This window comes from Bacillus sp. VA15 (assembly GCF_055721145.1).
Window position 1 is genome coordinate 346,029 of sequence record NZ_JBVQPQ010000003.1, and the last position, 57,028, is coordinate 403,056.

The 57,028-nt window shown below is 46.3% G+C and carries 57 protein-coding genes, 2 pseudogenes and 1 other annotated feature (2 of these 60 only partly in view); of the genes and pseudogenes, 18 read left to right on the top strand and 41 right to left on the bottom strand.

The genetic code is table 11. The features are described 5' to 3' along the window. A protein-coding gene (locus AC0DBE_RS11430; RefSeq protein ID WP_014112559.1) for a TerD family protein crosses the window boundary here: on the bottom strand, positions 1-153 show its 5' portion. It extends 447 nt beyond the left edge of the window; only the first 153 of its 600 coding nucleotides appear in the window; its start codon is at positions 151-153; its stop codon lies beyond the left edge, outside the window. A gap of 283 nt (positions 154-436) precedes the next feature. Between AC0DBE_RS11430 and AC0DBE_RS11435 the strand changes: the two genes are divergently transcribed. Then, complete coding sequence (locus AC0DBE_RS11435) at positions 437-1,432, top strand: LLM class flavin-dependent oxidoreductase (RefSeq protein WP_326246889.1); 996 nt, start codon at positions 437-439, stop codon at positions 1,430-1,432. Between the two features lie 37 nt (positions 1,433-1,469). Here the strand turns inward: AC0DBE_RS11435 and znuB are convergent, their stop codons facing one another. The 6 genes from znuB to rapJ form a co-directional block, all read right to left on the bottom strand. After that, entirely contained in the window at positions 1,470-2,312 is an 843-nt protein-coding gene (gene znuB / locus AC0DBE_RS11440; protein ID WP_053407028.1) for a zinc ABC transporter permease ZnuB, read from the bottom strand. Next, complete coding sequence (gene znuC, locus AC0DBE_RS11445; protein WP_014112557.1) at positions 2,270-2,965, bottom strand: zinc ABC transporter ATP-binding protein ZnuC; 696 nt, start codon at positions 2,963-2,965, stop codon at positions 2,270-2,272. Before znuC ends, znuB begins: the two co-directional genes overlap by 43 nt. Before the next feature lie 54 nt (positions 2,966-3,019). Continuing rightward, positions 3,020-3,997, bottom strand: coding sequence for a metal ABC transporter substrate-binding protein (locus tag AC0DBE_RS11450; protein WP_014112556.1), 978 nt, complete (start codon positions 3,995-3,997; stop codon positions 3,020-3,022). Between the two features lie 181 nt (positions 3,998-4,178). Then, positions 4,179-5,870 carry a glycoside hydrolase family 13 protein gene (locus AC0DBE_RS11455; protein ID WP_087987908.1) on the bottom strand — a complete coding sequence of 564 codons (1,692 nt, stop codon included), beginning with the start codon at positions 5,868-5,870 and terminating at the stop codon, positions 4,179-4,181. Positions 5,871-5,894: 24 nt separating this feature from the next. Further along, on the bottom strand, positions 5,895-6,671 hold the full coding sequence (locus AC0DBE_RS11460) for an SDR family oxidoreductase (RefSeq protein WP_472962190.1): 777 nt from the start codon (positions 6,669-6,671) through the stop codon (positions 5,895-5,897). 110 nt (positions 6,672-6,781) lie between these two features. Further along, on the bottom strand, positions 6,782-7,903 hold the full coding sequence (gene rapJ, locus AC0DBE_RS11465) for a response regulator aspartate phosphatase RapJ (protein ID WP_014112553.1): 1,122 nt from the start codon (positions 7,901-7,903) through the stop codon (positions 6,782-6,784). Positions 7,904-8,023: 120 nt separating this feature from the next. On the opposite strand from rapJ, the gene cwlK reads away from it, so the two are divergent. Further along, the gene (gene cwlK / locus AC0DBE_RS11470) at positions 8,024-8,527 is read left to right on the top strand and encodes a peptidoglycan L-alanyl-D-glutamate endopeptidase CwlK (RefSeq protein WP_014112552.1); all 504 of its coding nucleotides are present in this window, start codon (positions 8,024-8,026) and stop codon (positions 8,525-8,527) included. Positions 8,528-8,533: 6 nt separating this feature from the next. Here cwlK and AC0DBE_RS11475 read toward each other — a convergent pair whose 3' ends face one another. Both AC0DBE_RS11475 and AC0DBE_RS11480 read right to left on the bottom strand, forming a co-directional pair. Further along, a complete protein-coding gene (locus tag AC0DBE_RS11475; protein WP_472962191.1) occupies positions 8,534-9,895 on the bottom strand; it encodes a YcdB/YcdC domain-containing protein in 1,362 nt (453 codons plus the stop codon). 185 nt (positions 9,896-10,080) lie between these two features. Beyond that, entirely contained in the window at positions 10,081-11,496 is a 1,416-nt protein-coding gene (locus AC0DBE_RS11480) for a YcdB/YcdC domain-containing protein (protein WP_472962193.1), read from the bottom strand. Between the two features lie 173 nt (positions 11,497-11,669). On the opposite strand from AC0DBE_RS11480, the gene AC0DBE_RS11485 reads away from it, so the two are divergent. Further along, the gene (locus tag AC0DBE_RS11485) at positions 11,670-11,801 is read left to right on the top strand and encodes a hypothetical protein (protein WP_133058580.1); all 132 of its coding nucleotides are present in this window, start codon (positions 11,670-11,672) and stop codon (positions 11,799-11,801) included. A gap of 22 nt (positions 11,802-11,823) precedes the next feature. Next, positions 11,824-12,888 carry a DUF4352 domain-containing protein gene (locus AC0DBE_RS11490; RefSeq protein WP_014112548.1) on the top strand — a complete coding sequence of 355 codons (1,065 nt, stop codon included), beginning with the start codon at positions 11,824-11,826 and terminating at the stop codon, positions 12,886-12,888. Between the two features lie 38 nt (positions 12,889-12,926). On the opposite strand, the gene AC0DBE_RS11495 is transcribed toward AC0DBE_RS11490, so the two are convergent. From AC0DBE_RS11495 to natA, 3 genes are all read right to left on the bottom strand, one after another. Further along, a complete protein-coding gene (locus tag AC0DBE_RS11495) occupies positions 12,927-13,859 on the bottom strand; it encodes an aldo/keto reductase (RefSeq protein WP_061187010.1) in 933 nt (310 codons plus the stop codon). A gap of 135 nt (positions 13,860-13,994) precedes the next feature. After that, a complete protein-coding gene (gene natB / locus AC0DBE_RS11500) occupies positions 13,995-15,155 on the bottom strand; it encodes a sodium ABC transporter permease NatB (protein WP_061187009.1) in 1,161 nt (386 codons plus the stop codon). Further along, on the bottom strand, positions 15,156-15,896 hold the full coding sequence (natA, locus tag AC0DBE_RS11505; protein WP_014112545.1) for a sodium ABC transporter ATP-binding protein NatA: 741 nt from the start codon (positions 15,894-15,896) through the stop codon (positions 15,156-15,158). A 143-nt stretch (positions 15,897-16,039) separates the two neighbouring features. Between natA and natR the strand changes: the two genes are divergently transcribed. Further along, positions 16,040-16,741, top strand: a complete 702-nt coding sequence (natR, locus tag AC0DBE_RS11510) for a two-component system response regulator NatR (protein WP_061187007.1) — start codon at positions 16,040-16,042, stop codon at positions 16,739-16,741. A gap of 12 nt (positions 16,742-16,753) precedes the next feature. Beyond that, positions 16,754-17,710, top strand: coding sequence for an ATP-binding protein (locus tag AC0DBE_RS11515; RefSeq protein ID WP_114151449.1), 957 nt, complete (start codon positions 16,754-16,756; stop codon positions 17,708-17,710). 38 nt (positions 17,711-17,748) lie between these two features. On the opposite strand, the gene AC0DBE_RS11520 is transcribed toward AC0DBE_RS11515, so the two are convergent. Continuing rightward, on the bottom strand, positions 17,749-18,825 hold the full coding sequence (locus AC0DBE_RS11520) for a helix-turn-helix domain-containing protein (protein ID WP_014112542.1): 1,077 nt from the start codon (positions 18,823-18,825) through the stop codon (positions 17,749-17,751). A 234-nt stretch (positions 18,826-19,059) separates the two neighbouring features. Between AC0DBE_RS11520 and AC0DBE_RS11525 the strand changes: the two genes are divergently transcribed. Next, positions 19,060-19,443, top strand: coding sequence for an RDD family protein (locus tag AC0DBE_RS11525; RefSeq protein WP_061187005.1), 384 nt, complete (start codon positions 19,060-19,062; stop codon positions 19,441-19,443). A gap of 37 nt (positions 19,444-19,480) precedes the next feature. Here the strand turns inward: AC0DBE_RS11525 and AC0DBE_RS11530 are convergent, their stop codons facing one another. Further along, entirely contained in the window at positions 19,481-20,119 is a 639-nt protein-coding gene (locus AC0DBE_RS11530) for an esterase/lipase family protein (protein WP_079288228.1), read from the bottom strand. A gap of 171 nt (positions 20,120-20,290) precedes the next feature. Then, positions 20,291-21,427: a type II asparaginase gene (locus AC0DBE_RS11535; protein WP_072565689.1), complete on the bottom strand. Its 1,137-nt coding sequence runs from the start codon at positions 21,425-21,427 to the stop codon at positions 20,291-20,293. 213 nt (positions 21,428-21,640) lie between these two features. Here AC0DBE_RS11535 and lmrA point away from each other — a divergent pair, with 213 nt between their 5' ends. Continuing rightward, positions 21,641-22,207: a transcriptional regulator LmrA gene (gene lmrA / locus AC0DBE_RS11540; RefSeq protein WP_014112538.1), complete on the top strand. Its 567-nt coding sequence runs from the start codon at positions 21,641-21,643 to the stop codon at positions 22,205-22,207. 43 nt (positions 22,208-22,250) lie between these two features. Then, positions 22,251-23,684, top strand: coding sequence for a lincomycin efflux MFS transporter Lmr(B) (gene lmr(B) / locus AC0DBE_RS11545; RefSeq protein ID WP_014112537.1), 1,434 nt, complete (start codon positions 22,251-22,253; stop codon positions 23,682-23,684). Positions 23,685-23,726: 42 nt separating this feature from the next. Here the strand turns inward: lmr(B) and AC0DBE_RS11550 are convergent, their stop codons facing one another. Beyond that, positions 23,727-24,839, bottom strand: coding sequence for an aminotransferase class V-fold PLP-dependent enzyme (locus tag AC0DBE_RS11550; protein WP_072182361.1), 1,113 nt, complete (start codon positions 24,837-24,839; stop codon positions 23,727-23,729). Positions 24,840-24,918: 79 nt separating this feature from the next. On the opposite strand from AC0DBE_RS11550, the gene pcp reads away from it, so the two are divergent. Further along, positions 24,919-25,566, top strand: coding sequence for a pyroglutamyl-peptidase I (gene pcp, locus AC0DBE_RS11555; protein WP_014112535.1), 648 nt, complete (start codon positions 24,919-24,921; stop codon positions 25,564-25,566). On the opposite strand, the gene tatC is transcribed toward pcp, so the two are convergent. From tatC to AC0DBE_RS11590, 7 genes are all read right to left on the bottom strand, one after another. After that, a complete protein-coding gene (gene tatC, locus AC0DBE_RS11560) occupies positions 25,563-26,288 on the bottom strand; it encodes a twin-arginine translocase subunit TatC (RefSeq protein WP_014112534.1) in 726 nt (241 codons plus the stop codon). The genes pcp and tatC overlap by 4 nt on opposite strands. A 59-nt stretch (positions 26,289-26,347) precedes the next feature. After that, entirely contained in the window at positions 26,348-26,560 is a 213-nt protein-coding gene (tatAD, locus tag AC0DBE_RS11565; RefSeq protein ID WP_003223835.1) for a sec-independent protein translocase protein TatAD, read from the bottom strand. 13 nt (positions 26,561-26,573) lie between these two features. Further along, on the bottom strand, positions 26,574-28,325 hold the full coding sequence (gene phoD / locus AC0DBE_RS11570) for an alkaline phosphatase PhoD (RefSeq protein ID WP_061187000.1): 1,752 nt from the start codon (positions 28,323-28,325) through the stop codon (positions 26,574-26,576). A gap of 18 nt (positions 28,326-28,343) precedes the next feature. Then, positions 28,344-28,520, bottom strand: a complete 177-nt coding sequence (locus tag AC0DBE_RS11575) for a hypothetical protein (protein ID WP_014112532.1) — start codon at positions 28,518-28,520, stop codon at positions 28,344-28,346. Positions 28,521-28,599: 79 nt separating this feature from the next. Then, positions 28,600-29,331 (bottom strand): vWA domain-containing protein, encoded by a 732-nt coding sequence (locus AC0DBE_RS11580; protein WP_242734838.1) that lies wholly within the window; start codon positions 29,329-29,331, stop codon positions 28,600-28,602. A 107-nt stretch (positions 29,332-29,438) separates the two neighbouring features. Continuing rightward, complete coding sequence (gene cwlJ / locus AC0DBE_RS11585) at positions 29,439-29,867, bottom strand: cell wall hydrolase CwlJ (protein WP_014112530.1); 429 nt, start codon at positions 29,865-29,867, stop codon at positions 29,439-29,441. A gap of 83 nt (positions 29,868-29,950) precedes the next feature. Beyond that, positions 29,951-31,186 carry a serpin family protein gene (locus tag AC0DBE_RS11590; protein WP_472962200.1) on the bottom strand — a complete coding sequence of 412 codons (1,236 nt, stop codon included), beginning with the start codon at positions 31,184-31,186 and terminating at the stop codon, positions 29,951-29,953. Between the two features lie 112 nt (positions 31,187-31,298). Here AC0DBE_RS11590 and AC0DBE_RS11595 point away from each other — a divergent pair, with 112 nt between their 5' ends. Next, positions 31,299-31,685 carry a YndM family protein gene (locus AC0DBE_RS11595; RefSeq protein WP_014112528.1) on the top strand — a complete coding sequence of 129 codons (387 nt, stop codon included), beginning with the start codon at positions 31,299-31,301 and terminating at the stop codon, positions 31,683-31,685. Further along, positions 31,657-31,719: pseudogene (locus tag AC0DBE_RS11600) on the top strand (hypothetical protein); the annotation flags it as partial. The gene AC0DBE_RS11595 and the pseudogene AC0DBE_RS11600, both read left to right, overlap by 29 nt. A 20-nt stretch (positions 31,720-31,739) precedes the next feature. Here AC0DBE_RS11600 and AC0DBE_RS11605 read toward each other — a convergent pair. The 15 genes from AC0DBE_RS11605 to glnK all read right to left on the bottom strand — a co-directional run bounded on the left by AC0DBE_RS11605 (position 31,740) and on the right by glnK (position 47,986). Next, positions 31,740-32,426, bottom strand: a complete 687-nt coding sequence (locus AC0DBE_RS11605) for an ABC transporter permease (protein WP_472962202.1) — start codon at positions 32,424-32,426, stop codon at positions 31,740-31,742. 18 nt (positions 32,427-32,444) lie between these two features. Then, positions 32,445-33,368, bottom strand: a complete 924-nt coding sequence (locus tag AC0DBE_RS11610) for an ABC transporter ATP-binding protein (protein ID WP_072565684.1) — start codon at positions 33,366-33,368, stop codon at positions 32,445-32,447. Positions 33,369-33,462: 94 nt separating this feature from the next. After that, positions 33,463-34,398 carry a HAMP domain-containing histidine kinase gene (locus AC0DBE_RS11615; protein ID WP_326228554.1) on the bottom strand — a complete coding sequence of 312 codons (936 nt, stop codon included), beginning with the start codon at positions 34,396-34,398 and terminating at the stop codon, positions 33,463-33,465. Position 34,399: 1 nt separating this feature from the next. After that, positions 34,400-35,080 (bottom strand): two-component system response regulator YcbL, encoded by a 681-nt coding sequence (ycbL, locus tag AC0DBE_RS11620; protein ID WP_472962239.1) that lies wholly within the window; start codon positions 35,078-35,080, stop codon positions 34,400-34,402. A gap of 96 nt (positions 35,081-35,176) precedes the next feature. After that, positions 35,177-36,115, bottom strand: a complete 939-nt coding sequence (locus AC0DBE_RS11625) for a DMT family transporter (RefSeq protein WP_114151454.1) — start codon at positions 36,113-36,115, stop codon at positions 35,177-35,179. A gap of 20 nt (positions 36,116-36,135) precedes the next feature. After that, complete coding sequence (locus AC0DBE_RS11630; RefSeq protein WP_014112522.1) at positions 36,136-36,297, bottom strand: tryptophan RNA-binding attenuator protein inhibitory protein; 162 nt, start codon at positions 36,295-36,297, stop codon at positions 36,136-36,138. Between the two features lie 95 nt (positions 36,298-36,392). After that, positions 36,393-36,640: a binding site (T-box leader), on the bottom strand. 56 nt (positions 36,641-36,696) lie between these two features. Next, complete coding sequence (gene mphK / locus AC0DBE_RS11635; RefSeq protein ID WP_472962205.1) at positions 36,697-37,617, bottom strand: macrolide 2'-phosphotransferase MphK; 921 nt, start codon at positions 37,615-37,617, stop codon at positions 36,697-36,699. A gap of 276 nt (positions 37,618-37,893) precedes the next feature. Beyond that, positions 37,894-39,426 carry a galactarate dehydratase gene (gene garD, locus AC0DBE_RS11640; RefSeq protein WP_088680148.1) on the bottom strand — a complete coding sequence of 511 codons (1,533 nt, stop codon included), beginning with the start codon at positions 39,424-39,426 and terminating at the stop codon, positions 37,894-37,896. A gap of 91 nt (positions 39,427-39,517) precedes the next feature. Continuing rightward, on the bottom strand, positions 39,518-40,219 hold the full coding sequence (locus AC0DBE_RS11645) for a FadR/GntR family transcriptional regulator (RefSeq protein WP_014112519.1): 702 nt from the start codon (positions 40,217-40,219) through the stop codon (positions 39,518-39,520). Between the two features lie 69 nt (positions 40,220-40,288). Beyond that, positions 40,289-41,656, bottom strand: coding sequence for a glucarate dehydratase (gene gudD / locus AC0DBE_RS11650; protein WP_087987895.1), 1,368 nt, complete (start codon positions 41,654-41,656; stop codon positions 40,289-40,291). 36 nt (positions 41,657-41,692) lie between these two features. After that, positions 41,693-43,060 (bottom strand): glucarate transporter GudP, encoded by a 1,368-nt coding sequence (gene gudP / locus AC0DBE_RS11655; RefSeq protein WP_014112517.1) that lies wholly within the window; start codon positions 43,058-43,060, stop codon positions 41,693-41,695. 84 nt (positions 43,061-43,144) lie between these two features. Then, positions 43,145-44,611: an alpha-ketoglutaric semialdehyde dehydrogenase GucD gene (gucD, locus tag AC0DBE_RS11660; RefSeq protein ID WP_472962207.1), complete on the bottom strand. Its 1,467-nt coding sequence runs from the start codon at positions 44,609-44,611 to the stop codon at positions 43,145-43,147. Between the two features lie 32 nt (positions 44,612-44,643). Then, on the bottom strand, positions 44,644-45,570 hold the full coding sequence (gene kdgD, locus AC0DBE_RS11665) for a 5-dehydro-4-deoxyglucarate dehydratase (protein WP_072565677.1): 927 nt from the start codon (positions 45,568-45,570) through the stop codon (positions 44,644-44,646). Positions 45,571-45,798: 228 nt separating this feature from the next. Next, on the bottom strand, positions 45,799-46,743 hold the full coding sequence (gene glnL / locus AC0DBE_RS11670) for a glutamine utilization two-component system response regulator GlnL (protein ID WP_014112513.1): 945 nt from the start codon (positions 46,741-46,743) through the stop codon (positions 45,799-45,801). Positions 46,744-46,753: 10 nt separating this feature from the next. Next, positions 46,754-47,986, bottom strand: a complete 1,233-nt coding sequence (gene glnK / locus AC0DBE_RS11675) for a sensor histidine kinase (RefSeq protein WP_213407959.1) — start codon at positions 47,984-47,986, stop codon at positions 46,754-46,756. Between the two features lie 300 nt (positions 47,987-48,286). Here glnK and AC0DBE_RS11680 point away from each other — a divergent pair, with 300 nt between their 5' ends. From AC0DBE_RS11680 to mmuP, 4 genes are all read left to right on the top strand, one after another. After that, complete coding sequence (locus AC0DBE_RS11680; RefSeq protein WP_472962208.1) at positions 48,287-49,270, top strand: glutaminase; 984 nt, start codon at positions 48,287-48,289, stop codon at positions 49,268-49,270. 21 nt (positions 49,271-49,291) lie between these two features. Then, positions 49,292-50,728, top strand: a complete 1,437-nt coding sequence (locus tag AC0DBE_RS11685; protein ID WP_072181582.1) for an alanine/glycine:cation symporter family protein — start codon at positions 49,292-49,294, stop codon at positions 50,726-50,728. Positions 50,729-50,855: 127 nt separating this feature from the next. Further along, a complete protein-coding gene (gene mmuM / locus AC0DBE_RS11690) occupies positions 50,856-51,803 on the top strand; it encodes a homocysteine S-methyltransferase (RefSeq protein ID WP_472962210.1) in 948 nt (315 codons plus the stop codon). Between the two features lie 120 nt (positions 51,804-51,923). Next, positions 51,924-53,336, top strand: coding sequence for an S-methylmethionine permease (gene mmuP / locus AC0DBE_RS11695; protein WP_472962211.1), 1,413 nt, complete (start codon positions 51,924-51,926; stop codon positions 53,334-53,336). A gap of 35 nt (positions 53,337-53,371) precedes the next feature. Here mmuP and AC0DBE_RS11700 read toward each other — a convergent pair whose 3' ends face one another. The 3 genes and pseudogenes from AC0DBE_RS11700 to gamR form a co-directional block, all read right to left on the bottom strand. Further along, positions 53,372-54,439 carry a branched-chain amino acid aminotransferase gene (locus AC0DBE_RS11700; protein ID WP_472962241.1) on the bottom strand — a complete coding sequence of 356 codons (1,068 nt, stop codon included), beginning with the start codon at positions 54,437-54,439 and terminating at the stop codon, positions 53,372-53,374. 212 nt (positions 54,440-54,651) lie between these two features. Further along, a pseudogene (locus tag AC0DBE_RS11705) lies at positions 54,652-54,928 on the bottom strand (DUF1648 domain-containing protein). Positions 54,929-54,961: 33 nt separating this feature from the next. Continuing rightward, positions 54,962-55,669 (bottom strand): transcriptional regulator GamR, encoded by a 708-nt coding sequence (gene gamR, locus AC0DBE_RS11710; protein ID WP_003241365.1) that lies wholly within the window; start codon positions 55,667-55,669, stop codon positions 54,962-54,964. A gap of 218 nt (positions 55,670-55,887) precedes the next feature. Here gamR and nagB point away from each other — a divergent pair, with 218 nt between their 5' ends. After that, the gene (nagB, locus tag AC0DBE_RS11715; RefSeq protein ID WP_087987892.1) at positions 55,888-56,637 is read left to right on the top strand and encodes a glucosamine-6-phosphate deaminase; all 750 of its coding nucleotides are present in this window, start codon (positions 55,888-55,890) and stop codon (positions 56,635-56,637) included. A 20-nt stretch (positions 56,638-56,657) separates the two neighbouring features. Beyond that, a protein-coding gene (gene ptsG, locus AC0DBE_RS11720; protein ID WP_472962214.1) for a glucose-specific PTS transporter subunit IIBC crosses the window boundary here: on the top strand, positions 56,658-57,028 show its beginning. It continues 1,525 nt past the right edge of the window; only the first 371 of its 1,896 coding nucleotides appear in the window; it begins with the start codon at positions 56,658-56,660; its stop codon lies beyond the right edge, outside the window.

The window sequence follows — 57,028 nt, forward strand, 5'->3', positions numbered from 1 at the left end:
GTCTATATTCGGACCGCCTCCGCCAAGCAGTTTGCTGAAGAATCCTCCGCCTGAGGACACCGGGTCCCAGCCGAGACCGACCATCAATTTTGACAGACCGGCTTTTCCTTTTGTTAAATCAATTCGCTGACCTTTTTCTAAAGAAATTGCCACACGATTCACTCCTACTCATCGAAATGTGAAGATAGTCACATTTATTTTTACGCTCACAAGGAAAATAAGCCGTAAATTATTAATATATACGTTTGTTATTATATCAAAGTTTCGTAAAAGTTAAGAATAATTGACGAAAATCCTCGAAAAAAAACTTCCATATTTGATATATGTTTTGCAAATGCTATGAAGTACGCAGCTTAAACAAACCATTTGACGTGAGCGAGTCATTTTGCCTATTCTTGTGTCACATTCTAAAAACAGACAGAAAGGAAGCGGCCTTTTGATTCATTTAAGCATACTTGATCAGGCACCTGTTTCTAAAGGAGAAAGCCCTGTGGCAACTCTTCAGCATTCGGTTGAGCTTTCCCAATTAAGCGAACAGTGGGGATATAAGCGTTATTGGTTTGCCGAACATCACAGCACGAAAGGACTGGCAAGCACAGCGCCTGAAATCATGATCGCTCACATCGCAGCACACACGAGCACGATTCGTGTCGGGTCAGGCGGTGTGCTGCTGCCCCAGTACAGCCCGTTTAAGGTAGCCGAAACCTTTCGCCAGCTTGAAGCACTGTATCCGAACCGGATTGACCTCGGCGTCGGGCGTTCTCCCGGCGGCACGACAAAAACCCGTCTTGCGCTAACAGACGGGGTAAAAAAGAGCTTAACCGAATTTAACAGACAGCTGCAGGATGTCTCTTATTTTCTCACAGATTCGCTTCCTCCCGGGCATCCGTATGCCGGAATCAAAGCGGCGCCCCTAATTGACACTGTACCGGAGCTATGGGTGCTCGGTCTCGGTGAAAACAGCGCAAGACGCGCGGCGCATCAGGGCATTGGATATGTATTTGGGCATTTCATTAATCCTGAGCGAGGAGAAAATGCATTTCGCGTTTACCGGGAAAGCTTTCGGCCATCAGCTCATTTCTCGTCTGCGACGGCACTGTTTACGATTTTTGTCATTTGCGCAAAAACAGATGAAGAGGCAGAAGAGCTCGCCCTAAGCCAGGATTTATGGCTTCTTCGTGTCGGAAAAGGCTTGGACAGCCGAGTGCCGAGCATCAAGGAGGCAAAAGCGCATCCCTACACAGAGTCCGATAAAAAACTTATAGAAGAAAACAGAAAGCGGATGGTGATCGGTTCTCCAACTACTGTCAAACAGCAGCTTTTAGAGCTGACAGACCGCTATGAAACAAATGAAATCATGGTTCTATGCAATGTGTTTGATTTTGAGGCGAAAAAGGAATCATATGAGCGTCTTGCCGGGATGTTTCTATAAAAAAAGCAGTTTTCCCTATGGAAAACTGCTTTTCATGTTACCGGCGCCCTTTTTTACGCAGGGCTTCTTTTTTGATAAATGTCCAAACTCCCTGAACTGCAAATCCGATCAAAAGCAGAACGATCAAAAGCAGGGTAATGGACGGCCCTGGCGGCGTTCCGAGCTGATAGGACGATGTCAGCCCCATAAATACGCTGAATAACGAAATGAGTATGGCTGTAATAAATACCATGTTAAAGCCTTTTGCAATTCTGATAGCGAATGCTGCCGGCAATACGAGCAGGGCTGATACAAGAAGAACTCCGATGATCGGGATAATAACTGAGATCGCAAGGCCTGTGACGATACTGAAGGACATCGACAGGAAGTTTGTATTGATTCCTGATGTTTTTGCTGTTGCTTCATCAAACGTCAGCAGGTAGAGCGGTCTTTTCAGTACGATAAAGTAAAGCAGGATCAGCAATGTAATGATGCCAATAATATACACCTGCTGCTGATTTACTGTCACGAGCGATCCAAAAAGGTATTGATCGATGCTCATATTGGCGGTGCCTTTTGAAAAGCTGATTAAAAACATCGCGAAGGACAAACCAGCCGCCATTAAGATGGCAATGGACACCTCTGAATACGTCCGATATGCCCGCCGCATGTATTCAATCCCAATTGCGCCGACGGTCACGACGACTATGCTCGCCGCGGTAATATTGGTGCTGAGGAAAAAGCCGATGGCAACACCTGACAATGAAATATGTGAAAGTGTGTCAGCCATTAAGGCCTGTCTTCTAAGAACGAGATACACTCCTAGTATCGGAGCCATGATGGCAATCATGCCGCCTGCTAGAAAAGCTCGTCGCATGAATTCCAAGTCAAACATTTCCATCCGCCTTTTTCTCCTCTCTCTAATCGAATCACTTTATCTAAAAATTGCTGTACTTCATTTTGTTCATGAGTGACCATCACAACTGTTCGGTTGTGATTTTTCACAAGATGGTGCATAAATTCGTAAAATCCTTTTCTGCTGTCGTGGTCAACAGCTGTTGTCGGTTCGTCCAGCATTAAGAGATCCGGGTTGCTGGCAAGCATTCTGGCGATACAGATTTTCTGCTTCTGTCCGCCTGATAAATCGCCGATTTTCCGATAGCGGAGCTCCCACATTTCCACCATTTTCAGCGCTTTTTCCACTTCGAGATGATCTTCTTCATTTAAACGTTTAAACCATTTCCCTTTTGTGTATCGGCCTGACTGAACAAGCTCCAGTACCGTGCTCGGAAAGCCGGCATTAAATGAAGAAATTTGCTGCGGAACGTACCCTATCGTCAGGCGTTTTCCTTCTGTATTCCTTTTACTGATCGTCACCGTGCCTTCCCACGGTTTCAGCATGCCGAGCATTACTTTCATGAGCGTCGATTTAGAGGCCCCGTTTGGTCCTGTGATGCCGACAAACTCACCGCTTTCAATATCAAGTGATACTTTATCCAACACAGGCGTGTGGGAATAGCCGAAAACGATATCTTTCAATGAGACGAGATTCATGTCAATCTTCCTTTCTCACAAAGAAATAGTGTGCACCCTCCGGCGCACACTATCTTATGATTTATCCAATAGTGAATCTTTCAGGGCATCGAGGTTTTGTTTCATAATGTCGATATACCCTAAGCCTTTATCTTGTTCTTCTTTGCTTAAGCCTTCCAGTGTATCGAGCACTTCTGTCTTCGCGCCGATTTCATTGGCAAGCGTTTCTGCGACCTTTGAGGATGCAATTTCTTCAAAGTAAATCACTTTTACGTTATGTTCTTTGGCATATGTTTTCAGCTTTGCCAAGTCGGCTGCGCTTGGCTCTTGGTTAGGAGAAATCCCTGCAATCGGAACCTGAGTCAGGCCGTATTCTTTTGCCAAATAGCCAAAAGCTGTATGCTGCGTGATGAATTCTTTCTTCGCCGCTTTTTTTACGGTTGTACGATATAGTTTATCAAGATCCTGCAGTTTTGCAATATATTCTGCACTATTTTTCTCGTAGTATTCTTTATTATCCGGGTCCTGCTTTACGATTTGGGCCGTTATATTTTTAACTTCCTTTTGCGCCAGAACAGGGCTGAGCCATACGTGAGGGTCCATTTCATGGCTGTGCTCATGCTCCCCATGCTCATGCTCCTCGTGCTCTCCGTGCTCCTCATGTTCTTCTTCAGAGCCTTTCATTAAATCAATGCCTTTGCTCGCATTGACGAAAACGGCATGCCCTTGGCCCATGCTTTTTTCAGTTGACGGAACCCACGTCTCCATGTATTCACTATTATAAACGAACAAATCAGCATCCTGAATGTTGGCAATGTCTTTCGGCGTCGGTTCCCAATCATGCGGTTCAACGGAAGATGGGATTAACAGATCCACATCGCCTTTGTCTTTTACAATTTGTTTTGTAAATTCATACATCGGGTAGAACGTTGTGACAACATGCAGTTTATCACTCTTTGAGTCCGCCGACCCTTTTGTTGATGAGTTGCCGCATGCTGCAACCAATAAAAAGCATGCTGCAATCACAAACAAGCCGCTCCATTTTTTAAACATATCGTATATCCCCTCTTTTTCAGTAACTTTAAATCAAAATGATAACGATTTTGTAATCCTATATCATAATAAACCGAAGTCATTACGTTTTGCAAGAGTAATTTTCATTTTGATGTTATTCTTCCCGTCTATGGCGCCAATATATGTACTTAAAAAACCCGGCTGAAAATGCCGGGCTGAGTCATTTGATTGAATTGTCCAGAAGATACACCCTGCTCTCATAAGGCTGAAACACCATTTCATCAGCAAGGTCACCGTTGTTTTTATAATTGCTGAGAAGCAGGGATGCCTGAGCCTTGCCACAGTTCTTAGGCCACCTGAAAACAGCTTGCTCTTTTGAAAAGTTATTCACCGACAAAAGCTGTTGTTTACCATTTTCTCTCACGTACACAAACAGCTGCGGATCATCCGGAAGCAAAAGTTCATAGCTTCCTTTGATGAGATCAGCGTACTGCTTTCTCAGGCTGATCAGCTTTTTATAATAGGTTAGGATCGAATCAGGGTCTGTCTGTGCCTCTTCCACATTGATGGCCGTGAAGTTCGGGTTGACCTTCAACCAAGGCGTGCCGTCAGTAAATCCGGCATTTTTGCCGTTGCTCCACTGCATCGGCGTCCGGGCATGATCCCGGCTTTTGGCTAAGATCGATCTCATCACGTCTTCTGGATCATAGCCTTTTTCAAATACCCGTTTATGATACATATTGATCGTTTGGATATCTTTGTAGTCCTCAATCCGGGTAAACGGCGCGTTTGTCATCCCGATTTCTTCTCCCTGATAAATATATGGCGTTCCCTTCATGAGATAAAGAACAGTGGCCAGCATTTTCGCAGATGCTTTGCGGTATTCCCCATCGTCTCCGAACCTGGACACAATCCGGGGCTGGTCGTGGTTGCACCAATACAAAGTATTCCACCCTTGATGTTCCAGCTGCTTTTGCCATGATGTCAAAACCGATTTTAAATCAGAAAGCTCAAGGGGCTTTACATCCCAATGTTCTTTTCCCGGCTGCTGGTCAAGCTCCATATGCTGAAAGTGAAAAATCATATTCAGCTCATGCTTATCGGTTCCCGTATACTTTAGCCCTTCCTCCGGTGTAACAGAGCCAACCTCTCCGACAGACATCACATCGTACCGGGAAAATACTTCATCTGTCATTTCTTTTAAATAGTCATGAATTCGTTCGCCATTTGGCTGGAAAGGCTTCGGCTCTGCCTGCTGATTGATATAGTCCTCATACGAAGGAAGATATTCTTTCTTAGAAATGAGATGGAGCTGATCAATGCGCAAGCCGTCTACCCCTTTATCGAGCCAAAACCTCATCATGTCAAACACCGCTTGGCGCACCTCAGGATGTTCCCAATTTAAATCAGCTTGTTTGACGGCATTCATGTGGAGATAATATTCTCCCGTGTGCTCCTCGTATTGCCAGACCGGGCATCCGTAGTCAGACACCCAGTCCGTCGGAGGGCCGTTCTTTGTGCCGGGGCGCCAAAAGTAATAGCTGCGGTATTTGCTGTTTTTGTCCAGCTCCGCTTCTTTAAACCACGGATGCTCGACCGAGGTGTGATTTAACACAAAATCCATCACCAGCTTTAATCCGCGCTGATGCACCTCGTCAAGCAGCTCGTGAAAATCGCCCATCGTTCCGTATGAATCCATAATCGTCTTATGGTCCGTCACATCATAGCCGTAATCAACATTCGGAGAAGGATAAATCGGGCAAATCCAAATCACATCTGCCCCGAGCTCCTTTATGTAATCAAGGCGGGAAATGATCCCCCGCAGGTCTCCCATTCCATCTCCATTGCTGTCCTGAAAGCTTCTCGGATAAATTTGATACACCACCGCATCCTTCCACCAGTCTGTTTTCATCCCGCAATCCCCCTGTTTAGTGTTCTATTCAAGCTGAGATGGATAAAGTGTCATTCCGCCGTCGACGAATAGTGTTGTGCCGGTCACATAGCTCGCTTCCTCAGATACGAGCCAAGCCGCTGCTGCTGCCACTTCTTCCGGCTTTCCGAAAGCTTTCATCGGGATTTTCTTCAATTGTTTTTGTTTGTTCTCTTCCTTTTTCGTATCAACATTTGATTCTGTTGCAATGGTGCCGGGCGCTATCGCGTTGATACGGATTCCCTTATCCGCATAGTTGAGCGCCAGCGTTTCTGTCATCATCTTGATGCCGCCTTTGGACGTGGAATACTGGACGTTGACGGGGCGCGGGATCTGCTGGTGAACGCTAGAGATATTCAGCACATTGCCTTTGATGTTGTTTTTCATCATGTGGTTAAGCGCTGCTTTGGCTCCCATAAAGGTTCCGGTGACGTTGACATCAATGACTCTCTGCCAATCTTCTAGACTCATCTCATGCGGCATGGCTTCCGTGCCGTTAAAGCCGGAGTTGTTCACCATGACATCGAGCGTGCTAAAATGCTCTAAAGCGGTGTCCAAGAGCGCCTGAATCCCTGCTTCTTTGGACACATCCGCCTCAACTGCGACAGCTTTCCCTCCGTTACGCTTAATGATGTCCACAGTTTCATCGGCTCCAGATGGATCGCTGTGGTAATTCACAACAACATTCATTTTCTCCTGTCCAAATCGTTCCGCAATGGCTTTCCCTATTCCTTTTGAAGAACCTGTCACAATCGCTGTTTTTCCGGTTAAATCTTTATACATAAACGATATCCTCCTCTGATTTTCCATTATGCAGTGGAAAATACCCTATTTTTTCGGGTTGAAAACAGCATAAAAAAAAGCAGAGAACCGATTATGTTCTCTGCCACCACCTATTGAAAACGCTGCTCAGCAAGCTTCTTTTTAATATTCATCAGCCTGCGGTAAAAGAAAGCGGCGGACTCGTAACGTTCCTGCTGATTGAAACGTTCCGCTGTATCATGCAGCAGATCCTCAGCATCTGCAAGAAGCTGGCGGGATTCCAGCAGATCAAAGCATTCTTTAAGCACACTCCGGTCGCCGCTTCCAAGATACAGCTCATGAATGAGGCGGAATTTCGTCAAATACATGTCATCTTCCCATTCAGCGGCGCTCTTTACCCCGCGGCCATACGTCTCTGCCGCTTTGTCGTATTTTCCCTCTTTACAGTAGATATGGGTCAGTGAAAAAACGGCTTGAACGGCCTGCTGAAAATTGTGCTCCTCAAAAATGGCGGCGGCTGTTTTGAAATAGCCCTCCGCTTCACTGTAATCGCCCAGACTGTACTTACAGTGTCCGACATTATAATGGGCAGCGGCGATCATGTACGCTTCTTCAAGCTGCCTGGCATGATCTAAGGCGCTGCACAAGTGTGTCAGCGCTTTTTCATGATGATAAACATCGGTCAAATTTCCGGCGATGATAAATTCACACTGCACGCGGCGGCGCCCGTACAATTCATATTTCGTATAGATATCAAGCGCCTGGCTCGCATAATTCATTGAAAAATACGTTTGTTTGATGTGATAATACACTTCTGCAACCTTAAAAAGAAACTCAGCTTTTTCGATCTCATCCTCGACATACTCGAGCTTTTCCTCGGCATGTTTATAATGGTCAATCGCTAATATGAAATTTTTCTGCTTAAATTCGTACATCCCTCTGAAATAATAAAAGTAGTATTCCAATAAGCCTGTGAGTTTTTGCTGATTGCTTTCAATTTCGTTCAGCATATCTGAGAACGGAGGCTTGGTGTCGCTGTCTTTCACCGGCATCAGCTTATCAAGCATGATACGATGACGGAATTCCATCAAAGAAAAATATAAAAGCAAGTCCTGATTTTCTTCCATGTCTTCTAAATCGTATTCGATCTCCTGCTTTAACGCTTCTGCTTGATCTGCTTCAAATGCGCGAATGAGCTTGTACCATTCGTTTAGCTTTACTGCCACTTCCTCAGATGGAATCTTTGCTCTCATCGGTCTGCCTCCTTCCTCCTGCTACTATTTATGTTATATTTTATCATAGCTGTTCGCTTTTAGAGAGAGTCAATCGTATAAGCGTTAACATTTAGCACATCATGAGAAAGTGAGACCGATATGAAATTATCCGCAAAAACATCTGTTATCTTATGTATTCTGTTTCTTCTTGATCTGTGTTTTAGTTATATACGGCACGAATGGCATTCTCAAAATGCCCTGCAGGATATGCCTGTCCCTTCGGATCTTCATCCGGTTGTGAAGCAGAATGCCGATGCCCTCAAGGCCGCAGCAGCGAATAAAGGCATTACCGTCGTCATTACAGAAGGATTCCGGTCCTTTAAGGAACAAGACGAATTATATAAACAGGGACGTACAAAAAAAGGGAATATTGTCACCTATGCAAGAGGAGGGGAATCGTATCATAACTATGGTTTAGCTATTGATTTCGCCCTTCAAAAAAAGGATGGCAGCATCATATGGGATATGGAATATGACGGCAATCAAAACGGAAAATCAGATTGGCTGGAGGTTGTCGAGATCGCTAAGAAACTCGGCTTTGAGTGGGGCGGGGACTGGAAACGATTCAAGGACTACCCCCACTTGGAGATGATTCCTGACTAGACACCCTCACAGCCTTTTCTTTTTCCTTATGTGCGCATCAATATAGGAAGGATAAACCGGCTTATAGACAAGTTTGTAATGCTGATCGCTGCCTGCTGTAAAATCAGGCTGCCACTCCAGCTTCACATCAAATGCGGCCAAAAACGTTTCTTTCGCTTCTTCAGCTGAAACATCCGGCCTGTGATTGATTGTTTCCAATCGTTCTGGATCAATATCCGGCGCCATAAAAGCGTCAATCATTCCCGTTTCCGGATTGACAATGATGCGGGCAGCGCCGAACCGCAGCGGCACTCCTTTATACCAGACAGAAAAATGGTTGCGGACCCTCCCTCTTTCATCAATTCGGACGGGATTCGCTCTGAAAAACTCAGCTGCTCTCGGATAGAGGGCATACAAAAATTGAAGCGCTATCCTTTGGCATTCTTCCGTTGAGCATTGGCGGTTGTTCCGCTGGTCCATAAAAGAAAGCGCTGCTTTTAATTTTCCGTTTTTTTTATCCGTCTTCATTTTGATTGTGTTTTTATTTCTCGTTTCAAAATAACTTCCAATGCTTAAATCTTTACGCTCCGGCGCAGTGCCTTTTCGCCACGTGCTTCCTATTTCTTCTCCAAAGTCCTTTTCACTGACTTTCTGCATATCAGAGGTGAGGCCCAGCATGGCATATATATTGATTTCTTCCGTGTTTTGAAGCGGCGGCAGGGGCGCCCCGTTTTCTATTCTTTCATCTGCGATATGCTGGTCAGGCACGATTTCGTCTACATCCGCGGGGTAGCTGTATCCCGGCAAAATCGGTTCATATACAAGCCTGGGTGCCTGTTCGCCATCAATGACATCGTACATCAGCTGCAAAGACATTGTATTTAAGTAATGGGACACAACCTTCTCTTTTGCTACAAATTCCTTTGGAACTTCGGCTTTATGCCCTTCTCCGTAATATAAGAAATGGACAATCTGTCCGCTGCGTGTCATATCAATTAAAAAGCCTGAATTGGGAAGCGGAAGCCCCAGTTCCATTTTGGTATAGATAAAACGGATATGCTGTCCCCGTTCTTCCTTACCTTGAAAGTGAAATTTCATAAATGTGCCGGGATGATTGGCAGCAGCAAACTGAAGAGCCATCAGCTTCAACTCGGCATCTGGAAGTTTTTTGTCTGTCTCGGAGCGGACGGTTGTTGAAAAGGTGAGCAAAGCGCCGTCATGTCGGAGTTCAACTGTAATGTGCTTTTCCGGATCTTCAGGGTCCTTCCAGATGAAGTATGCCTGCCCCTTCTTCTTTTGCTTTTGGTCGTAATCTTCTATCTCAAGCTCATAATGCGGAGGTACATTCCCGATCTCTTGCGCCTTCTTTTTCAGCTGTTTATTAACCAATGAAGTCATCCTTTCAAAGAGTCTACGACAAAGAGAATCCTGTTTATTATATAAAAAGACCTTTCTTCATTTAAAGTGAAGAAAGGTCCTTTTCTATTATTGTCGTTGTTTTCTGATATTCTTCCTGTTACTTTCATCACATCTCACCTTATATATCCGCGGCATTTGTGTGACTTTTGGCTATCTTACCATGAACTGAAAACGGGCTCTCCTGTATGGGCTTCGATAAAACGCGGATACACCGGCTTATAGACGAGCCGGTAGCTCTGTTCTTCATCATCGCGGTATTCTCTCTCCCAACCAAGCTCAACTTTAAAATGCTGCCAAAAGATAGACTTGGCTTGTTCTGCTGAAATGGCCGGAACGGGATGAATGGCTTCCAGCTCCTTCGGGTCAATATCCGGTGCCATATAAACGGTGATATGCCCTGTCTGGCGGCTGACGCAGATTCTGATCTGCCCAAACCGGAGCGGAACCCCGTGACAGTGAGTTTCAAATGTAAAACCAGCGACTGCGTTTTCTCCTTCATCGGGTTCGTCATATTTGATCTTAAAATATTGATCGGCATTCGGGAATAAAGCAAACAGAAAACGAAGCGCAATTTTTTCGCACTCTGCCTCAGTTACTGTCAACGGCTCTTTTTTCTCCATAAATGACATGACGCCTTCGAGTTTTCCGGTTTCTTTGTTATGAATGGTTTTCAGCACTTGATGAACCCGTCCTCTAAACCAGCTGTCCATGCTTTTATCTGCCGGCTGATACACGGGATCAGCCGGATTCCGCCAAACGGTCCCGATTCTCCCGTCCCCCAAATCCGCTTCCCGCTCTTTGACAAACCCTTTTTCGATTCCGATCATACTGCCAAGATCAGCCTTTTCGTGAATGCCTTCGAATAAAGGGAGAGGAAAGCTTTCCGGCTCCCTGTCATCGTCATCATCAAATGCTTGTTCTTCTTTCACCAAATCGGCAGGCACGGTAACAGCCCTACATTCAGGCTCATACACCAAGTGCGGCTGATCGTCCCCGTTTTTGTAAACAGAACGATGGAGAACCTCAAACAAAAGGTTGAACTCCACGTCCTTCTTGATGAAGGCAAATGCCTCTTCATCATCTGCGACCCTCTTTGGCTTGATGATGCTGCCCGCTTTGCCGTAATAGCGAAAGTAAATGATCTCACCTGATAAGGAAACTTCAGCCATAAATCCGCTCATGGGAAGAGGAAGCCCCGCTTCTATTTGAACATATGAAAATCTCACTTTATCGTCGTATGTACGGTTATTTTCTTCACGCACAAAGACAGACAGCGCCCCGGGAAAATGAGTCTCTACAAATTGGCGCATGATATCTTCTAATTTCTCCTCAGACAGCCTTTCTCCGCTTTCAGGCTCAATATCTCGGGAAAGAGATTTCAGCTGTCCGTCCGGCCCAAGTTCCACGATAATGCCGATGTGTTCATCCTGAGGATCTGTCCAACAAAAATGTGCGTTTTTCTCATCAGCGCCATAATCTTCAATTTCCAGTTTTAAATGTGTCGGCACCCGGCCGATTTCCAGTGCTTTTTGTTTCAGTTCCTCTTTCTTCACCAAGATGGCCCCTTTCATCGTTCTTATGCCCCCTTCAACTAATCAAAAAGTAGTAGTCTAAAATACACAAATTTCTGAGTTTACCAGTTTTTCCAGAACATTTTTCACCAAAAATAGTATGATGAACCTATTCAATATAAAAGCTAATAATCTTAAAATTAAATCCGTTGTAACTTTTTATAGGTCCATTCATGACAAAGAAGGGCGGAGTTTCCAGAAAATCCGGTGAAAACCGTGAGAAAAGAACTGATTTTTTTGGTTATATGATGCTAATCCATTCAAAAAGATCTATTTCTCAAAGACAAAAGACTCCCCTTTCCTAAACCATTTGAGGAGGAAAAATGAATGTTTCAGAAAAAAACGTACGCTGTTTTCCTAATTCTTCTGCTGATGATGTTTACAGCTGCTTGTTCCGGAAGCAAAACAAGCGCGGAGAAAAAAAATTCAGAAACAGAAAAAAGCTCAGATATAGCTCAAGTCAAAATCAAGGATGTCTCTTATACACTGCCGTCCAAATATGATAAATCCACTTCAGATGACCAGCTTGTGTTAAAAGTCAATGTCGCTGTGAAAAACACAGGAAAAGAACCGCTGAATGTAGACAGTATGGATTTCACTTTGTATCAAGATGATACTAAGATGTCTGACACAGATCCCGAGGATTATAACGAAAAGCTGCGCAGCAGCACGATTAACGCTGACAAATCGGTTGAAGGTAGCCTCTTCTATGTTGTAGATAAAGGCGAGAAATACGAGCTTAACTATACGCCGGAATCTTATGGTGATAAAAAGCCAAAATCAGTTACTTTCAAAATTGACGGAAAAGACAAAAAGATCCTTGCGACAGCAGACCAGCTCCAAGACTCTGCAAAAGCATTATCAGCTTATGTTGATGTCCTTCTTTTCGGTAAAGACAACGCTGATTTCGAAAAAATCACCGGGGACAACAAAAATAAAATTGTAAGTGATTTCAACGAATCAGCGAAAGACGGCTATCTCTCAGCTTCAGGCCTTTCCAGCACATATGCCGACAGCAAAGCGCTTGATAATATCGTGAACGGCATTAAAGAGGGATTAAGCAAAAACTCTTCCATCCAGGCGAAAACAACTTCGATCTCAAAAGACGAAGCGATTGTTGAAGCCACAATTAAACCGGTAGATGCATCTTCACTCTCAGACCGAATCGAAGACAGAGTGAAAGACTACTACAGCAAAAATTCTGGCGCCAGCTATGAGGATGCTGTGAAATATGCGCTTCAAGTCTATCCTGAAGAATTCAAGAAGCTCGGACCAGCTTCATCTGAAAAAACGGTTGAAGTGAAAATGAAGAAAAATGACATCGACCAATGGCAGCTTGATATGGACGATTACAGAGCAGCAGAATTAGTCGAAGCATTCATCAAAGAATAAAACACCAAAAGGAAATAGCCTCCAAGCTATTTCCTTTTTTATGTGAAGATTCCGCTGATGAAGTTCACTTCATCTTCGGTTAATTCAATGTTCAAGGTTTTCAGGTTATCTTTCAATTGTTCAGAACGTTTAGCGCCTGGAATGATAGCGTCTATCGCCGGTCTTGTTAACAGCCACGCCAAGGCGATATGTGCCGTCTCCGCTTGTTTTTCCTCCGCTACCGCTTTCAGCTTATCTACTTTTTTGAGATTGTGAATAAACGCTTCTCCCTGAAATTGCGGCTTATCCTTTCTGAAGTCATCAAAGGCCGTGTCTTTCGTGAATTTTCCTGTCAGCAGCCCGGACGCGAGCGGAAAATAAGGAATAAAGGAAATGCCGTGTTTTTCACAGTACGGAAGCAGCTCCTTCTCGGCATCACGCTGAATGAGAGAGTATTCAGCTTGGAAGACCTCCAAATAACCGTCGGCATTAAATTCCTGCAATTGCTGATAATCGAGGTTCGAAGCGCCGATCGCTTTGATTTTACCCTCATCCTTCAGCTCCTTCAGCGTGCCCGCCACTTCAGCGAGAGGCGTTTTCCCATCCGGGAAATGAACATAATACAAATCAATGTAATCTGTTTTCAGCCGCTTCAGGCTCTTTTCCACCTCGCCGCGAAGAAACTCCCGGCTGTTGTCTAATTCAATGCTGCCGTTCACTTCTTTATGAGCCCCTTTGGTGGCAATAATGAGCTCATTCCGCACGCCTCGTTCTTGCACAACTTCGCCGATTAATTCCTCAGAACGCCCCAGTCCGTATATAAAGGCGGTATCAATAAAGTTCACGCCGCCATCCAATGCCGTGCGCACCAAATCTTTCCCTGTTTCATCATTCAGATTCGGAAATAGATTATGCCCGCCGACCGCATTCGCACCGAACCCGATCCGCTTCACCTGCAGCTTCGTCTTGCCAAGTGTACGTGTTTGATCCATTGTTCCTTCTCCTTTGAAACCAATTTTGATGAAAAATAGTGCAGGGTCACTTTCTGTATTAGATATCCTTTTTCTATTTTCCTTCTTTTTTCAGGATATACAAAAAGGAGAAAGTGTATTTCTCCTTTTGCAAGTTTATTTTGGCAGGACCCATTTGTCTTTCAAAAAACAGGCTCTGGCCAGTAAAAAGAAAATGGCGATGAGCACGGCGATGGTTCCTGACGTGTACAAAATGGCAGCCGGCTCAACCATCCCGAATAAAAGCTGTTTAAATAACGCATGCAGGTTCAAAAACGGGATGAGAAAGTACGACAAGTCAAATTGATTCGGTGCCTTGCTGAGGATGAAAAACATCGGGAGCATAGGCAGAAAGACGATGAAAGACATATAACTTTGCGCTTCTTTTACCGAGCTGGAAATAATGCTGATGAAAAGCTCCATCGCAGAGATCAGCAATGCAGAAAGCACGATGATTAAGGCTGAAGCGCCGATTACACTCCACATATGATCTCCCAGCTGGAAGGCCGTTTTTAAATTCTCGGTAAATAACACGGTGGACAAAATCAAAAACACCAAAGCCAATACACCCGAAGCAACTCCAAAAGTAGAAACCGCAAGCCACTTGCCGACCAGCACTTTGTTTCTGCTGACTGGCGTCAACAGCAGCGCCTCGATTGATTTCCGGTCCTTTTCCCCGGCCATGATATCAAGAGCAATCGGCATTGCGCCGGAAACAATGGATGTCAGAATCAGCATGGGCAGAATGGCAGAAAGCATAATAGCGGAGGCCCCTTTCTCCTCAGCCGCTTCCTTTTGCTGAATCGTAAACGGCTGGATTACCGATTGATCAATGTGCTTATTTGTTAAACGTTCCTGCACAATTTCATTTTTGTACTGATCTAAGGCAGACTGCACAAGCTGCATGGCATTTGACGACCCTTGATCGATTGAATTGCCGTAAACATCAACCTTAAAAGGTGTCATGCTGTTGACATATGAGTCGAACTCTTTCGGGACGTTCAGATAGGCATCTGCTTTTCCTTCATCAACTGCCTCTTCAGGCTTTGCAAATGTTTTTACGCTGATTTCGTCAATCCCATTAAGCTTGCTTTCCAGTGCGGGCGGCAGCGAATGGCCGACTGCCAGCGTGTACTGCTCCCCTTTGTCGGACAGCATGCTTTCATAAAAGAATACAAGCCCAAGCATCATAATCATCGGCACTAAGATTGTGAGTAATATCGTTTTTCTGTCTCGCAAAGCGTCGATCATTTCTTTTTTATAAATATGGCTCAGCATTTAAGAAATCCCCCTGACAAGCTTAGACATAAAGATGTAATTCAAATCCTCACTGCGCTCGCTCTCGTATAGTGATTCAAGCGCCCCTCGGTAAATCACCTCTCCGCTGTGAATCATGATGACACTGTCACAGAGCGCCTGCACTTCCTCCATAATGTGGCTGGAGAAAAGAATCGTTTTTTGTTCTCTTTTCAGCTGCTGGATGAATTCGCGGAAGATGTTGCTTGACGTAATATCAAGCCCAGTTGTCGGCTCATCAAATAAAATGATGTCCGGATCGTGAATCAGCGCTCTGGCAATGGCGACTTTCTGCCTCATGCCTTTCGAAAACCCGCCCACTCTCCGGTTCATATAATCGCGCATCCCGAACCGTTTCGATAAATCTTCTATTCTTGCTTTGATCTCGTGGCGGTTTAGCCCATACAGCCGGCCGAAATATTGCAGATTTTCTTTAGCGGTCATCCTGTCGTAAAGCCCGGTTTCTCCTCCGAATAAGACGCCGATTCTTTTTTTGACCTCAGCCGGCTGCTTGACCGTGTCAAAGCCGGCAACTCTGATTGCGCCCTCTGACGGTTCAAGCAAGGCAGCAATCATTCTAAGCATCGTGGTTTTGCCGGCACCGTTTTCTCCGAGAATGCCGACGACTTCTCCTTTTTGAATTGTTAAGCTTACATCTCGCACCGCTTTGACTACTTTTTTCTTATCATGAAACCTGCGGCTGCAATCGGTCAGTGTAATCATGTCACAATCTCCCTTTTCGTTATTTCTAGTAATGACTATATACGAAATGCTGGATTTGTTGGATAAAGTTGTCGCGAAGAGTTCTTTTTATGTCGCGAAATGGGATAGAATAAAGATGATTCTATGTAACTAGGGGAATGATAATGGTAAAAGTCGGACTTGTCGATGATTATCGAGTAGATTTAGAGAAATTGGAAGCGATCGTGTCCAGAATGCAGGATGTCGAAATTGTCTTTTCCACCGATTCAGCGGAGGAAGCCTACAGCCGGGTGAAGAACGGTGACATTGATCTGCTGCTTGCCGATATCGAGATGCCTCATATGTCTGGTTACGAGCTTGCTGATTTGATCAGATCCCATTCGCTTGATGTGGACGTGATTTTCGTCACCGGCAACGGCGGATATGCCGTTCACGCCTTTGACCTGAATGTCCATGATTATATTATGAAGCCGTACCATGCCGACCGGCTGAACGCTTCCTTCGACCGTTATTTGAAAAAGAAAACGGAAACGAGTTTGAATGGGCGGATATTGATTAAGCAAAAATCTGAAATGCACGTGCTGCAAAAGAAGGATATCATTTTCGCAGAACGGACGGGACGTTCGACGACGATTGTGACAACCGCCGAAGAGGTGCAGACGTATCAAACATTAAATGATATTAAAGGCGACCTGCCTGAGAAGGATTTTCTCCGTTCGCACCGTTCCTTTATTATCAACATTCATTACATAAAGCATTTTTCCGCTTATACAAAGCATTCGTTTACGGTTTCCTTTGAGGGAACGCCTAAAAAAGCGATGATCACCAAGCAGCAGCTTGATTTTTTTCAAAACTACTATTTTTGAGGAGTTCGGAACGTGATTACCCTTTTTCAATGTCTTTGTCTGTTTTTATTTAGTTTCATATTTTATCAGGGGGCTGCTGCTCTTTGGCACAGTACAGCTGTCTCTTTGCTGGCCGCTGCTTTAGGCGCGGCAGCAGCAGGGCTGTACCTATGGAAAACGAAGCGGGTGTGGGACCGCTGTTCCCTCCAGCTTTGTGCATGGATTGCCGTGATTCAAGTGATATCAGCGGCGGCGGTGCTGGTTGGCTCTGACATACTGCCGGCATTGTTTGCGATCTTGATATTTGCAGTGTGTGAACGGCTCCGTATCGGACAGTCTGCCTTGCAGGCAAGGCTCTCTGATCAAATTGATAAGCTGGCTCAAGCTGAACAGCACGCCAATCGAATGCTGATGGACGTTAGAAGCCGGAATCACGATACAATGAAGCATATAACAGCGATCCATTCAGCACAGTCCAAGGCAGATACACAAGCATATATTCAAAACTGGGCGGATCAGTACAGTCAATATGACCGTTTTTTGAAGGGAGAGAATGCGTACGTTGCAGGAGTGCTTTATGATTTTCTTGAAAAAGCACATGCTTCAGGTGTGAAGGTTTCGCTGCATATGCATACACCGCTTTCTTCACTTCCGTTTTCACCCGCTGATCAGGTCAGCTTGGTCGGCAACATATTAGAAAATGCGCTCGACAGCGCGGCTGAGGCCCGAGAAAAAGCGGAGATTAAGCTGGAAACTTCGCTGCGCAGCGGGCTTTATGTGCTGATTTGTGAAAACAGCACGCCCGGCATGGACCCAAAAGTGCTCGATACACTGTATCAATCGTTTGGCCGTTCAACAAAAAGCGGCGCTCATGAAGGCATGGGCACGTATATTATTCAAAAACTGGTGAAGAGCGCTTTTGGGAGGCTGGATTTTACCTACCGCGACCCCGTCTTCCGGTTAGAAATCAAAATTCCGTTTCAGAAATAAAAAAACCTTGAAAAGCCCGGCTTTTCAAGGTTTTTTCATTATGAGGATAGTGCTTGTGCAAAACGATCTGCTTCGTCTTGCAGCGTGCTTTCAATTTCTTTGTAACGGCTGGAAATCGTTGATGCGCTTACGCCGTATTTTTTCGCCAGTTTGGCTTGAGAAACGGACGCGCCGTTAAGAGAAATCGCATTCACATAATATTCAACTGCCGCCGCAAAAGCTTCCGGCTTTCTGATGACAGGTGATTTTTTCTCACAGAATGTTTTCCAGATGTCAATGACAGCCGGAATCAATTCAGTCGGATACTCATCTCCGCTCATGCCTTCTTCGATAGCCGCAGCTGTTTCTTTCTCCATGTCGTTTGCCCACTCAATACTGCTTTCTTCCGCTGCCTCTGCTTGCGGCTCTTCATCTTTCTCCGCTAACAGCGCGAACAGAACGTTGTTGAATTCCTGCTTCATGAAGTCTTCCGGCGTTTTGCCATTCTTCACAGCGGCATCCGCATATTTCTTCACTTTGCTGATCAGCGCTTCCGTTCTCTTCACCGGGAAGATCGTGAACTGCATGAAGAATTCTGCTTTTTCTGCTTCGTGGATTGGATATCCGAGAATCAGGCTTCCCACTGGCGGGAGGTCTTGATTGTTGGCGTCCATTTCCACTTCGAATTGTTTTGTCGTAATGACATCCTCAAAGTGAATGACACCTTCCTTCAGGTCTTGCAGCAACAATAAAGCAGGCGTCATGCTCTTCCATGATTCAACGATCTCACGCGTTTTCGGACGAGTGATCGAATCGCCTTTTTTCTGAAGGTACTCTTCGAAGATTGTCTTTTCACCAGCAAGCGGATGGAAGAAGATTCCCCAGATCCCTAAGTTAAATACGCTGATGTCTTTCGTCTGTCTGTCCATAGCAGAAAGAAAATCATGCTGGTTGATAAAGCCTGAAATGCTTTCTCTATGTACTGTGAAGGCATACTCCACTAAGTCTTCCTGAATTTGTTTTGCTTCTTTTGCCGCTAGTTCTGTCGGGAAGTCGACAACTTTGCTTCCGCAGCATTTTTTATATTTCTTGCCGCTGCCGCATGGGCAAGGGGCATTTCGTTTCACTTTTCCCACAATAAACCCTCCGAATTCTGTTGTAACTTTTCTATTTTAACAAAAATAACTTCTGAGGGCTTGGTTTCGGGCTAAAAAAGAATTTGGTAATATGATAAGCTGGCTGATTATGCCAATTTACCTATGACATTTTCACCAACTTTTGTGATTTAAGGCTTATAACCTATTCCCACTTAAGGCCCTTCTTTTTTACAATCATTAGGTATTTATCTAAAATTTTAAGGAGTGTATATGTTGGAACTAGCTGGTTTTATGCTGCGCGCTTGCGCTCTAGTACTTGATGTGATCATTGCCGCAGCAGTAATTTTCGCAGCCGGATTTACGTTGGGTGACGGGTCCGCCGGCGTCATTATTGTGGCCATATTGATGCTGCTTGTGTATCCTTTGCTGATGCCACTGACAAATTGGAGAGGTACACTGGGCAAAAAAATCATCGGGCTGCAAATCGCGAGAGACGAAACATACGAAAAAATATCCCTCCCACAGGCCATTGTCCGTTACATGATAGCGTGGGTGCACGTGTTCTCTCGTTTGATCTATTTGACAGCCGCATTTACGAAGAAAAAACAAGCCGTTCATGATATGGCTGCGAAAACAATTGTGCTGAAAGCAGAATAACCTTGAAGAATAGAATTCTTCAAGGTTATGTTTCTCGTTAGTTCGTATTTTGGCCTCCGCCGTTCAATCCTTCTTTAATCAGGCTGTTGACTTGGCTGTTCATCAATAAACCGATGTGCCCAACACCATGAATTTGAACGTTTTTAGCACCGTCTAATCTTGATAAATAATTCATGACAATCATATCGGCACTGCTGTAAACGGATGTGTATAAAATCTTTTGATTTGGATCTGTTCCTGGAAGCGCCTTGCTTGTCACCAAACGGTTCGCTCCGCCAAGCGTTACGACGTTTTCAATTTTATTTCCGCCGTCCAGATTTTTTATGTAGTAAAGTGTGTTCGCGCCACCCATGCTGTGAGCGACAATGTCCACTTTTTTCGCACCTGTTTCATCTAAAACCTTTTGCACAAATCGTGATAATACCGGGCCATTGTTATAATTCGTGCCTGTCTTGTCCCAAAAATCAACTGCATACAGCTTGCCCCGCGACCAGCCCTGAGATACGAGATAGCTCTTAATTCCCGCAAAATTGTATGACGCTCCTCCAATACCGTGAACCATAACAACTGGATTGTGTTCAGCAGCTTTTGCTGACGGCTGCATCGCAAACAGCGATGTGACTGACAGCAACAAAATTGTTACAAGTGCAATGAACTTACTTTTTACAAATTTCATAATATCCTCCTTTTTTTGTAACAAATTCTTAAATTATATTACGTTACCAAATTAATTAAGTAAAGGGTAATTTTGGCTTATTTTTAAAGAGATTTTAAGGTTCAGAGGAAATTTTGCTGTCTTTTGAGCCTGAAATACCTAAAAAAAGAAGGCCTTTTCGCCTTCTTTTCTTTAATACTCATTGAAATAAGCTTGGATTTTTTGAGGATTGTCTGTTTTGGTGAGCGCAAGCATCAGCAATATCCGTGCTTTTTGGGGGTTTAAAGAGTTCGATGCCAGCAAATCTTTTTCCGCATAGTCTTGGTTTGGTGTCACGACACCATTTCCCGTACGGGTTGAGCGCACCACAGTGACGCCTTTTTTAGCTGCGCTGACCGCTCCTTTTTCGGCTGCGTCAGATAAAGACCCGTTTCCTGAACCAGCGTAGACAATCCCTTTTGCTCCGGCTTTCACAGCCGCGTCAAACAGGTAGCCTCCGTCATTTTGGTACCCGTAGATAATGTCTACTTGCGGCAGCTGATTAAGATGAGAAACTGAGAATTCTGTATCCTTCGTATGCTTGAGGGTGATTTCATTATTAAAATAAATATCATCAGCAATCGTTCCGACGTATCCCATTTCTTCTGATTTAAATGTATCCGTTGCGGTTGTGTTTGTTTTGGTAACATAGCGGGCTGATGCAATGCGGTCGTTAAGAACGACGAGCGCTCCTTTTCCTTTTGCCCCAGGTGCGCTTGCCACTTTAACTGCATTGTACAGGTTAGACGGCCCATCAGCGCTGATGGCTGTGGACGGTCTCATAGAACCGACGACAACTACCGGCTTATCGCTTTTCACAGTGAGGTTCAAAAAATAAGCTGTTTCTTCCAATGTGTCGGTTCCATGGGTCACGACGATTCCGTCTACATCATCTGAAGCGAGCAATTTGTTTATGCGTTTCGCCAGCTTCAGCAATATTTTATTATCAATGTTTGTGCTGCCAACGTTGACAATCTGCTCGCCGCTGACGTTCGCAATGTCCTTCATCTCCGGAACTGCCTCGATCAGTGATTCAACGCCGACGACACCTGCTTTATATTCAGTGGTTGAGGTTTTCGATTTATCGGCCCCTGCAATCGTGCCTCCTGTCGCTAAAATTTTAATGTTTGGCAGATCCTTTTTTTCAGAGACGGAAGCCGAAGAGACTTTTTGTGTCTGCGACTTTTCTATCGAGGATTCTTTTGTTTCAGGAGATTGTGAGCATCCGGTAAAGGCAAGAAATAATAGTGCGGTAAAAAGAGTGAGTACGAGCAGTCTTTGTTTTTTCATCTGTTTCTCTCCTTACATCCTTATGATGTCTAATGATCGAACATTTTATTTATTCAGTCAAAATGTGCGTCAGCTTTTCTCTCGGCTTTTTTCGTTGTAATATACTTTTTTTTGTCTTTTCATACAACGAATTTTTCTTGACAATTGATGGTCGAATCAAGATAATAGACCAGTCACTATATTTTGATTGCAATTCAGTAAGGTGGGAATGTTATGAGTTATGGAGATTCCCGTGAGAAAATCCTTTCAGCTGCAACCAGGCTATTTCAGCTGCAGGGATATTACGGCACGGGGCTGAACCAGATTATTAAGGAAAGCGGCGCGCCTAAAGGCTCTCTTTATTACCACTTTCCCGGCGGTAAAGAACAGCTGGCGATCGAAGCGGTGAATGAGATGAAGGAATATATCCGGCAGAAAATCACGGACTGCATGGAAGCCTGTACCGATCCAGCGGAAGGCATTCAAGCCTTTTTGAAGGAGCTCTCCTGCCAATTTTCATGTACGGAAGACATTGAAGGCTTGCCTGTCGGCTTGCTTGCGGCTGAGACGTCATTGGAAAGCGAACCGTTGCGGGAAGCCTGCCATGAAGCCTACAAAGAGTGGGCCTCTGTGTATGAGGAAAAACTGCGGCTTGCAGGCTGCAGCGAGAGCCATGCTAAGGAAGTCAGCACTGTGATTAACGCCATGATTGAAGGCGGTATTCTTTTATCTTTGACGGCAAAAAACAGCACACCGCTCCTTCATATCTCCAACTGCATTCCTGACCTGCTGAAGAGATAAAAATAAGACATACTTACGTTCGAATAGAGAGGGGAAATGATTTTTGGAAACAGCAGCTAAAGCATCTCAGCAATACAAAGTGATGCCGATTATGATTTCCTTGCTGTTGGCCGGTTTTATCGGCATGTTCAGTGAAACAGCGCTGAATATCGCTTTAACCGATCTTATGAAGGAATTGAACATTACAGCAGCAACCGTTCAATGGTTAACGACGGGCTACCTGCTTGTACTCGGTATCCTCGTTCCTGTATCAGGACTGCTATTGCAGTGGTTCACAACAAGACAGCTTTTTACCGTGTCACTTATCTTTTCAATTTTAGGCACCTTGATTGCGGCGCTTGCGCCGAGCTTCCCGTTTTTATTAGCAGCGAGGGTCGTTCAAGCACTCGGAACGGGTCTTTTACTGCCTCTGATGTTTAATACGATCTTGGTGATTTTCCCGCCTCATAAACGGGGCGCGGCGATGGGAACGATCGGGCTTGTCATTATGTTCGCGCCCGCCATCGGCCCGACATTCTCCGGGTTGGTTCTGGAGCATCTCAACTGGCACTGGATTTTCTGGATCTCTCTTCCGTTCCTTGTGCTGGCACTTGTTTTCGGTATGGCATACATGCAAAATGTATCTGACATTACAAAGCCGAAAATCGATGTATTATCTATCATTCTGTCGACGATTGGCTTTGGCGGCATTGTGTTCGGATTCAGCAACGCGGGTGAAGGCTCCGGCGGATGGTCCAGTCCGACTGTGATCGTCTCACTGATTGTCGGGGTTGTCGGTCTTATCCTATTTTCAATCCGCCAGCTGACGATGAAGCAGCCGATGATGAACCTGCGTGCGTTCAAATACCCGATGTTTATTTTGGGTGTTATTATGGTGTTCATTTGCATGATGGTCATCCTGTCATCTATGCTGCTTCTGCCGATGTATCTGCAAGGCGGCTTAGTCCTGACGGCATTTGCTTCTGGTCTTATTCTCTTGCCGGGCGGCATTTTAAACGGATTTATGTCCCCCGTTACAGGCCGTCTGTTCGACAAATACGGACCGAAATGGCTTGTTATTCCGGGATTTGTGATTGTTACTGTTGTCCTTTGGCTCTTCTCAAACATCACGACCACTTCTACGGCTGTGCTGATTATCATCCTGCATACCTGCTTGATGATCGGGATCTCTATGATTATGATGCCTGCGCAGACAAATGGTTTAAACCAGCTGCCTCGCGAGTTTTATCCAGACGGCACCGCCATCATGAACACACTGCAGCAAATGGCGGGCGCTATCGGAACAGCGGTTGCGGTCAGCATTATGGCTGCAGGCCAGCACGATTATATGAGCACAGTCAAAAACCCTGCCGATCCGGCAGTCATCCCGCAGGCTTTGACAGCGGGCGTACAGCACGCGTTTGTGTTTGCAATGATTGTTGCTGTTATCGGACTAATTGGCGCGTTCTTTTTGAAGCGTGTTAAAGTCGATCATTAATATGAAAAGCCCCTGATCTTCAAATCAGGGGCTTTTTTATGTTTACATGTGGATCGTTTTTGCCGCGATTTCATCAATCGCATGACGCAATTCATCCTTCGTGTTATAAAAATGAGGAGCGAGACGGATGACAGCGTCCCGCGGCGCGCAAATCACTTTTTTCTTCTTCAGCAGCGCCGCTGTTTCCGATGCCCGCTCATCCCGGATCGCAACCATGCCCGGCTGCTCTCCCGATGGTGCCGCCGCCAGCTGCAGGCCTTTTTCAGCAGCATATTGACATGCATCGGCACAGATCGTTTTCACATGATCCCGGATATGAGAAACCCCGATATGATTCAGCAGTGATAAAGCCGCTGCCGCTGCGTATACGCTGATAAAAGCAGGAGTGCCTGTTTGAAATCGCCGCGCGCCTTTCGCATAAGCCGCTTCAAACCCGCTCTCCCAGCCGAACCAAGCTGATGTTTTCGGCTTCAGTGCATCCGCCAGCTCCTTTCTCACATAAAGAAACGCCATTCCCGGTATGCCAAGCAAATACTTTCGGGTGCCTGCCGCCAGCATATCAACACCCCACGCTTTTACATCAATGGGAATGTGCCCCGCTGATTGATAAGCATCCACAAATAACAAAGAACCCTTTCTCTGAGTAATCTCAGCGATTGCTTTTACATCCTGAACAAAGCCGTCACGATAGTGAACGTGCGGAACACATGTCAGCACTGTTTCATCCATAATATATGTTTCATATTGTTCGAGCGGCAGCTCACCGTCTATTGATGGAATGACGGATACGGTATAATCGGATTGTGCCTGCCAAACATGAGATACCGACGGAAAATCCATCTCTGTATACACAACATGCTTCTTTCCAAAAACAGATAAGGACGATGCTGCGGAAACCAGCGCATCAGAAACTGACGGCACAATCGCAATTTCATCCGGTTCAGCCCCTATCAGCTTTGCAAACTCATTTCTCGCACTCTCTGTTTTTTCGATTGCTTCATTCCAGTTCGTCCCCATATGCAGCAGGCTGTCATGATAGTCTTTGATCGCCCTTGATACAGGCTCTGCCAACGCGCTCTGAGAACAGCTGGCAAGCATCGTATGTGTCTGCACGGTTGGGAACAGCTGGCGATACTTCTGCGGCAAATGCTCCATTGTGATTCACTCCTTTTCATTATTTTGATGAAAAACCCAAAAATAAACAATAGAATAAAAGTAAAAAGGAGATGGGAAGATGAGAAAAAAAGTGCTGATCACAGGCTTTGACCCTTTTGACAAAGAAACCGTCAATCCGTCATGGGAAGCGGCGAAACAGCTGAATGGCTTAGAGACGGATGAAGCAATCATCACAGCAGAACAAATTCCCACTGTCTTTAGAACCGCTCTGGACACGCTGCGGAAAGCCATTCAGAAGCATCAGCCGGATATCGTGATCTGTGTCGGCCAAGCCGGAGGGCGGATGCAGATCACCCCGGAACGGGTGGCAATCAATCTTGCAGACGCGCGCATCCCCGATAATGAAGGACATCAGCCGATTGATGAAGAGATTTCTCCAAGAGGGCCCGCCGCTTACTGGACGGGACTTCCCGTGAAACGAATGACTGCGAAGATGAAGGAAAACGGGATTCCAGCTGCGGTTTCTTATACAGCGGGTACATTTGTATGCAACTATTTGTTCTACGGGTTAATGGATCACATTAGCCGGACATCCCCGCACATTCGCGGCGGGTTTATTCATATCCCTTTCATTCCAGAGCAAACAATCGACAAAACAGCGCCGAGCCTCAGCCTGGACACGATTGTCCGAGCATTGAGAATCGCCGCTGTTACGGCCGCACAATATGATGAGGATTTGAAGTCACCGGGCGGTACGCTGCACTAAGCGGCCGCCGTTTCGCTTGTCAGTCTCTTTTTGTAGACAAACGCCGATAGGGTGACACTTACTTCAAACAGGACAAGCAGCGGGATCATGACGAGAAAATCAGAAATGAAATCAGGCGGTGTAATCAATACAGACACGACGATCAGCAAAAAATAGGACAGCTTTCTCGCTTTGGCCAGCCGATAGGGATTTAGGACACCCAGCCTTGTTAAAAACATCACCACTAAAGGCATTTCAAACAGAAAGCCAAACGGCAGGCTCAAATTCACCATAAACCTGAAATATCGGTCAGCCGTAAACATTGTTTCAAAATGGCCGGAAGACAAATGAGTCAAAAAGCTGAGCACGATCGGAAACAAGACAAAGTATCCGAAAGAGATGCCCGCCAAAAACAATGCAAATAACCCGGGTATGTACATGAGCGTCACCTTGCGCTCCGTTTTCGTGAGCGCCGGGGCAACGAAACGCCACAGCTGGTACGCGGCAACAGGGATGGAAGCCGCAATGGCACAAATGCCGGCAAGCATCATATACACCCAGAGGATTTCACTCGGGCCAAGCACAGCCAGCTTTCCGTCCAAATCCCTGATCAGCCAGTCATAAATGTCCTGCACGAACAAAAAAGCCGTGATGAGAAATAGAAGAAATGCCGCGAGAGTCACGATAATCCGGCGGCGAAGCTCTTCTAAATGCCCGATCAAATGGGTTTCTTTTTTATCCATTCAAAAAAGCCCTCCCTTTCATAAAAAAGAGGCAGACCCGGTGTCTGCCTCATCAGCACTCAGCCCGCGTTTTTGTCCTGCTTTACCGCTGTCAGCTCAGCTGATTTTTCTTCTTTTTCATCACCAGACACTAGTGATTTTGTGGCGCTTTTAAATTCAAGCAGGGTCCGTCCGGCGGCACGCCCGATTTCCGGCAGCTTTGAAGGGCCAAAAATAATGAGGGCGATGACAAAGATCAGAATCAAGCCCGGTATACCAATGTTTGAAAACATGTTTTTTCACTCCTTAATTCGTGATTTTTGCCCGTTTCTTAATCATTTGTTTTTCGTGGGCTTTGTTGTGTGCAAAGAAACGATCCTCTTCGACCTCATCGGATTGCTTCACCCCGCCTTGGATCGTTGTGGATGATACCTTTCTCAGTCCAGTTTGGTCCTTTTGGTAAACGAATGAAGCCCGTGTTGAAATGGCTGCGCCCGGCTCTGTCACAAACGGCATCACCCGGTAATCGGCTTTCCACTGGTGAGGCGTCACTGTACAGCGGACATATCCGCGATAATCGTTAAAGAACTTGATATGCGGATTTTCCTTTAAAATTTGGTCTGTATCCGCCCGCTTATCCGCGCCGTTTCCTCCAGAAGTGATCGAGGTGCCGACAAATTCAGCCCCGAAAATTTTTGAACTTGTCTTCTCAAAGTCGACATGCAAATTCGATGCCCAGCTTGCGTGTACATCTCCTGTCAGCACGACAACGTTATTCAGATTTTTACTTTTAATGAAATTGACAACCCGTTCGCGCTGAGCAGGGTAGCCGTCCCACGAATCCATGCTGTAGATCGGGCTTGCGCTTGTCCCGAAATTCCACTTCGCAAAGAAAATCTGCTGCGCCAGCACATTCCAGTGGGCTGTCGAGCTGCTCAAATTGCTGAAAAGCCACTGTTCCTGTTCTTTTCCTAACAGGGTCCGATTTGGATTGCGCGATTCATCAGAAGGTGGCTTATTGCCGTCGTTATTGGCTTGGTCGTCCCTGTACTGGCGTGTATCAAGGACATTGAAGGACGCCAGGTTCCCATACGTAAAGTGCCGGTACAGCTGCATATCCGGACCATTCGGCAGAGAGGAGATGCGGAGCGGCATATGTTCATAGTACGCCTGGTAAGCAGCCGCGCGGCGGAGTACAAATGCTTCAATCGATTGTCCTTTTTCCGGTATTTTATTGGCATAGTTGTTTTCGACTTCATGGTCATCCCACGTCACAACCCAAGGGAACGCCGCATGTGCAGCTTTTAGATTGGCGTCAGAACGGTATTGGGCATGTCGGTTCCGATAGTCTTGCAGCGTAATGATTTCTGCGCTGTTGTGCGTGCGGACATTGCCTGTTTTTGATACATATTCATTTGGACCGTATTCATATATGTAATCACCGAGATGGAAGACAAGATCAAGCTTTTCCTTCGCCATATGTTTGTAGGCCGTATAATATCCATGCTCATATTGCTGGCAGGAAGCGAATGCAAAGGTCATTTGCGGCACATTGGCGCCAGGGGCAGGCAGCGTTTTTGTTTTTCCGACAGGGCTTAGTTCATGTCCGGTTTTGAAACGGTAATAGTACACTTTGTTCGGCTCAAGCCCGTCCGCTTCCACGTGAACTGAGTGAGCGAGATTCGGTTTGGCCATTTCAGTGCCCTTTCTCACAATCTTGCGGAAATGCTCATCCTTTGCGACTTCCCATTTGACAGGCACCGCCTGATTCGGCATTCCCCCGCCGTTCAGCGGATCTGGTGCCAAGCGCGTCCACAGCACGACACTGTCAGAAAGCGGATCTCCAGACGCAACCCCTAACGTAAACGGATAGCTCGAGAACTTAGGCGCGGCATTTACTTCAAATGCACCAACTGACTGAGCAATGGTCAGTCCAAGAGAAAGTCCTGCAATCTTCCCCGCTCCTTGAATAAATTTGCGGCGATCAAACGTATTGTTTTGAAAGCTTTCCTCTTTCAGTTTCTGTACCCATTCATCAAAACGACTGTCGTATGCCATTCAAGATCCCCTCTCTTCTCATTGATCGCCTCCATTATAGAAAATCATTGTTAAATGGCTGTGAAGAAGTGTGAACCGATTGTAAGCGCTGAACATCAGAAACAGGTCTTCACTCACAAGCCTGACGCTGAAACGTGCCGAAAGCTGGCTAAATGGCGCGTTTTCTGCATATCCTGTCGTTTGCAAGCCGCCCATTCGGACTATTTTTCTTCACACGATCTTAAAAAAACAAAAACACCGAGCCATTTCGCAGAATGACTCAGTGCCGTATCAGTTATTTCGAAAATAATCTGCTGAAAAAGCCCTTCTTTTTCGGCTTTTCAGCAGGAGGCTCTTGTTCTCTTACAATCCCTTTTTCCTTCGCTTCTTTTAGCCAAAATGGAAATTCAGTTAACAGAGCGTCATAAAGCTCATCATCAGAAATGCGGTCAATCTCTTCGATATGCAGGAAGCTCGTGTTATCAACAGCACGTCCTTCTAACGTATCCAGTTTATTGAGAAAATCGAAGTTTCCGTTTCCAACGCCGACAAACTGCCAAAACACCGGTTTATCAGAGGAAGCTCTAATGATCGGTTTGATCGACTTTTTACAGCCTCCGTCATTGATAAAAACGACGAAAGCGGGATATGAGCTCGGTTCCTCCACAATATATTTACGCAGCACGTCTTTCATGACCGGCGGCTCATCATTTCTGCCGAATTTATGCAAGCGGTCATTATTCAAAATTTCACGATCGACATAGCCCGAAAAATCTTTTTCAGAGACTGGCTTTAATCGGGAGAATTCGTTATCATACACCCATATATCCAGCAAGCCGTTGTCATCAAATTGATCAGCCACAGCCAAAATCCGCTCCACCACGTTTTGAACCGTTCCGTTTTTGTAGAGCGTTCTCATTGAACCCGTAATATCAAGCACCAGGCCGACACGAGCCTTCACCTTCGTTAATTGCTTTTTCTCCAGTACGATCTTTACGCTTTTCTTTTGCAGGTCGATTGTTGCCATTCTGTCATCTCCGTCAGCTCTTTTTTCTAAGATTATCTCACAGGAATATTTTTCATTGCATCTCTTTTCAAAGAAAAACACCGTTCAATTTGAACGGCGTCCTGTCTCTAAAATGTGTTATACACATTTTCACACGTTTCAGCCGTCGGCTGATAAAAACAGTGTGACTTGTATCTGGCCACAAACGGCTGGTTATACCACTGGGATGGACAGTCTCCCTCCGGCCTGAAGTACCACAAACTAAATTTTGCAGGCCAGCGCCTTTCACCATTAATCGACCGGCGTGCAAGGGCACGCTCGCTATCTCGCGCCCTTTGATAAAAATATCCATGAGTCACAGCCTCAAACGCGTGCGGCTGATAAATCATCTGCCTGATGGTGCGGAGGCCTTTAAAATCTGAGCAATTCGCCCGTAGCCGATTAATTCCTACGTTGCCGACAAGCAGCATCCCCTGCTTGCCTTCGCCTTCCGCTTCCGCTCTGAGCAGCCTTGCCATCAAATCGACATCCGCACTCGTTGCTTTTACGACCGCCATCACGTCACCTCCCCCTTGATCTCCTTTCATCATATTTCATGACTTCAAAAGTGATGACGGAGGGACAGGAGAAGTTTTTAAATTTATTCATTCGGATTTGCGACAAAACCTAAAAACAAAAGGCTCTTTGTTTGTTCATCTGTGATGACAAAGAAAAATGGGCGGTCGGCCGTCAAGGTAGCGTCTGGCGCGAGAGCGGACTCAACGATTTCCGCTGACGAGGCAGCCGCAGCCTCGGTTCCTGATTCATCCACCTTGATAAATGTGTGGTGATTTACATCATCGATTGAAACACCTCGGCCTTCAGTAAACATTCTGGAAAAGTCAGCATCGGAAAAGAAGGGTTTCATCCCCATATCGTAAAGAGCGCGTTTTACGTTATACTGCCCTTTCAGTGTAAAACGGGGCATGCTCAGCTTCACTGTTTTTGGCTGAAATGCGCTGTCCCATGCTTTTATGTTTTGATTTGTAAAAAGAGACATGAAAGAAGCCTGCTTTTTCTTCGGCAGAAATAAAGTAAAAGAAAGTTGTTGATCTTCATATGGAAGCTTGACTGCTTGGAACAATTCATTTTCTAAATAAGCAAGGCGTGCAGTCTGCTTCATCATCAGCAGTTTTTTGGCCGAGCCGTCAGGCAGAAAAAAATGCTCCTCAGCGGTCACATGCTGGTCAAACGGCAGCGCCCACTTTTCTTGAAAATAGACGGTGTTTACCAAAAGGGAAACAGCTTCCGGCGAAAGATGATCTGCGATGTCGTCAATATGCCCTTTCGTTTGGTGAGCCGTCCACTGATTGATCAAGTTCTTTGCGGTCTGAATATTGGCATCCATTTTATAGACACTGCCTGAGAAGAATTGTTTAATCGTTTGTTTAAAGCCAGGCTTTGCCTCAAGCCTTGTCCATACAGCATTGGCAGTCAGCAGATCACCTTCAGACAAAGATTCAAACCTTTTCATGAGCGCGAGCGATGACTCATTTATCATGCTGTCACGAAGGCCCGACAAATATAAAGCAGCTTTGATTTCTTTTAATGTATCTCCCTCCGCTCCATTTGCAGTCATTATCAGCATTTGCTGCAAGCTATATGGGGAGATCAGCAGATTGTCCGTTAATCCGTCTTTATTTGACATGTTTTGAAACAATTCGGTTCCGAATATACGCTCAGCGTCAATAAAACCCTCATGAATGTCGTAAGCTTTGTTTTTTGCAGAATCAGATGAAGCAGGCGATTGAGTAGATGATGCTGGTTCTTCAACAAGTTTGCAGCCGCCTCCGCAAAGCATAAATAGCAGCATCACTGTGAACACCTTTCCTTTCATACAAACGATTCACTCCCTTTACATGGACTGTAAAAACACAATATAAGGTTTAACTTTCTGCATTTGAGGAATCATACATAACAAATCGAATCACAGAAGGAGGTACTTTGGAATGACACATGTGAAAGCGCTCGCGATTAAAGGTATTATGACGATTATTGTGTTGTATCTAGTGCTTGGTCTGGGCTTTGGTTTCACGTTTGGTGATACGCTCTTAATGACGATTGTGTTAGGGGTTATTTCTTATTTGCTGGGCGATCTTTATGTATTGCCGAGATGGAATAATATGATTGCGACTTTAGCTGATTTCGGTCTGGCCTTTCTCGTCATTTGGCTGATGGGCATGCCGCTTTCTATGGGGATGACTGGCGGTGAAGTAGCATTGGCGGCTTTATTTGGCGCGATCGCCATGGCAATCGGTGAATATTGCTTCCACTTCTATATGATGAGCAAAGAGATTGGCAAGAAGCATTATCTTGAAACAAGAACAGATTCATAGTAGAAAGGCCGGTGCTGGCAGCATCGGCCTTTTATGAATAATGGGCGCCTTTGTTTACGCATCCTGCTTGTCTGCGTTCCTGATCGCCATATAGGAAAAACCCAAACCGAAAGCCGCCAAAGATAATGGGATATAAACAACAGACGAAATGGAGAAACCCGGGCTTGTTGAACTGATGAGCATAACAATCACTACAGACGAAATGATGGTTGCCGGAACCGAGTGTTTACGCATCCCAAAAAAGATGGGAACTAAACTGGTTCCAGCGGCGCCAAAAGCGAAAACCGCCATTTTTATGGCCTGCTGAGAAATGATCTCGGAAGTAAGCTCTCCCGGTATGAAATGGTAGATCGAGTTCAGCCAAAAGAAACCGGCGGCTATGAATATATTTGATAGTAAAATCGTGATAAACGTCAGTCCGCCCGCGATCATGAGCTTAGCAGTGAGCAGCTTTTTCCGGCTGATTGGGTACGTGAACATCACAAGAATGGTTTTGTTTTTATATTCCGAAATCACCAGTTTTGCAATCAGCACTGCGCCAAAAACGATAAATACCGCTCTGACGAAAGTGCCGATGATGAGAAACGCTTCCTCCGTGCTTTGGAACGAAACCCCGCTTTCGGCTTTTTCGGAATAGCAGATCAGCCACAAAAAGCCCATGATGATCAAGTTGGCAATGAGGGTACCTCTGACATACCAGCCCATCTTCATTTTTCTTAATTCGATTCTGATCAAATTCATCAACGTGTCTCTCCTCCTTTACGCACCGATGCTATTGCCGTTGATCAAGTTGATAAAATAATCCTCCAGCGACGTATACTTTTTGTTCATTGATTCAATGTCTACATCATTCAAAATCAACGCTTTGGATATGGCAGACTGAGAGGCTTCAGCCTCGTAAATTCGAATCGTTTTCTCATTTAAGATTTTAAAGTTAGTTACATGCAGTTCCTTCTCCAGCACAAAGCAGGCCCTTGTCTGATTCGGTGTGACAAGCTCGATGTATTCAGTGTTCTGGCCTCTTACATCTTCCATTGACACTTCTTCAAGCAGCCTGCCGTCCCGAATGACGCCAATCGTGTCCGCAATTTGTTCGATTTCACTCAGCAAGTGGCTTGAGATCAGCAGCGTCATACCGTACTCTTTGCTCAGCACTTGAAACAATTGCCTGATCTTTTTGATGCCGATAGGGTCAAGACCATTCACCGGCTCATCCAAAATAAGCAGATCAGGCTTCGTGAGGATCGCACGCGCAATCCCAAGGCGCTGCTTCATCCCGAGCGAAAATGTTTTGACGGGCTTTTTGTCAATTTGTTTTAAATTCACCATATCCAGCACTTCTTGAATGGCTTTTTTATTGTGGTATCCCATGTATTCACAATGCAGATCTAAATTTTCTGCAGCTGACAGGTTTTCATAAAAAATCGGATATTCAATCATGCTGCCAATGTTCCCCAGCACCTCGTATGACGTGTGGGTGAGCTTGTTCCCTAGGATGCTGATTTCACCGCTTGTCGGTTTGACAAGGCTCGTCAGCATTTTCATAATGGTTGTTTTACCCGCTCCGTTTGGGCCGAGAAAGCCATAAATTTCGCCTTTTTTAATATGCATGCTGACATTGGAGACAACTTCTTTGCCCTGATACGTTTTGGTCAGTCCGTTTGTTTGTACGATATAAGCCAACTTTGTTTCTCCTTCCCTCTCTTTTCCTGTTTTCTATTGTAGCGGCGAGCCCTGTCATTTTTATTTCTCAAATCTTAAGACATTCTTACGTTTGTTAATATGTCATTCGTTTCAATGTAATCGTAAATGCAGTCCGTTCGTACGGCTTGCTTTGAACGGAGATGGCGCCTCCCATTTTTTCTGTAAGCCGTTTCGTGATGGTTAAACCGAGACCGCTTCCTTGAAATGCTTTATTTCTTGATTCTTCAAGTGTGTACAGCCTCTCAAACACACGCTGCTGATCGGTCTCACTGATCCCTTTTCCCCGATCCCATACAGTGACGGCAATGTTCGTCTCATCATAGGACAGCGTCATGCCGATAAACTTGCCGGCCGCGCCATATTGAATCGCATTGGATAATAGGTTTTGCAGGATTCTGTCCAGTGCCTCTTCATTCGCCTGCGCATACACCGGCGTATCCGGGATATCGATGGCAGCTTGAAAGCCTTTTGACTGAACAGCGTCATAATAGTGCAGGATATTTCGTTTGCATATGTCGTTCATATGTATTTTGGTGATCGGGATGTCTTTATCTTCAGATTCTAATTTGGCCAAATCAAAAAAGGAGTTGATCATCTGAATGAGTTCATTTGTTTTCTGGCGGAGCTTCCCCAGCAATCTTTCCCGCTCTTCGTCCGGCATGTCCGGGTCACTTTGAATGGTTTCGATATAACCGAGAATGACCGTTAACGGCGTTTTCAGGTCGTGCGACATATTGGTCAGCATCCGCTTCATGGATTGCTCTGTTTTGGCAAACTGGGCGCTGAGCTGCTGACGATTCTCAACGAGTAGATTGATGTTGACAAGCAAGTCTTTGAGTGCCTGATTGTCTGTATGAAGCAAAATTTGCCCTGCCGAATCCCGATTGAGCATGGCGCCAAGCTGTTCTGCCGTGTATGCCAGATTCCTGTCCCGCTTCTTTTTCATCATGAATTGAATCACATTCAGACACACCAAAACAATGACAGCGGCCATCCATAACACTGCCATTCTAAAACTCTCCTAATTTATAACCGATGCCCCATAACGTTTTAATATATTGAGGTGAAGAGGGATCATCTTCAATCTTTTCTCTAAGCCGCCGCATATGTACGTTAATGATGTTTTGATCGCCAAAGTACTCTTCATTCCACACGGAACGGTAGATTTGTTCTTTCGTAAACACTTTTTTAGGATTTGTCGCAAATAGGCACAGCAGCTGCCATTCTGTTGACGTCAGCTGAAGCGGTTCTCCGTTTTTCAAAACCGAGACATTGTCTATATCTATCGTAAGCTGATGAATCCGGACCACCTTATTCTCAGCCGGTTCCTCCGCCGAATATTGCGTCGCCCGTCGTATCGCGGCTTTTACCCTGGCTGTCAGCTCAATCATTGAAAACGGTTTGGCGATATAATCATCCGCCCCAAACCCCAGTCCCAATGCCTTGTCCACATCCCCGTCTTTTGCTGAAATCATCAAAACCGGAATATTGCTTTGTTCCCGGATGATTTTCAGAAAATCCATGCCGTTCAGCTTCGGGAGCATGATATCAAGGAGAATCAAATCGTATGAATCCTGCTTAAACAGCCGGATACCTTCTTCTCCGTCGAAAGCATGCACCATCTCAAAGCCTTCTTTTGTTAAATAATGATCCACCATTTCACTGATTGAATGGTCGTCCTCCACAAGCAATATGCGCTGCATCTTCTCACCTAACCTTTGTAAAATCAAAAAACACACACGTGATTACACTTATTGTAATTGAAAAACGTGTGTGTTTTACAAAAATTATTCATTTTTTCCTGATTTCAGTTTTCTATATTCCATGCCCGTTATGACAATGAATACGGCGGCACATCCAATGGCTTGAATAAGCTGGAGCCGCTCGCCGAGAAATAAAGCTCCAAAGAAAATCGTCAGGACAGGCCCTGCCATTGAAATGGCGGCGGCTCGCAGTGCCCCGATTCGTTTTATGCCCTCAAGCATCAGCACAAATGGAATCACAGTGGAGACGACTGCGATTAACACAAACAAACCGTACACATCAAGCGAATATGCTGCCATTGGCGTATTCATGCCGACCGCCGCCTTTATGCCTGTGTAAAGCATCATGGCCGCTCCGGCTGCTGTCATCCCATATGCATTGAGACGGATGCCGCCGATTTGATGGACGAGATGCCCAGAAAGGACAAGAAAACCAGCATAGACGGCCGAGGACAACAAAATAAATACAGCTCCAATCCTATTCGTCTGAAAAAGCTCAGCATTCCAGCCGCCCAGCGCAAGGAAAAGACCGAACATGACCGCCAGCACTGCGAAAAGGTCCTGAATTGAACCCATTTTCCGGTCACGACACGCGGTGAATCCGAATACAAACAACGGATAGCTCATCAGCAATATACGTTCAACCATTGCGGATACATGGTTCAGCCCAATAAAATCAAGCAAGGGAGACAGAAAAAAACAAAACACTCCCGCAACACACGCTCTCCATCGGTCTCCTTTTTTCATACCGTCTGGCATTGGAGGACGGTATAACCAAAAAATCAGCCAAAACAGCGGAACAGTAAACAGCTGCCTGTATAACAATACCGCGCCTGGCCCAGCACCCTTTTCATATGCCCATTTAATCCAAATCGATTTAGACGCAAAACAGGCCGTTCCGATCAGCAAAAAAACCGTACCTGCTGCGGCTTTGTGAATCTTACTCTGCTCTTCTACTCTCATCTCAGCTCAGCTTTTCTCCTTTACTTGTTCAAATGCTTTTGTATAAAATGCAGAAGCGTATTTCCTTGAGCAGTCAGAATAACACCCTTCCCGCCGCATGCGGGACAAGGTTTCCCTTCGCTTTCTCCTGTTCTATCACATTCAGGACACGCGACCTCTAAATCATCAGTTGCTATGACCATTTGAATTCTCCTTTCCTATTGATCTGTTATGCACCACCAGCCATCATCCATTGGCCGTCACCTCCTTTAAGAAACACAAAAAACCCCCGTCCTATACAAAGGACGAGGGTCTCGCGGTACCACCTTTATTAACAGCTATACAGCTGTTCACTCTCAGTACAGAAAACATCCGTTTCGATACTCCTCTCTTGGTAACGGGGAGAGAATCCCGGCTTCGCCTACTATCCGTTCAGCAAAGCAATTCAGAAGCCCATTCGGCATCAGGGGAGGGCCGGTTCACACCTGCCACCGACTCTCTGAACCTCCACACTGCTGCGTACTTACTCTTCCTCACGATTGTTGATCCGTTCTTTTGTTAGTAAAAATTATAATACTCGGTTCATTTAAAGAAGTCAATTCTTAATCCGATTTTACGCCAAGTGCTTCCATCGCCATTTTGATGTGCCCCTCCTGCTGTGTCTGCAGAGCAAACTTGGCAACTTCCAGCGGGTATGCCGCCTGCATCTCTGAGATGTGTTCCTGTATTTTCGCCCATATGCGGCCGCCTGCTCGATCATAGTATTCAAGCAAACGGGCGGTTTCCTCTTCCCCGAACAGCATTTGAAAAAAGATAAAATCTTTTGCAGGATCGGCGACTTTGGCTTCTGTCCAATCTAGAAGGCCTGTTACATGTTCGTTTTGGCCAATCAAAATATGCGGCGGATGGAGATCGCCGTGTATCAGCGCGGAGAAACCCGGCCAGTATGCATCATCATTTATCCACGTTTGCCATCTTTCCCACAGCTGCTTAGATACGCCTAGCTTATTCTTTACATCAACCATCGATTCAGCTGTCATTTTCCTGAAATTCTCTGGCATAATCACTTCTATTCCGGATTGGCCGGCAGATGTTTGATCCATGCCATGTAATTCTGCCAGTATCTCGGCAAGTGTATGAACAAAGCCGTCTGACGGCGGCTGATGATTCATATTCCATACATACTGTTTCTGTTCCAAATCAATCCCAGCGGCTGGCGTTCCTTCCAATATTGGGTAAGCGATCAATTCCGGTGTGTGAATGTTCCAATCCGGCACATCAGCTGTAAGATTCGTGCGGAGAAAGGCAAGCGTTCTGCCTTCTGAAGCTGCTCTATCCACAACATCACTTCGCCGCGGTTTTCGCAGCACCCATGACATACCTGTATCGTCCTCGGCAAATACAACTTGAAAATCCATTCCAGTCTCATTCAATTGCGCGTTTTCGGAGTGAACCGCCAAACCTTGGTTACGTGCGAGTCCGACAATTTCAGTGATAAGCTTTTTCTCGTTCTGGTTTGTCATCTCTTTTCCCCTTTCTCATACTCTGCCTGTCGTAGAGTGAAGGGATGTTTTGAAGGCACAAAAAAGAGGGCAGCATTGCCACCCTCTTTTTATGACAATATAAGGGCTCATACATAGGCAGATTCATCCCGATTCTCTGCACTCAGGCGAGAGTCGCTCACTATTGAATTCGTGTCAATCGGAATCTCATGAATGCCATGTCGGAACCCCTCCGTTCTTTGTATGTTGATTATCATTTTACATCATATTCCAATTTCAATCTGCTAGAACAATAAATCAAGTCACTGGGGCAGGATTAAACAAGCACAAATCATTATGAAGGCCCCAACGGTCAGCCCACGTTTGTTTGCGGCCGCTTGCCACATCCAAAATCGTCCTGAATATCTCCCAGCCTACGTCTTCAATACTTGCCTCACCTGTCGCGATTCGCCCGGCATTAATATCGATTAAATCCGCCCAATGCTCTGATAATGAATGCCGTGTCGATACTTTCAGCACCGGGGCAGCGGCCAGGCCGTACGGTGTTCCCCTTCCTGTCGTAAAAACCTGCAGATTCATGCCTGCCGCCAGCTGAAGGGTACCGCACACGAAATCGCTTGCCGGTGTCGCCGCGAACAGCAGGCCTTTTTGCTCCGCCTTTTCACCTGGGCCGAGCACGCCGGAGATGGGGCTTGTGCCTGATTTCGCTACCGAGCCTAACGCTTTTTCCACCACATTGGATAACCCGCCTTTTTTATTGCCTGGTGACGGGTTCGCGCTTCGGTCCGCTTCCCCCCGCCGGAGATAGCTGTCATACCACTTCATCTCTTCGATCAGCGAATGTCCGACCTCTTCACTCACAGCCCGCGGCGTTAATAAATGAATCGCATCCCGCACCTCTGTCACTTCAGAAAATAAAACCGTCGCACCTGCGCGAACCAATAAATCAGCTGCATACCCCACCGCAGGGTTTGCCGTCACGCCTGAAAACGCATCACTGCCGCCGCATTGCAGACCAATGACAAGATCAGAAACAGGGCAGGTCACACGGGTTCTGCTGTTCAACCTGATTAACCGTTCCTCCGCCATTTCCAAAATGGATTGAATCATTGCCGCAAAACCTTGGTGATCCTGAAGTGATAGAATGTCATCCTGATTCTCAGAGGCAATTCTTGTCGGGAGGAGCTTTTCACATCCTAATCCGATCACCATCACTTCTCCGCCAAAGTTCGGATGCTTCGCCAGATTTTGAATCGTACGGATCGGAATGACAGCATCCGGCGCATTGATCGCCACACCGCATCCATATTGATGATGCAGCGGTACAACATCATCGACATTTGGATATTTCGGCAGCAGCTCTTCTTTTATCCGTTTGACTGCATAATCCAAAACGCCAACGACACATTGAACACTTGTGGTGATACCGAGAATATTTTTCGTCCCCGCACTACCGTCCGCATTTCGATACCCTTCAAACGTGTAGCCTTCAAGAGGCGGCAGCGATTTGGGCACTCTGTTTGCGAGAGGAAGATCGTCTAAAGCCGGAGGAGCGGGCATTCTTACGAGGGCTTCCCTTATCCAGCTCCCGCGTTTGATCGTCTCATCGGCAAATCCGATCACCTCCCCGTAACGCACGATTTCATCTCCTTGATTCAGGTCGGTTAAGGCCACCTTATGGCCTTGAGGGACATCCTCTTCAAGTACGAGCCCGCATGAAAAAACAGTGCCCTTTGGCAGTCCTCCGTCATTAACAATAATCGCCGTGTTATCTTTTTCATTCACTTTGATGTAAAGGGGCGCTTGGTTTTGCCTGAGGTTCATCGCCATATAAAAATCACTCCTCATATCATAGTAAGCGTTTTCTAAATCGGTTCAAAAAAACCGCAGCTCTTTCGGTTCAACTGCGGCTTCTCTACAATTATTTCTCATCCATGCCTTTCAGAATTTTGTCACGGACAAATTTCAGATGCTCATACATGTGGTAATGCGCTTTGTAAGGGTCTCTTTTGGCAAGAGCGTCGTAGATTTTTTTATGATATTCGACCGTTATATCCCTCTCCCTGTACGGAATCTGGCTGTCAATTTTCGCATGGGTGATCAGCAGGGATTGAATCATCCCTTCGACAACGGGGTTATTGGCACTTAATGCAATAATTCGATGAAATTCTTTATCTGCTTCACCGTAAAGATTGTCAGTGCTGTTGGCGATGTCGTCGATTGTCTTCTGCAAACGCTGAAGCTCATCCTCATTGATTTTTTCCGCGGCAATCGTCACAAGTCCGAGTTCTAACGCCATCCGCGCTTCAATGATAGCCGGAAGATTATCAGTGGCCAAGGCAAGCATGACGGAAAATGGCTGCATGCCGATTTTATCGTTGAAATACGTGCCGCCGCGGGTTTTTCTCGTAATGACGCCTAGTGTTTCAAGTGAACTCAGCGCCTCCCGAAGCACCGGCCTGCTGACATGCAAAATGTCCATCAGTTCCATTTCTGTCGGCAATTTGTCTCCGGCCTTTAGTTGTCCGCTCGATAATAAATGGACAATCCGTTCAATGACCTGCTTAGCTAATGTTTTCCGATTGACTGTATCAACTTTCAGATCTTCTAAACCTTCGTACACGAACAACTCTCCCTTCAGTTGTTCAATTGTAAGACAAAATAGTTGATATGACAATATTTACAATCAAACTTATCGCACAAGACACGGGCGTTTCCGGTCGAACTCCCAGTTGCTGATCAGAAACTGCATAGGGACCGCATCATTCCGCGCGCCTAAATTCATTTTTCGATAGAGTTCATGGGCTTTTTCCACTTGTTCCATATCAATGTCAATACCAAGACCGGGCTTATTCGGCACCTTGACACAACCCTCAGAAATCTCAAAAGGCTGTTTCGTTAAACGCTGCCCGTCCTGCCAGATCCAATGGGTATCAATCGCCGTGATGCGTCCCGGAGCCGCTGCTGCCACATGGGTAAACATCGCAAGGGAGATATCAAAGTGGTTGTTGGAGTGGGAGCCCCATGTCAAACCCCAATCATGGCACATTTGCGCAACCCGCACCGAACCCTGCATCGTCCAGAAATGAGGATCAGCCAGCGGAATATCCACCGCATGAAGCTGGATCGCGTGACCCATTTCCCGCCAGTCGGTCGCAATCATATTTGTCGCAGTTGGAAGGCCTGTCGCGCGGCGGAATTCAGCCATTACTTCTCGGGCGGAGTAGCCGTTCTCATCCCCGCACGGATCTTCCGCATACGCGAGCACATCATGCTTACCTTTGCATAATGCAATAGCTTCCTCTAATGACCATGCCCCGTTCGGATCAAGAGTGATCCTTGCCTCCGGAAAACGTTTCGCTAATGCGGTGACAGCTTCGATTTCATCCTCACCCCGCAGCACCCCGCCTTTCAGCTTGAAATCCTGAAAGCCGTAGCGCTCCTGCGCGGATTCAGCAAGACGTACAATGGCCTCTGGGGTCAGTGCTTCCTCATGGCGGAGACGGAACCACCCACAATCTGACTGCTCATCGCTTTGATACGGCAGGGTCGTCTGCTTTCGATCGCCGATGTAAAAGAGGTAGCCGAGCATTTTCACTTCATCACGCTGCTTCCCTTCGCCAAGCAAAGCCGCGACCGGTTCCTGAAGAAACTTTCCAAGCAAATCTAACAAAGCCGCTTCCAGCGCTGTGACGGCATGTACCGTGGTGCGCAAGTCAAACGTCTGTATGCCGCGTCCTCCCCTGTCCTGATCGGCAAACTGCTTTCTGACCGTTTGCAATATCGACTGGTACGCACCAATGGATTTTCCGACAACAAGCGGCTCTGCCAGCTCGAGTGTGCGGCGTATCTGTTCTCCGCCAGGCACCTCGCCGACACCCTGATTTCCGCTGCTGTCAGTTAAGATCACGATATTCCGGGTGAAAAATGGGCTATGCGCGCCGCTCAGATTCAGCAGCATGCTGTCATGTCCCGCAACAGGGATCACCTTCACCTCACAAATTGAGGGAATATTCGATCTCTTTTCTTTTTGAACCTGCTCTTGTATTGGTGAACTCATCTATTTTCCTCCTCTTATAAAGCGCTTTCATAAATGTTAGACAGGCAATGATTGATCGGGGTCCTGCTCTTGTTTCTTTAACACGACCCGTTTGATCGGCCCGACCAGCAGCAAATAGCTGAGGATCGCCGCAACCGCGTTAGCGCCGACAAACACGAGCGCGCCATTAAAAGATCCTGTGGCATTCACGATGTAGCCGATAATAATCGGTGTTGTAATCGAGGCAATATTTCCGAACGTGTTGAACAAACCGCCGCTTAACCCTGCACACTCTTTCGGAGACGTGTCCGACACGACAGCCCATCCCAATGCGCCGAAGCCTTTTCCGAAAAACGCAAGTGACATAATGACAACGACGAGCCACGCTGAATCCGTGTAGTTGCAGATGATCATACTGCAAGACAGCAGCATGCCGACAATGATCGGCGCTTTTCTTGCAAAGGTCAGCGAACGGCCTTTTTTGAGTAAGATGTCTGACACAATGCCCCCAAGCACGCCGCCGGCAAATCCGCACAGCGCCGGAAGAGAAGCGACAAACCCAGCTTCAAGAATAGACATGCCGCGGGCCTGAACCAAATATACCGGAAACCATGTGAGAAAGAAATACGTGAGAGTCGTAATGCAATATTGCGCGATGTACACGCCAATCAGCATGCGGTTCGTTAACAGCTGCTTGATATACGGCCAGTTCGATTCTGTTTCTTTCTTGCTTTTGTTGTCATCCATGGAAATCAGCCCGCCGCCCTGTTCGATGTACGCAAGCTCGGCTTCATTGACCTTTGGATGTTTTTTCGGTTCATACACCGTTTTTAGCCAGATAACAGCCAGAAGAATACCCGCGGCACCCATAACAACAAAGACAGAATGCCAGCCGAAAGAGTGGGTGAGCCAGCCCATTAAAGGAGAAAAAATGACGATTGCGAAGTATTGAGCTGAATTAAAAAAGGCTGAAGCTGTCCCGCGCTCGGAGCTTGGGAACCATGAGGCAACAACTCTGCCGTTTCCGGGAAATGAAGGCGCTTCGGACAAGCCGACCAGAAAACGCAGTGCAAACAGCAGGATAATCGCTGTGCCGGCGGAGAAAAAACCAATCGCCCCTTGCAGCAGCGTAAAAAACGACCAGAAAAAGATGCTTAACGCAATGACAGTCTTTGAACCAAACCGGTCCAGCAGCCAGCCGCCCGGAAGCTGCCCGATGACATAGGCCCAGCCAAAAGCAGAAAAGACATATCCCATGGCGACCGAGTCCAATCCCAAATCATGCTGGACGGAATCTCCGGTGATGGAAAGCGTCGCCCGATCCGCGTAGTTAATAGAGGTCACAAGAAACAGCATAAACACGATGAACCAGCGCACAGACGTTTTTTTGTCCGCCGGCGAAACATTCGCATAGTCTTTTTTCATAGTATCTTCTCCTTTTCAAAGTAGAGAATCATATGCTGGCTGTGATAAAGCTGGGAAAGAGACGTCCGCCTCTTTCCAGCATCATTACGGCTTCACAAAAACGGTTTTGATCGCCGTGAAAAAGTCTTTCGCTGCCTCACCCTGTTCGCGGGAGTGCGAGCTCGACTGCTTCATGCCGCCAAAAGGCGCCTGAAGCTCAACACCCGCGCTTTCCGCGTTAATCCGGACAAGCCCGGCGTCAATTTCATCAACGAATGAAAGCATTCGGCCGATGTTTTGCGTGAAAATGGATGCGCTTAAGCCGAACTTCACATCATTGGCGATGTCCAGTGCCTCCTCCATCGAGTCAACCTTGATCAGGGCGATCACCGGACCGAAAATTTCTTCTTGGGCAATCGTCATCTCAGATGTCACATTGTCAAAAATGGCAGGCTGAACATAATAGCCGTTTTGATACTTTCCGTCCTCCAGCTTTTCTCCTCCAATCAAAAGGGAAGCGCCCTCCTGTTTGCCTTTCTCAATGTACGACAGGCAGTTATCCAGCTGATTCTTGCTGGCAATTGGCCCCATCCAGACATCCTCTTTTAAGCTGTCTCCGATCGTAATATCCTTTGTGCGCTGGAGCAGTTTTTCTTTAAAACGGTCGTAAATTCCGCTTTGCACGATGACGCGGCTTGTCGCAGTGCACTTCTGGCCGGTTGAACGGAAGGCACCCGTAATAACAGCCTCTGCTGCAGCTTCAAGGTCAGCGTCATCAGCTACGATGACTGGGTTTTTGCCGCCCATTTCCAGCTGATATTTGGCTCCTCTCGCTAAAGCGGTTTGCCCAATGATTTTCCCGACTTGATTTGAACCGGTAAACGTAATGGCGTTTACACCTTCATGCTCAGCAAGTCCCTGCCCGACAACAGAACCCGGGCCTGTCACCAAATTGATGACTCCTGCCGGGAGCCCCGCTTCTTCAAAGCAGGCAATGATCTTCGCGCATGTAATGGCTGTTTCTGTCGCCGGTTTGATGACAACGGTATTGCCGTACACCAATGCCGGGGCCATTTTCCAAATCGGAATCGCCACCGGGAAATTCCACGGAGAAATCACGCCAACCACACCGAGCGGAACACGGGTGGTGAACATGAGCGCATCTTTGTCAGTAGATGGAATGACGTCACCCGTTTTGCGCATGCCCTCTCCGGCGTAATAGCGCAGAATCGCAATTCCGCGAGCTGTTTCCCCTTTCGCTTCCGGCAGTGTTTTTCCCATCTCACGCGTCGCGCAGGCGGCGATTTCCTCCAAGCGCTGCTCCATAATATCCGCCGTTTTGTATAAGTATTGGCCCCGCTCGGCACCCGTCAGCTTTCTCCAAACCGTTTTGGCTTCATTGGCAGCGGCGACTGCCCGTTCCACATCATCAGCTGTTGAATTCTGTACATAGCCGACAATATCATTCACATCCGCAGGGTTTTCGACCTTGACCATATCGCCTGATTGAGACTTAACCCACTCTCCATTAATAAAGTTGAGATACGTGTTTTGTTCCGTGATCACAGACATGCCCATTGCCCCTTTCATATTTTTTCTGTTCATCAAACCGTCGCGGCTTTTTTCGGAAAACGGTCAGCCGCCTGCTTCAAAATCGCTTCCAATTGCTGATAGTGCTCTTTCTCAACCGGACCGACAGGCGGTCTGGCTGTGTTTCTCACATTCAATCCCATGATCTCCATGCCCGCTTTAATCAAAGATACGGCATATCCTTTTCGTTGTTTGCGAATGTCGTTGATCGGAAGAATCACATGCTGATAGAGCTCCTTCACCAGCTCGTCATCTCCGTTTTTCAATGCATCATAGAACATCCGGGAAATATGCGGGATATAATTTGAAATCGCTGAAGAATAGGAGTGAAACCCGATCGGCAGGTAAGCCGGCATCGTCACTTCAGCCATCGGCATTCCGTTAAGCCATCCTAAACGGTCGCCGAGCGTATAGACGAGGTTAATATTCAAATCCATATTCCCCACCCCGTCCTTCACACCGACAAGCTGTTCAAACTTGGTCAGCCGCTTGATCTGTTCAACAGAGAGAACGGCATTATCGCGCTGATACAGAATCGCATTCAGATCGGTGCTTTCAATAATCGTTTTCGCATACTGATACAGCCCCTCCTGTTCGCCATGCACCAAATAAGGAGGCAGGATCAAGTAGCCGTCGGCGCCTTTTTTCTCCGACAGCTGCGCCCATTCAAGCGCTGTGCTGAGGTTGCCGCCCACCCCCGTGTAAACCGGAACCTTTCCTCCGGCTGCCGAGATTGCGACTTCCACCATTTGCTCATATTCTTTCTGGCTGAGAGATTGAAATTCACCAGACCCGCAAGCGATAAAAATCGCTTCCAAGCCTTCTTCCAGCAAAAACTCGATATTTTGAAAAAGAGCTTCTTCCTCCAGTTTTCCTTGTGTGTTAAAAGGTGCAACCGGAAAACCTAAAATTCCAGCGGGTGCTTTTCTAATACGGCTCATCAACATAACCTCCTGTTATTTGTGTATACAGCCCCTGACTGAAAGCGCTTTTATTGTTTTTTGGTTTCACATCCGCTCCTTCCCTACATCCTTTTGTTTAATTGTAAGACAAATAAACAATAAGTCAATATCTTTATTTTCTGATATTTTATAAAAAAACAGGAAATCGCTGTCCCGCCGTGGTTCCGGCACAACAAAAAAACAGCCGGAACAGCCGGCTGTTTTGGGTTACATCCTTCTTTGTTTCATCGTCTCGTGCAAAAGCTTCGCTTCCAAAAAGAACACGTGGATGAATTTTTTCATATTTACTCTTGCAGGGGCGAGAGGTTTTGCATCCTTGGATTGGAGTTCTTTCATTTTCAGGCTGACAACCGGAAAATCAAAGAATTTCGATGCATAGGTTTCAAATTTCGGATTAGAAAAATCAGTTGTGCCCAATGAAGCAAAATGGTGCAGTGAATGGATAATCGCTCTGCGGATGCGCTGCTCCGAGGCTTTCATTTCTCGATTGACTTCCGTTTCGGATGCCCCTGCCCCCAGCTTCCGTTCCGCTACTTGGGTGAAGATCTGTTTGAGCGAAGGGATATGTTTTTCGTACGGCTCAGATTGCTCATGTTCTGCTAAATACTGCAGCACCGCCATGAGATCATGTGCGCCGCCTTCCCCCATCATGCCCAGCTCAGACAACAGGAATGTTCCTGCTTCTTTTAAGCCGCTGTCACTTTGCTGCTGAGGACGCGCTTTCTGTTCAGTTCGATTGACAAGCCGGCTTAGAGAGTGCTGAATAGCCCCAATCGATTGCTCAAGCTCGATCCGCTCCTTCACCTTTTGAAGGACCGTGACAATTTCAATGCGGTTAATTGGCTTATGGATAAAATATTCGATGCCGAGCGAGTACGCTTCCCCGACCATTTCCTTCGCTTCCACTTGAGAGATCATCACGATTTTGCCGGAGTACGTATGCTGGAGCTGGCGAATCGTCTCAATGCCGTCTCTTCCGGGCATTAACAGATCGATTAATAAAATATCAATCTGCTTGAAATGCAGCAAATGCCCTTCTACCTGGCTCCCGTCGTCCGCTTCACCAACAGCTTCCCCGAGATCCTCATCTTCAATGATCTGCCTTAAAATTGACCGTACTGCACGGTCATCATCAGCGATAAAAAAACGCATAGCTTTCGGTTCATCCTTTCTGAATCAAATGCCGGACAGGCAGCCTGATGGCAAACACCACTCCCCGCTGCTGATTATCAAACGTAATATCCCCATCTAGTTCAGTCACTATTTCCTTCACGTAGGAAAGTCCGATTCCCGTAGAAGGCGTGCCAAATTCGTCATATTTTGAAGTAAAGCCCGGGTCAAACACTATGTCTCCTATTTTTTCAGAAATACCGGGACCATTGTCTTCCACCTGGAATTCTACCATACTCTCATTTGGCCTACGGAGCCTCAGGCTGATCATCCCCTCTTCTCCCATGGCCTCTACTGCATTTGCCGTTAGATTATTAATGATTGAAAGCACGATAAATACGTGATATTCGTCATGTTCTCCCTCTATCGAGCAGTGAAAATCAATCTGCTTTTCCAGTGCTTCAGCGTACTTTTCATTCATTCGAATCACAAGCTGCAGCAAATCAGAAGCCCTCATATAATCTCTTAAGCTCTCATTAGAAATCAGTTTTGAAAGCCCTGCGAATATCCGCTGGTTGTCCTTTTTCACTTCATGAATTTCTCCGGCCAGCCTCAGGATTCTTCCGCTGAGCTGATCATCCTCGCCCTTCACTTCCCGATAGAGCTGATACGAATCGTTCGTCACTTTCTCTGTCGTTTTCAATGTCTTTTTTAAATGCACCGTTTCTTCATATAAATTGGAAACGATCATCAGCATGTGCTCATGCTGTTGTCTTGTCTGTTTTTCTCTAGACTGCGTTTCATACAGCTTCAGCACAGTATAAAAGCTCATGACGATAAATGTGTGAGAAATCGCAATCACTGCGATATCCGTGATTTTCTCAGGCGTGACAACCGTATGAAAAATGAGAAACTGCACAGCCAGCTCGACACAATCTGACACAATTTCAATCATAAAGCCGATAAAACCGAGCATAACCGGCCGCTCGCGGAAACGATTAGCCTTTAATACGGAAAACAGACAGGCGTAAGTCATATAAAAGAAAAAGCCAGACGCTTGGTCATACAGAATCGGAGTCAGTCCACTGTGTCCCCCGCCCCATAATTCCAGCAAGACGCGAAAGACGAAAACAGCCGCTCCAGTCAGAAAACCCGGCAGCACAGCGGGCACATGCCGCAGCAACGATAAAAAGAAGAAAAAAACCGGTGCGCCAAAGCTGACCCGGAATTCTTCATTGAGGGGATAAAATTTCAGTTCACCGGCCAGCGGCACCGTAATCAGCATGAGAGCCAGTATATATCCGTCTTTTTCAAAGAAACGTTCCAGTTTTATGATGATCACATCCTCGTTTCTATTTTGGGGAAATGGCAGAAAACCTGCAAATTTCTTTTGACCCAGAACATGAGGTTTTTATAAATCTTACGGCTTATTTTCAAAATGTTTTTGTCGTATTTTGTATGATTCTGTAGTCGCCATTATACAGTAAATATACCTTCCGCTTTTATGAAAGCGTTTAATGCCCCTTCAGCCTTCGTTTTGATAAACCTCAGTCCTTAAAGAAGAAAAACAGTGAGGAGGAATTCGATGAAAGAATTGATAAAAGAGCCCCAAATAGAAATAGATCCGGCGTCTCAACTGCATGATTGGGTGGAGCACTATCGCCCCTTTGCCGTCAATGGACAAAGTGCAAACTATATCCCCGCTTTAGGAAAAGTCAATGACTCACAGCTTGGCATTTGTATATTGGAGCCTGACGGAACGATGATACATGCCGGCGATTGGAACGTCCCTTTTACCCTGCAAAGCATTTCAAAAGTGATCAGCTTTATCGCCGCCTGCATGAGCCGCGGCATTCCCTATGTGCTGGACCGTGTAGATGTCGAGCCGACAGGTGACGCCTTTAATTCAATCATTCGGCTCGAAATCAACAAGCCGGGAAAGCCATTTAACCCTATGATCAACGCGGGTGCCCTCACCATCGCTTCGATTCTTCCCGGAGAATCGGCGTACGAAAAGCTCGAGTTTCTTTACTCGGTGATGGAAACTCTGATAGGAAAACGGCCGCGAATTCATGAGGAAGTGTTCCGTTCTGAATGGGAAACCGCCCACCGCAACAGAGCGCTGGCCTACTATTTAAAAGAAACAAACTTTTTAGAAGCTGAAGTAGAAGAAACACTTGAGGTGTACTTGAAGCAATGCGCTATGGAGAGCACCACTGAAGACATTGCATTGATCGGCATGATCCTTGCCCATGACGGCTATCATCCGATTCGCCGTCAGCAAGTGATTCCAAAGGACGTGGCAAAGTTGGCCAAGGCGTTAATGCTGACGTGCGGCATGTACAACGCTTCAGGCAAATATGCGGCGTTTGTCGGCGTGCCGGCCAAAAGCGGCGTCTCCGGCGGCATCATGGCTCTCGTTCCTCCAAGCGCCAGAAGAGAACAGCCTTTTCAATCCGGATGCGGTATCGGCATTTACGGGCCTGCCATTGACGAATACGGCAACAGCCTCACTGGCGGTATGATGCTGAAACATATGGCGCAAGAGTGGGAGCTCAGCATTTTTTAAACATAAAAAAGAGGTGATTGTATGCAGCAAATCCTGGAACATATCGTCGGTATCGCAAATGATCTTTTATGGTCAAAGCTATTAATTGTATTGCTCCTTTCTCTGGGAATCTATTTTACGTTCAGGCTTAAGTTTTTACAGGTTCGCATGCTGAAAGAAATGGTGAGAGTGTTAAGAGAAGGTGCTGCTTCCCGGTCGAAAAACACCATTTCTCCGTTTCAAGCCTTTTGCATCAGCATGGCGGCCCGTGTCGGAACGGGAAATATTACGGGCATTGCCATCGCCATTGCACTCGGCGGGCCAGGTGCAATCTTCTGGATGTGGATTATCGCCATTATCGGATCAGCATCAAGCTTTGTGGAAAGCACACTGGCACAGATTTATAAAGTAAAAGATGCAAACGGCTTCCGCGGCGGGCCGGCTTATTATATGGAAAAAGGGCTGAACAAAAGGTGGATGGGCGCGCTTTTCGCTGTGTTAATTACCTTGTCGTTCGGTATTGTCTTTAACTCGGTCCAATCAAATACAGTCAGTCTCGCCTTTGAAAATGCGTTCGGTACAAACCGCCTGACTCTGGGACTCATTTTAATTGCTGTGTTCGGCACGATTATTTTCGGCGGTGTAAAGCGCATTGCGAAGCTGGCTGAATCCATTGTCGTCGTATTGGCTGTCCTGTATATCGGAGTTGCGTTTTTCGTGATTTTCACCAACATTACGCAGCTGCCGGACGTGATTGCACTTATCGTGAAAAATGCATTTGGTGTTGACCAGGCCGCCGGCGGCGCTTTGGGTGCAGCGTTAATGCAGGGTGTCAGACGTGGAATCTTTTCAAACGAAGCAGGAATGGGAAGCGCACCGAATGCCGCTGCCACCGCAACGACAAGCCATCCTGTCAAACAGGGACTGATTCAAGCGCTTGGTGTGCTGTCAGATACACTAGTCATTTGTACAAGCACCGCCTTTATCATCCTGTTTTCGGATGCCTACCATACTCCGGGACTAAGCGGAATTGCGTTGACACAAGCCTCTCTCAGCTCCCATGTCGGATCGTGGGCATCAGGCTTTCTCGCTATTCTGATTTTGTTATTCGGATTCTGTGCTTTAATCGGAAACTATTATTATGGCGAAACCAATATCGGCTTTTTGAACAAAAGCAAAAAACTAATTTTTATCTACCGTATCGGCGTACTGGCTATGATTGTGTTTGGCTGTGTTGCCAAAGTCCAGCTCGTCTGGGATCTGGCTGATTTGTTCATGGGCTTGATGGTCGTCGTGAATTTAATTGCGATTTTCTTATTATCAAAGGTCGTTTTTGCGGCACTGCAAGACTATACACGCCAGAAAAAAGCAGGCAAAGATCCGGTTTTTTATAAAAGTGTGCTCAAAAACCACAATGGCATTGAATGCTGGCCGCTTTCTGAGACACAGGCTGACACACACAACAAACAAATATCGTAAAAAAAGGGTGTTCAGACATACGGGCTGAGCACCTTTCCCTTTTGCGTTTATTGACAAACACGTAAGCCTCCATTACGATTTTCATATCTTTTTCAAAAAAATCTGAAAGAAGGCATCGGTACATTCTATGAATCCTATCCAACACATACTAGATACATACCCGCTTATTGTGCTAGACGGCGCCATGGCGACCGAGCTGGAACGCAAGGGCTGTGATTTGAACGACAGTCTTTGGTCGGCAAAAATCCTGATGGAAGAGCCGGACCTGATTAAACAAGTTCATACTGATTATTTCGCGGCAGGCGCTGACTGTGCGATCACCGCCAGCTACCAGTCTACGTTTGAAGGCTTTGCCGCACGCGGGCTGAGCGAAGCGAAAGCACGCCGGCTCATCGAGATGTCCGTCAGCATCGCAGCTGAAGCACGTGATGAATTTTGGGCACTTGAAGAGAACCGTTTGAATCGGCCAAAACCAATCATTGCGGCTTCTATAGGCCCTTATGGCGCATATCTTGCAGACGGGTCTGAGTATCGCGGTCACTACGGAATCTCAGAGGATGAACTTGTTGAATTTCATCGCCCCCGCATGAAAGCGCTGATCGAAGCCGGAGCTGATGTTTTGGCATGCGAGACGATTCCGTGTCTGACCGAAGCAAAAGCGATTGTGCGGCTGTTGAAGGAATTTCCTGAAACGTATGCGTGGATCAGCTTCAGTGCCAAAGACGGCCTGCATATCAGTGACGGAACACCTGCCGCTGGCTGCGCGTCATGGCTCGATGAGCACCTCCAAATTGCAGCGCTCGGCATCAACTGCACGCCGCTTCAGCATATCCCTTCTTTAATAGAGGAGTTAAAAAAGCACACAGCAAAACCGATCATCGCCTACCCGAATTCAGGCGAGCAATATGATCCGGAGACAAAAACGTGGAACGGCGCAGCATGCGCAGAACCTTACGGACAAAGCGCCCGCATGTGGCATGAAAAAGGCGCGAAGCTGATTGGCGGCTGCTGTCGGACAAAACCTGAAGATATCAAAGAAATTGCGGCTTGGGCGCGCTCTTTAAAAACAACTTGACTTATCGGAATTGTTTGTATATTCTATCTAAAAGCCGGTTCGCCGGAGTCTCGTGTCACTCGCTGACATGAGATTTTTTATTAGGAAGGAAATAAATCGCCGATAGAAAGTTGGAAAAAGATGAAATCTGCTCACAACAAGAATGAGACAAACTTTCAGAGAAGTATGAAAAGCCGGCACCTCTTTATGCTTTCCTTAGGGGGTGTCATCGGAACCGGGCTGTTTTTAAGCTCTGGCTATACCATTCAGCAGGCAGGCCCGGCGGGAACGATACTCGCCTACTTAGTCGGCGCCGGAATCGTCTATTTGGTCATGCTGTGCCTCGGTGAGCTGTCAGTGGCCATGCCTGTCACGGGCGCCTTTCACACCTATGCAGCCAAATACATAGGTCCGGGCACCGGGTTTACAGTCGCTTGGCTGTACTGGCTGACATGGACCGTGGCATTGGGATCAGAATTCACTGCAGCCGGCCTGTTAATGCAGCGCTGGTTCCCCCATACGTCTGTTTGGATGTGGAGTGCCGTCTTCGCGCTGTTCATTTTCTTGCTGAACGCATTTTCAGTCAAGTTTTTCGCTGAATCAGAATTTTGGTTTTCCAGCATTAAAGTATTAGCCATTATATTGTTTATTCTTTTAGGCGGCTCTGCCATGTTCGGCATCATCCCGATTCAAGGCGGAGAAGCCGCTCCGATGCTGTCCAACTTCACAGCGGAAGGCGGGCTCTTTCCAAATGGATTTGTCCCGATTTTGATGACAATGCTGTCCGTCAATTTTGCCTTCTCGGGAACTGAACTGATCGGAATCGCAGCCGGAGAAAGCGTTGATCCCGACAAGACGATACCAAAAGCGATTAAAACAACAGTCTGGCGTCTTTCACTCTTTTTTGTCGGAAGGATTTTTGTGCTGTCAGGACTGATTCCGATTCAAGATGCAGGCGTTATCAAAAGCCCGTTTGTCGCTGTCTTTGAAAGAGTCGGTGTCCCGTATGCAGCCGATATCATGAACTTTGTCATCCTAACAGCGATCCTGTCAGCTGCTAATTCCGGTCTTTACGCTTCTTCCCGGATGCTGTGGTCTTTATCAAAAGAAAAGACGCTTCACCCGACATTTGCAAAGCTGACGTCAAAAGGAACCCCGTTTAACGCGCTGGTGTTCAGCATGATCGGCGGCATTCTGTCATTGCTGTCCAGCGTATTTGCGCCAGACACTGTATACGTTGTGCTCGTATCGATTTCCGGTTTTGCGGTCGTAGTCGTATGGATGGGGATTGCCGCTTCTCAATTCATGTTCAGAAAACGTTATGTCGAAGCGGGAAACAAGGTCGCCGATCTGAAATACCGGACCCCTTGGTATCCGTTCGTGCCGATTGCCGCGTTCCTGTTATGCCTGGCTTCCGTCATCGGCATAGCCTTTGATCCGAATCAAAGAATCGCACTGTATTGCGGCATTCCGTTTATGGCCATCTGCTATGCAGTGTATTATGCCAAAAACCGCAAAAGCCAGCCGACTGCTGATATGACTCATTCAAAATAAAAAGAACCTGCCTCCAGGCAGGTTCTTTTTCATCTTCAAACCTCCACCGTCCAGTTGAACGGCCCTTTTACTTTGCCGAGCTGAATATCTGTTATCGTTTCATACAGCTTTTTCGAGATGTCCCCGATTTGTCCGTCGCCTACAATCACCGTTTTCCCATGAATATTGAGTTCACCGACAGGCGTAACGACCGCTGCCGTGCCCGTTCCGAAGACCTCTGTCAATTCCCCGCGTACAGAAGCCGAATAAATCTCATCTATCGAAATTTTATCCTCACGAACCGGAATGCCCCAGCTGCGAATCAGTTCAATCGCAGACGCACGTGTTACTCCGCTTAAAATACTTCCGCTTAAAGCCGGTGTGACAGCTTCCCCGTTAATGACGAAAAAAATGTTCATGCTCCCTACTTCTTCCGCGTATTTCTTTTCAATGGCGTCCAGCCACAGCACCTGGTCATAGCCCAGCTCATTCGCTTTCCGCTGCGCCTGAAGGCTGGCCGCGTAATTTCCGGATGTTTTTGCACTGCCGACTCCGCCGTTCACCGCCCGAACGTACTCATCTTCGACGTAGATTCTAACCGGCTTCATCTGATCGCCATAATAGGAGCCGACAGGAGAAAGCACGATCATAAATGTATAGCTTTTCGATGCCTTCACACCGAGACTCGGTTCTGTGGCAATGACAAACGGACGAATATACAGTGACGTACCCTTTTCCTTTGGAACCCAATCTTTCTCCAGCTCAACTAATTGCGTCAATGCCTCAAGCACCAGCTCTTCGTCTAAAGGAGGCATACTCATGCGCTCACACGATCTGTTCAGCCGCTTGATATTTTGATCCGGCCGGAACAGCAGCACCCTGCCATCTTCCGTTCTGTACGCTTTTAGCCCTTCAAAGACAGCCTGGCCGTAATGAAAAACAGATGCAGACGGATCAAGCGTAAGCGGCGCGTACGGGGCAATTCTCGGATGATGCCAGCCTATTCGCTCTTCATAATCCATCACAAACATATAATCTGTAAAATATTTTCCGAATCCTAAGGATGACGGGTCGGGCTTTTCCTTATGAAATGCAATTTTTTCTCGTTCGATAAGCTTATTCAATTTGATCAGCACACCTTTCACACCATAATTGTTTAAATATTCAGTCTTTTTAAAGCTGCAAAAAGTATACAGCCTCTCCTTTTATCATACGCCGCTTCAAACCTATAAATTTCAGAATATTCTTTAGGATCATCAGCTATTATACACCACATTCATTGTCAAATGAAGATGAAATAAAAGAAAAACAGCCAGATCCATTCCGGCTGTCTGATTTAGATTGCTAAATACAGGACGACAATATGGCAAATCAGCAAAATATACACCGCAATCACAAATTGCCAATTGATCTTCTGCGCCCATGCAAACACCACCATCAAAACAGGAAGTATCACTATTCCTGCCAGCTTGTTAACCGTCATATCCGGACTGTTCGTTCCATCATAATGAAATCGGCATTTCCGCCGGCAGAAACGGGTAAAACACGATTGAAAGGATGAAAGCCGCAATGACAGCCCCCCACAGCACTTTTCCATTCGTCAATAAAAACATAGAACCACCATTCCCTTCTTAAAACGCATTGCTTTATGAATGATATGACTGTTCTACGGTGAATTTCGTTCGGTCTCCCCGCGTAATAATTTGCGCATATTCCACCACATCTTCATTTTTATCATAGGTGAGAGATTCTGATAAAAACGCAGGCGCTCCGACATTGGTTAACAAGTGGCCGCTGATCGTTTCATCCGTTAAAATCGGCTCGATCGATTCCGTGCCTCTGCTGATTTCAATATTGTATTTTGTTCTTAACAGTTCAAACAGCGAGCCGGTGCACTCTTCCTGCGCCAGCCCCGGTGCCGCTTTCCAAGGAATATATGAGGTGTGATACTGCAAAGGCTCCCCCTCGGCGTACCTGACTCTGACAAGCTTGTTGACAGGTTCATTCTCTTTCATTTTCAAAAGCTCGGCAATGGAGTGATCAGCCGGAATCACCACAAGCTCAAGCACTTTTGATTCAGAACGCAGGCCCCTCATTTGTTCTGCAAAGCTCGTAATCTTATGCGGAATCGGCGTTTGTATTTTTGCTGCCGATACAAATGTTCCTTTTCCTTGAATTCTCTTAATATATCCCTCAAGCTCAAGCTGCTGCAGGGCCAGTCTCACAGTTGTTCTGCTGACATCATATTGTTCGCAAAATTCGCTCTCCGTCGGCAGCTGATCATTCGCCTGATACTTGCCCGACTTAATTAATTCAATGATTTTAAACTTGATAACAGAATATAAAGCTGTCATTTCATTCTCCCCATTCTGTATGCAAACCGTTCTTTTTGATTGAGACCATAATACCATTTGCCAGCCCAATATGAAAGATTTGTATCCTTCTTTTATAACAAATTTTCAGAAATTAATATTGACAGTTTGATAACGGTGGTGCTAAATTCGTAATGACAAGTATCATAAATTGATCATAACAAATATGGTGCTTGTCTATCTCTTTGAGGGGGTGTCACATGAAGATTCTGATCGCCGAGCACTATGAAGAACTCTGTAAGTTAAGCGCTAACATTATTAAAGAACAGGTACAGGCTAAGAAAGATGCCGTTCTCGGCCTGGCAACAGGAAGCACGCCGGTCGGCTTATACAAGCAGCTGATTTCAGACTATCAGGCAGGTGAAATCGATTTTTCAAAGGTTACTACATTTAATTTGGATGAATACGCTGGTCTCTCTCCATCTCATCCGCAAAGTTATAACCATTTTATGCATGAGCATCTTTTTCAGCATATTAATATGCAGCCTGGCCATATCCATATCCCGCAAGGAGACAATCCGCAGCTTGAGGCTGAATGCAAGGTATACGAGGATCTCATTCGTCAGGCGGGAGGCATTGATGTTCAAATTCTCGGCATCGGCGCCAATGGCCACATCGGTTTTAATGAACCGGGATCTGATTTTGAGGATCGGACACGAGTTGTGAAGCTGTCAGAAAGCACGATACAGGCAAATGCCAGATTCTTCGGCGGTGATCCTGTGCTGGTGCCGAGACTCGCGATTTCTATGGGCATTAAAACCATCATGGAATTCAGCAAACATATTGTGCTTTTAGCCAGCGGCGAAGAAAAAGCAGATGCCATTCAAAAGATGGCTGAAGGTCCTGTCACGACAGATGTACCAGCCTCAATTCTTCAAAAACACAATCATGTAACCGTTATCGCCGATCAAAAAGCAGCTCAAAAATTAAAGAATACATCATACTCATAAAACAATAAAAGGAGACTGTCATGTTTAAAAAGGCATTTCAAATTCTGCAGCAGCTTGGCCGCGCGTTGATGACTCCGGTTGCCGTCCTGCCGGCAGCCGGTCTTTTGCTTCGTTTCGGTGACAAGGATTTACTGAACATCCCTATTATAAAGGATGCCGGCGGCGTTGTATTCGATAACCTGCCGCTGATTTTCGCCATGGGGGTCGCGATCGGTTTAGCCGGCGGCGAAGGTGTAGCCGGACTTGCCGCTGTCATTGGATATTTAATTTTGACCGTCACCCTCGACAACATGGGAAAATTACTCGGCCTTCAGCCTCCGTATGAAGGAGCTGAGCACCTCATTGATATGGGGGTATTCGGAGGCATCATCATCGGGCTTCTTGCCGCATA

What these genes read in the sequence shown, in the direction of transcription:
- znuB (WP_053407028.1), bottom strand. Translation starts at nt 2,312, where the DNA reads ATGGAAATGTTTGACTTGGAATTCATGCGACGAGCTTTTCTAGCAGGC.
- znuC (WP_014112557.1), bottom strand. Translation starts at nt 2,965, where the DNA reads ATGAATCTCGTCTCATTGAAAGATATCGTTTTCGGCTATTCCCACACG.
- AC0DBE_RS11450 (WP_014112556.1), bottom strand. Translation starts at nt 3,997, where the DNA reads ATGTTTAAAAAATGGAGCGGCTTGTTTGTGATTGCAGCATGCTTTTTA.
- AC0DBE_RS11455 (WP_087987908.1), bottom strand. Translation starts at nt 5,870, where the DNA reads ATGAAAACAGACTGGTGGAAGGATGCGGTGGTGTATCAAATTTATCCG.
- AC0DBE_RS11460 (WP_472962190.1), bottom strand. Translation starts at nt 6,671, where the DNA reads ATGTATAAAGATTTAACCGGAAAAACAGCGATTGTGACAGGTTCTTCA.
- rapJ (WP_014112553.1), bottom strand. Translation starts at nt 7,903, where the DNA reads ATGAGAGCAAAGATTCCATCTGAGGAAGTGGCAGTAAAGCTAAACGAA.
- cwlK (WP_014112552.1), top strand. Translation starts at nt 8,024, where the DNA reads ATGAAATTATCCGCAAAAACATCTGTTATCTTATGTATTCTGTTTCTT.
- AC0DBE_RS11480 (WP_472962193.1), bottom strand. Translation starts at nt 11,496, where the DNA reads ATGAAAGGGGCCATCTTGGTGAAGAAAGAGGAACTGAAACAAAAAGCA.
- AC0DBE_RS11485 (WP_133058580.1), top strand. Translation starts at nt 11,670, where the DNA reads ATGACAAAGAAGGGCGGAGTTTCCAGAAAATCCGGTGAAAACCGTGAG.
- AC0DBE_RS11490 (WP_014112548.1), top strand. Translation starts at nt 11,824, where the DNA reads ATGTTTCAGAAAAAAACGTACGCTGTTTTCCTAATTCTTCTGCTGATG.
- AC0DBE_RS11495 (WP_061187010.1), bottom strand. Translation starts at nt 13,859, where the DNA reads ATGGATCAAACACGTACACTTGGCAAGACGAAGCTGCAGGTGAAGCGG.
- natB (WP_061187009.1), bottom strand. Translation starts at nt 15,155, where the DNA reads ATGCTGAGCCATATTTATAAAAAAGAAATGATCGACGCTTTGCGAGAC.
- natA (WP_014112545.1), bottom strand. Translation starts at nt 15,896, where the DNA reads ATGATTACACTGACCGATTGCAGCCGCAGGTTTCATGATAAGAAAAAA.
- natR (WP_061187007.1), top strand. Translation starts at nt 16,040, where the DNA reads ATGGTAAAAGTCGGACTTGTCGATGATTATCGAGTAGATTTAGAGAAA.
- AC0DBE_RS11530 (WP_079288228.1), bottom strand. Translation starts at nt 20,119, where the DNA reads ATGAAATTTGTAAAAAGTAAGTTCATTGCACTTGTAACAATTTTGTTG.
- AC0DBE_RS11535 (WP_072565689.1), bottom strand. Translation starts at nt 21,427, where the DNA reads ATGAAAAAACAAAGACTGCTCGTACTCACTCTTTTTACCGCACTATTA.
- lmrA (WP_014112538.1), top strand. Translation starts at nt 21,641, where the DNA reads ATGAGTTATGGAGATTCCCGTGAGAAAATCCTTTCAGCTGCAACCAGG.
- AC0DBE_RS11550 (WP_072182361.1), bottom strand. Translation starts at nt 24,839, where the DNA reads ATGGAGCATTTGCCGCAGAAGTATCGCCAGCTGTTCCCAACCGTGCAG.
- pcp (WP_014112535.1), top strand. Translation starts at nt 24,919, where the DNA reads ATGAGAAAAAAAGTGCTGATCACAGGCTTTGACCCTTTTGACAAAGAA.
- tatC (WP_014112534.1), bottom strand. Translation starts at nt 26,288, where the DNA reads ATGGATAAAAAAGAAACCCATTTGATCGGGCATTTAGAAGAGCTTCGC.
- tatAD (WP_003223835.1), bottom strand. Translation starts at nt 26,560, where the DNA reads ATGTTTTCAAACATTGGTATACCGGGCTTGATTCTGATCTTTGTCATC.
- phoD (WP_061187000.1), bottom strand. Translation starts at nt 28,325, where the DNA reads ATGGCATACGACAGTCGTTTTGATGAATGGGTACAGAAACTGAAAGAG.
- AC0DBE_RS11575 (WP_014112532.1), bottom strand. Translation starts at nt 28,520, where the DNA reads ATGGGCGGCTTGCAAACGACAGGATATGCAGAAAACGCGCCATTTAGC.
- AC0DBE_RS11580 (WP_242734838.1), bottom strand. Translation starts at nt 29,331, where the DNA reads ATGGCAACAATCGACCTGCAAAAGAAAAGCGTAAAGATCGTACTGGAG.
- cwlJ (WP_014112530.1), bottom strand. Translation starts at nt 29,867, where the DNA reads ATGGCGGTCGTAAAAGCAACGAGTGCGGATGTCGATTTGATGGCAAGG.
- AC0DBE_RS11590 (WP_472962200.1), bottom strand. Translation starts at nt 31,186, where the DNA reads ATGAAAGGAAAGGTGTTCACAGTGATGCTGCTATTTATGCTTTGCGGA.
- AC0DBE_RS11595 (WP_014112528.1), top strand. Translation starts at nt 31,299, where the DNA reads ATGACACATGTGAAAGCGCTCGCGATTAAAGGTATTATGACGATTATT.
- AC0DBE_RS11605 (WP_472962202.1), bottom strand. Translation starts at nt 32,426, where the DNA reads ATGAATTTGATCAGAATCGAATTAAGAAAAATGAAGATGGGCTGGTAT.
- AC0DBE_RS11615 (WP_326228554.1), bottom strand. Translation starts at nt 34,398, where the DNA reads ATGGCAGTGTTATGGATGGCCGCTGTCATTGTTTTGGTGTGTCTGAAT.
- AC0DBE_RS11625 (WP_114151454.1), bottom strand. Translation starts at nt 36,115, where the DNA reads ATGAGAGTAGAAGAGCAGAGTAAGATTCACAAAGCCGCAGCAGGTACG.
- AC0DBE_RS11630 (WP_014112522.1), bottom strand. Translation starts at nt 36,297, where the DNA reads ATGGTCATAGCAACTGATGATTTAGAGGTCGCGTGTCCTGAATGTGAT.
- mphK (WP_472962205.1), bottom strand. Translation starts at nt 37,617, where the DNA reads ATGACAAACCAGAACGAGAAAAAGCTTATCACTGAAATTGTCGGACTC.
- garD (WP_088680148.1), bottom strand. Translation starts at nt 39,426, where the DNA reads ATGGCGATGAACCTCAGGCAAAACCAAGCGCCCCTTTACATCAAAGTG.
- gudD (WP_087987895.1), bottom strand. Translation starts at nt 41,656, where the DNA reads ATGAGTTCACCAATACAAGAGCAGGTTCAAAAAGAAAAGAGATCGAAT.
- gudP (WP_014112517.1), bottom strand. Translation starts at nt 43,060, where the DNA reads ATGAAAAAAGACTATGCGAATGTTTCGCCGGCGGACAAAAAAACGTCT.
- gucD (WP_472962207.1), bottom strand. Translation starts at nt 44,611, where the DNA reads ATGTCTGTGATCACGGAACAAAACACGTATCTCAACTTTATTAATGGA.
- kdgD (WP_072565677.1), bottom strand. Translation starts at nt 45,570, where the DNA reads ATGAGCCGTATTAGAAAAGCACCCGCTGGAATTTTAGGTTTTCCGGTT.
- glnL (WP_014112513.1), bottom strand. Translation starts at nt 46,743, where the DNA reads ATGCGTTTTTTTATCGCTGATGATGACCGTGCAGTACGGTCAATTTTA.
- glnK (WP_213407959.1), bottom strand. Translation starts at nt 47,986, where the DNA reads ATGCTGATTACGGTGCCGCTGGCCGGTGAACTGAAATTTTATCCCCTC.
- AC0DBE_RS11680 (WP_472962208.1), top strand. Translation starts at nt 48,287, where the DNA reads ATGAAAGAATTGATAAAAGAGCCCCAAATAGAAATAGATCCGGCGTCT.
- AC0DBE_RS11685 (WP_072181582.1), top strand. Translation starts at nt 49,292, where the DNA reads ATGCAGCAAATCCTGGAACATATCGTCGGTATCGCAAATGATCTTTTA.
- mmuM (WP_472962210.1), top strand. Translation starts at nt 50,856, where the DNA reads ATGAATCCTATCCAACACATACTAGATACATACCCGCTTATTGTGCTA.
- mmuP (WP_472962211.1), top strand. Translation starts at nt 51,924, where the DNA reads ATGAAATCTGCTCACAACAAGAATGAGACAAACTTTCAGAGAAGTATG.
- gamR (WP_003241365.1), bottom strand. Translation starts at nt 55,669, where the DNA reads ATGACAGCTTTATATTCTGTTATCAAGTTTAAAATCATTGAATTAATT.
- nagB (WP_087987892.1), top strand. Translation starts at nt 55,888, where the DNA reads ATGAAGATTCTGATCGCCGAGCACTATGAAGAACTCTGTAAGTTAAGC.